Source organism: Bacillus pretiosus (assembly GCF_051294775.1).
Lineage (GTDB): Bacteria > Bacillota > Bacilli > Bacillales > Bacillaceae_G > Bacillus_A > Bacillus_A wiedmannii.
Map to the genome: position 1 here is coordinate 706,561 of NZ_JBPPHF010000001.1, position 57,671 is coordinate 764,231.

56 protein-coding genes (2 of these 56 only partly in view) are annotated in these 57,671 nt (G+C 34.0%); 47 read left to right on the plus strand and 9 right to left on the minus strand.

Features of this window, described 5'->3' with window-relative positions:
- The 4 genes from ACSG5Z_RS03580 to ACSG5Z_RS03595 all read left to right on the plus strand — a co-directional run.
- Window positions 1-76, plus strand: partial view of a twin-arginine translocase TatA/TatE family subunit gene (locus ACSG5Z_RS03580; RefSeq protein WP_000492443.1) — the end only. The gene continues 110 nt to the left of window position 1, outside the view; the window shows 76 of its 186 coding nt (coding positions 111-186); its start codon lies off the left edge, out of view; the stop codon is at window positions 74-76.
- A gap of 42 nt (window positions 77-118) precedes the next feature.
- Complete coding sequence (tatC, locus tag ACSG5Z_RS03585) at window positions 119-862, plus strand: twin-arginine translocase subunit TatC (RefSeq protein ID WP_000390128.1); 744 nt, start codon at window positions 119-121, stop codon at window positions 860-862.
- A gap of 328 nt (window positions 863-1,190) precedes the next feature.
- Complete coding sequence (locus ACSG5Z_RS03590) at window positions 1,191-1,442, plus strand: DUF2535 family protein (protein WP_000629012.1); 252 nt, start codon at window positions 1,191-1,193, stop codon at window positions 1,440-1,442.
- Window positions 1,443-1,594: 152 nt separating this feature from the next.
- Entirely contained in the window at window positions 1,595-2,437 is an 843-nt protein-coding gene (locus ACSG5Z_RS03595; RefSeq protein ID WP_033657798.1) for a DegV family protein, read from the plus strand.
- A gap of 199 nt (window positions 2,438-2,636) precedes the next feature.
- Here the strand turns inward: ACSG5Z_RS03595 and ACSG5Z_RS03600 are convergent, their stop codons facing one another.
- Window positions 2,637-3,611 (minus strand): MBL fold metallo-hydrolase, encoded by a 975-nt coding sequence (locus ACSG5Z_RS03600; protein WP_088609134.1) that lies wholly within the window; start codon window positions 3,609-3,611, stop codon window positions 2,637-2,639.
- A 335-nt stretch (window positions 3,612-3,946) separates the two neighbouring features.
- Between ACSG5Z_RS03600 and ACSG5Z_RS03605 the strand changes: the two genes are divergently transcribed.
- Window positions 3,947-4,534, plus strand: coding sequence for an SCO family protein (locus ACSG5Z_RS03605; protein WP_240586714.1), 588 nt, complete (start codon window positions 3,947-3,949; stop codon window positions 4,532-4,534).
- A 34-nt stretch (window positions 4,535-4,568) separates the two neighbouring features.
- Here ACSG5Z_RS03605 and ACSG5Z_RS03610 read toward each other — a convergent pair whose 3' ends face one another.
- On the minus strand, window positions 4,569-5,033 hold the full coding sequence (locus tag ACSG5Z_RS03610; protein WP_001288088.1) for an Hsp20/alpha crystallin family protein: 465 nt from the start codon (window positions 5,031-5,033) through the stop codon (window positions 4,569-4,571).
- Between the two features lie 217 nt (window positions 5,034-5,250).
- Between ACSG5Z_RS03610 and asnB the strand changes: the two genes are divergently transcribed.
- The 10 genes from asnB to ACSG5Z_RS03660 all read left to right on the plus strand — a co-directional run bounded on the left by asnB (window position 5,251) and on the right by ACSG5Z_RS03660 (window position 13,768).
- Complete coding sequence (gene asnB / locus ACSG5Z_RS03615) at window positions 5,251-7,152, plus strand: asparagine synthase (glutamine-hydrolyzing) (protein ID WP_000333826.1); 1,902 nt, start codon at window positions 5,251-5,253, stop codon at window positions 7,150-7,152.
- Between the two features lie 93 nt (window positions 7,153-7,245).
- Complete coding sequence (locus tag ACSG5Z_RS03620) at window positions 7,246-7,605, plus strand: GNAT family N-acetyltransferase (protein WP_435710691.1); 360 nt, start codon at window positions 7,246-7,248, stop codon at window positions 7,603-7,605.
- Between the two features lie 48 nt (window positions 7,606-7,653).
- Window positions 7,654-7,983: a hypothetical protein gene (locus ACSG5Z_RS03625; RefSeq protein ID WP_046955685.1), complete on the plus strand. Its 330-nt coding sequence runs from the start codon at window positions 7,654-7,656 to the stop codon at window positions 7,981-7,983.
- A 345-nt stretch (window positions 7,984-8,328) separates the two neighbouring features.
- The gene (locus ACSG5Z_RS03630; RefSeq protein WP_098147233.1) at window positions 8,329-9,174 is read left to right on the plus strand and encodes a phosphatase PAP2 family protein; all 846 of its coding nucleotides are present in this window, start codon (window positions 8,329-8,331) and stop codon (window positions 9,172-9,174) included.
- A gap of 144 nt (window positions 9,175-9,318) precedes the next feature.
- The gene (locus ACSG5Z_RS03635; protein ID WP_088122016.1) at window positions 9,319-10,284 is read left to right on the plus strand and encodes an ABC transporter substrate-binding protein; all 966 of its coding nucleotides are present in this window, start codon (window positions 9,319-9,321) and stop codon (window positions 10,282-10,284) included.
- Window positions 10,285-10,415: 131 nt separating this feature from the next.
- The gene (gene dat / locus ACSG5Z_RS03640) at window positions 10,416-11,291 is read left to right on the plus strand and encodes a D-amino-acid transaminase (RefSeq protein ID WP_000648369.1); all 876 of its coding nucleotides are present in this window, start codon (window positions 10,416-10,418) and stop codon (window positions 11,289-11,291) included.
- Between the two features lie 98 nt (window positions 11,292-11,389).
- Window positions 11,390-12,037 carry a nitroreductase family protein gene (locus tag ACSG5Z_RS03645; protein WP_046955687.1) on the plus strand — a complete coding sequence of 216 codons (648 nt, stop codon included), beginning with the start codon at window positions 11,390-11,392 and terminating at the stop codon, window positions 12,035-12,037.
- A 259-nt stretch (window positions 12,038-12,296) separates the two neighbouring features.
- Window positions 12,297-12,785 (plus strand): putative periplasmic lipoprotein, encoded by a 489-nt coding sequence (locus ACSG5Z_RS03650; protein WP_048541213.1) that lies wholly within the window; start codon window positions 12,297-12,299, stop codon window positions 12,783-12,785.
- 65 nt (window positions 12,786-12,850) lie between these two features.
- Window positions 12,851-13,105, plus strand: a complete 255-nt coding sequence (locus ACSG5Z_RS03655) for a hypothetical protein (RefSeq protein WP_435710692.1) — start codon at window positions 12,851-12,853, stop codon at window positions 13,103-13,105.
- 114 nt (window positions 13,106-13,219) lie between these two features.
- Window positions 13,220-13,768: a cysteine hydrolase family protein gene (locus ACSG5Z_RS03660; protein WP_137015454.1), complete on the plus strand. Its 549-nt coding sequence runs from the start codon at window positions 13,220-13,222 to the stop codon at window positions 13,766-13,768.
- Between the two features lie 32 nt (window positions 13,769-13,800).
- Here ACSG5Z_RS03660 and ACSG5Z_RS03665 read toward each other — a convergent pair whose 3' ends face one another.
- On the minus strand, window positions 13,801-14,250 hold the full coding sequence (locus ACSG5Z_RS03665; protein WP_435710693.1) for an NUDIX hydrolase: 450 nt from the start codon (window positions 14,248-14,250) through the stop codon (window positions 13,801-13,803).
- Between the two features lie 378 nt (window positions 14,251-14,628).
- Between ACSG5Z_RS03665 and ACSG5Z_RS03670 the strand changes: the two genes are divergently transcribed.
- The 6 genes from ACSG5Z_RS03670 (at window position 14,629) to adhP (ending at window position 20,586) form a co-directional block, all read left to right on the plus strand.
- On the plus strand, window positions 14,629-15,066 hold the full coding sequence (locus tag ACSG5Z_RS03670) for an Hsp20/alpha crystallin family protein (protein ID WP_435710694.1): 438 nt from the start codon (window positions 14,629-14,631) through the stop codon (window positions 15,064-15,066).
- Between the two features lie 278 nt (window positions 15,067-15,344).
- The gene (locus ACSG5Z_RS03675) at window positions 15,345-16,238 is read left to right on the plus strand and encodes a mechanosensitive ion channel family protein (protein WP_000055440.1); all 894 of its coding nucleotides are present in this window, start codon (window positions 15,345-15,347) and stop codon (window positions 16,236-16,238) included.
- 130 nt (window positions 16,239-16,368) lie between these two features.
- Window positions 16,369-17,487, plus strand: coding sequence for a GAF domain-containing sensor histidine kinase (locus ACSG5Z_RS03680; RefSeq protein WP_087982514.1), 1,119 nt, complete (start codon window positions 16,369-16,371; stop codon window positions 17,485-17,487).
- A 14-nt stretch (window positions 17,488-17,501) separates the two neighbouring features.
- Complete coding sequence (locus ACSG5Z_RS03685) at window positions 17,502-18,149, plus strand: response regulator (RefSeq protein ID WP_087982512.1); 648 nt, start codon at window positions 17,502-17,504, stop codon at window positions 18,147-18,149.
- Between the two features lie 192 nt (window positions 18,150-18,341).
- The gene (locus ACSG5Z_RS03690; protein ID WP_001119633.1) at window positions 18,342-19,196 is read left to right on the plus strand and encodes a MurR/RpiR family transcriptional regulator; all 855 of its coding nucleotides are present in this window, start codon (window positions 18,342-18,344) and stop codon (window positions 19,194-19,196) included.
- 352 nt (window positions 19,197-19,548) lie between these two features.
- Entirely contained in the window at window positions 19,549-20,586 is a 1,038-nt protein-coding gene (gene adhP, locus ACSG5Z_RS03695) for an alcohol dehydrogenase AdhP (protein WP_000649116.1), read from the plus strand.
- A gap of 140 nt (window positions 20,587-20,726) precedes the next feature.
- Here adhP and ACSG5Z_RS03700 read toward each other — a convergent pair whose 3' ends face one another.
- The 3 genes from ACSG5Z_RS03700 to ACSG5Z_RS03710 form a co-directional block, all read right to left on the minus strand.
- Window positions 20,727-21,746, minus strand: coding sequence for an ABC transporter permease (locus ACSG5Z_RS03700; protein WP_435710695.1), 1,020 nt, complete (start codon window positions 21,744-21,746; stop codon window positions 20,727-20,729).
- Window positions 21,743-22,645 carry an ABC transporter permease subunit gene (locus tag ACSG5Z_RS03705; RefSeq protein WP_435710696.1) on the minus strand — a complete coding sequence of 301 codons (903 nt, stop codon included), beginning with the start codon at window positions 22,643-22,645 and terminating at the stop codon, window positions 21,743-21,745. Before ACSG5Z_RS03705 ends, ACSG5Z_RS03700 begins: the two co-directional genes overlap by 4 nt.
- Window positions 22,646-23,074: 429 nt before the next feature.
- On the minus strand, window positions 23,075-23,656 hold the full coding sequence (locus tag ACSG5Z_RS03710) for a DJ-1/PfpI family protein (RefSeq protein WP_088080590.1): 582 nt from the start codon (window positions 23,654-23,656) through the stop codon (window positions 23,075-23,077).
- 142 nt (window positions 23,657-23,798) lie between these two features.
- Here ACSG5Z_RS03710 and ACSG5Z_RS03715 point away from each other — a divergent pair, with 142 nt between their 5' ends.
- The 17 genes from ACSG5Z_RS03715 to ACSG5Z_RS03795 all read left to right on the plus strand — a co-directional run bounded on the left by ACSG5Z_RS03715 (window position 23,799) and on the right by ACSG5Z_RS03795 (window position 44,545).
- Entirely contained in the window at window positions 23,799-24,236 is a 438-nt protein-coding gene (locus tag ACSG5Z_RS03715; protein WP_060488643.1) for an Lrp/AsnC family transcriptional regulator, read from the plus strand.
- Between the two features lie 436 nt (window positions 24,237-24,672).
- Window positions 24,673-26,211: a gluconokinase gene (gene gntK / locus ACSG5Z_RS03720; RefSeq protein ID WP_435710697.1), complete on the plus strand. Its 1,539-nt coding sequence runs from the start codon at window positions 24,673-24,675 to the stop codon at window positions 26,209-26,211.
- Window positions 26,212-26,225: 14 nt separating this feature from the next.
- The gene (locus ACSG5Z_RS03725) at window positions 26,226-27,575 is read left to right on the plus strand and encodes a GntP family permease (RefSeq protein WP_141547252.1); all 1,350 of its coding nucleotides are present in this window, start codon (window positions 26,226-26,228) and stop codon (window positions 27,573-27,575) included.
- Between the two features lie 18 nt (window positions 27,576-27,593).
- Complete coding sequence (gene gnd, locus ACSG5Z_RS03730) at window positions 27,594-28,490, plus strand: phosphogluconate dehydrogenase (NAD(+)-dependent, decarboxylating) (protein ID WP_060488646.1); 897 nt, start codon at window positions 27,594-27,596, stop codon at window positions 28,488-28,490.
- Window positions 28,491-28,760: 270 nt separating this feature from the next.
- On the plus strand, window positions 28,761-29,981 hold the full coding sequence (locus ACSG5Z_RS03735; protein ID WP_087982498.1) for a tetratricopeptide repeat-containing glycosyltransferase: 1,221 nt from the start codon (window positions 28,761-28,763) through the stop codon (window positions 29,979-29,981).
- Window positions 29,982-30,015: 34 nt separating this feature from the next.
- Window positions 30,016-31,170: a CgeB family protein gene (locus ACSG5Z_RS03740; RefSeq protein WP_088063266.1), complete on the plus strand. Its 1,155-nt coding sequence runs from the start codon at window positions 30,016-30,018 to the stop codon at window positions 31,168-31,170.
- A gap of 146 nt (window positions 31,171-31,316) precedes the next feature.
- On the plus strand, window positions 31,317-31,853 hold the full coding sequence (locus ACSG5Z_RS03745) for an NADPH-dependent FMN reductase (protein WP_000780362.1): 537 nt from the start codon (window positions 31,317-31,319) through the stop codon (window positions 31,851-31,853).
- Between the two features lies 1 nt (window position 31,854).
- Entirely contained in the window at window positions 31,855-33,084 is a 1,230-nt protein-coding gene (locus ACSG5Z_RS03750) for an MFS transporter (RefSeq protein ID WP_435710698.1), read from the plus strand.
- Window positions 33,085-33,253: 169 nt separating this feature from the next.
- Window positions 33,254-34,723 (plus strand): RNA-guided endonuclease InsQ/TnpB family protein, encoded by a 1,470-nt coding sequence (locus tag ACSG5Z_RS03755; RefSeq protein ID WP_435710699.1) that lies wholly within the window; start codon window positions 33,254-33,256, stop codon window positions 34,721-34,723.
- An 86-nt stretch (window positions 34,724-34,809) separates the two neighbouring features.
- Window positions 34,810-35,367: a YdcF family protein gene (locus ACSG5Z_RS03760; RefSeq protein WP_435710700.1), complete on the plus strand. Its 558-nt coding sequence runs from the start codon at window positions 34,810-34,812 to the stop codon at window positions 35,365-35,367.
- Between the two features lie 100 nt (window positions 35,368-35,467).
- The gene (locus tag ACSG5Z_RS03765; protein WP_435710701.1) at window positions 35,468-36,415 is read left to right on the plus strand and encodes an ABC transporter ATP-binding protein; all 948 of its coding nucleotides are present in this window, start codon (window positions 35,468-35,470) and stop codon (window positions 36,413-36,415) included.
- Between the two features lie 3 nt (window positions 36,416-36,418).
- Window positions 36,419-37,930, plus strand: a complete 1,512-nt coding sequence (locus ACSG5Z_RS03770) for an ABC transporter permease/substrate-binding protein (protein ID WP_435710702.1) — start codon at window positions 36,419-36,421, stop codon at window positions 37,928-37,930.
- A 213-nt stretch (window positions 37,931-38,143) separates the two neighbouring features.
- Window positions 38,144-39,571 carry a basic amino acid/polyamine antiporter gene (locus ACSG5Z_RS03775; RefSeq protein WP_000129474.1) on the plus strand — a complete coding sequence of 476 codons (1,428 nt, stop codon included), beginning with the start codon at window positions 38,144-38,146 and terminating at the stop codon, window positions 39,569-39,571.
- 75 nt (window positions 39,572-39,646) lie between these two features.
- Window positions 39,647-39,907, plus strand: a complete 261-nt coding sequence (locus ACSG5Z_RS03780; protein ID WP_000391452.1) for a hypothetical protein — start codon at window positions 39,647-39,649, stop codon at window positions 39,905-39,907.
- Window positions 39,908-40,013: 106 nt separating this feature from the next.
- Complete coding sequence (locus ACSG5Z_RS03785) at window positions 40,014-41,834, plus strand: DUF8727 domain-containing protein (RefSeq protein WP_001236571.1); 1,821 nt, start codon at window positions 40,014-40,016, stop codon at window positions 41,832-41,834.
- Window positions 41,824-43,674, plus strand: a complete 1,851-nt coding sequence (locus tag ACSG5Z_RS03790) for a hypothetical protein (RefSeq protein ID WP_435710703.1) — start codon at window positions 41,824-41,826, stop codon at window positions 43,672-43,674. Before ACSG5Z_RS03785 ends, ACSG5Z_RS03790 begins: the two co-directional genes overlap by 11 nt.
- Window positions 43,675-43,948: 274 nt before the next feature.
- Window positions 43,949-44,545, plus strand: coding sequence for a hypothetical protein (locus ACSG5Z_RS03795; RefSeq protein ID WP_435710704.1), 597 nt, complete (start codon window positions 43,949-43,951; stop codon window positions 44,543-44,545).
- 96 nt (window positions 44,546-44,641) lie between these two features.
- Here ACSG5Z_RS03795 and racA read toward each other — a convergent pair whose 3' ends face one another.
- A complete protein-coding gene (gene racA / locus ACSG5Z_RS03800; protein ID WP_088063272.1) occupies window positions 44,642-45,184 on the minus strand; it encodes a chromosome-anchoring protein RacA in 543 nt (180 codons plus the stop codon).
- A gap of 353 nt (window positions 45,185-45,537) precedes the next feature.
- Between racA and ACSG5Z_RS03805 the strand changes: the two genes are divergently transcribed.
- Entirely contained in the window at window positions 45,538-46,893 is a 1,356-nt protein-coding gene (locus tag ACSG5Z_RS03805) for a hemolysin family protein (RefSeq protein ID WP_435710705.1), read from the plus strand.
- 132 nt (window positions 46,894-47,025) lie between these two features.
- Window positions 47,026-48,450, plus strand: coding sequence for an aldehyde dehydrogenase family protein (locus ACSG5Z_RS03810; RefSeq protein ID WP_048546594.1), 1,425 nt, complete (start codon window positions 47,026-47,028; stop codon window positions 48,448-48,450).
- A 121-nt stretch (window positions 48,451-48,571) separates the two neighbouring features.
- Here the strand turns inward: ACSG5Z_RS03810 and ACSG5Z_RS03815 are convergent, their stop codons facing one another.
- On the minus strand, window positions 48,572-48,964 hold the full coding sequence (locus tag ACSG5Z_RS03815) for a YueI family protein (protein ID WP_000247570.1): 393 nt from the start codon (window positions 48,962-48,964) through the stop codon (window positions 48,572-48,574).
- A gap of 234 nt (window positions 48,965-49,198) precedes the next feature.
- On the opposite strand from ACSG5Z_RS03815, the gene ACSG5Z_RS03820 reads away from it, so the two are divergent.
- On the plus strand, window positions 49,199-50,332 hold the full coding sequence (locus ACSG5Z_RS03820) for a BA2291 family sporulation histidine kinase (protein ID WP_000425101.1): 1,134 nt from the start codon (window positions 49,199-49,201) through the stop codon (window positions 50,330-50,332).
- Window positions 50,333-50,365: 33 nt separating this feature from the next.
- Here the strand turns inward: ACSG5Z_RS03820 and ACSG5Z_RS03825 are convergent, their stop codons facing one another.
- On the minus strand, window positions 50,366-51,115 hold the full coding sequence (locus ACSG5Z_RS03825; protein ID WP_000083266.1) for a DUF4397 domain-containing protein: 750 nt from the start codon (window positions 51,113-51,115) through the stop codon (window positions 50,366-50,368).
- 1,003 nt (window positions 51,116-52,118) lie between these two features.
- Between ACSG5Z_RS03825 and ACSG5Z_RS03830 the strand changes: the two genes are divergently transcribed.
- From ACSG5Z_RS03830 to rocR, 6 genes are all read left to right on the plus strand, one after another.
- Window positions 52,119-53,429 (plus strand): aspartate aminotransferase family protein, encoded by a 1,311-nt coding sequence (locus tag ACSG5Z_RS03830; protein WP_001205889.1) that lies wholly within the window; start codon window positions 52,119-52,121, stop codon window positions 53,427-53,429.
- Complete coding sequence (gene atoD / locus ACSG5Z_RS03835; RefSeq protein WP_000208097.1) at window positions 53,426-54,124, plus strand: acetate CoA-transferase subunit alpha; 699 nt, start codon at window positions 53,426-53,428, stop codon at window positions 54,122-54,124. The genes ACSG5Z_RS03830 and atoD overlap by 4 nt, the downstream gene beginning before the upstream one ends.
- Complete coding sequence (locus tag ACSG5Z_RS03840; RefSeq protein ID WP_000525267.1) at window positions 54,109-54,771, plus strand: CoA transferase subunit B; 663 nt, start codon at window positions 54,109-54,111, stop codon at window positions 54,769-54,771. Before atoD ends, ACSG5Z_RS03840 begins: the two co-directional genes overlap by 16 nt.
- Window positions 54,772-54,786: 15 nt before the next feature.
- On the plus strand, window positions 54,787-56,055 hold the full coding sequence (locus ACSG5Z_RS03845; protein ID WP_087982484.1) for a peptidase: 1,269 nt from the start codon (window positions 54,787-54,789) through the stop codon (window positions 56,053-56,055).
- Window positions 56,052-56,897, plus strand: a complete 846-nt coding sequence (gene ablB, locus ACSG5Z_RS03850) for a putative beta-lysine N-acetyltransferase (RefSeq protein ID WP_435710706.1) — start codon at window positions 56,052-56,054, stop codon at window positions 56,895-56,897. Before ACSG5Z_RS03845 ends, ablB begins: the two co-directional genes overlap by 4 nt.
- A gap of 98 nt (window positions 56,898-56,995) precedes the next feature.
- A protein-coding gene (gene rocR, locus ACSG5Z_RS03855) for an arginine utilization transcriptional regulator RocR (protein ID WP_435710707.1) crosses the window boundary here: on the plus strand, window positions 56,996-57,671 show its start. Its footprint extends 710 nt past the window's final position; 676 of the gene's 1,386 nt are visible here — the first part of the coding sequence; it begins with the start codon at window positions 56,996-56,998; its stop codon lies beyond the right edge, outside the window.

The window sequence follows — 57,671 nt, forward strand, 5'->3', positions numbered from 1 at the left end:
AAAAGAATTCAAAAAATCAACGAAAGAATTGACGGATGATGCATTTCAAGAGAAGGAAAAGAAAGAAAAAATGTAATGAATTTTCCTCGAAATGGATAAATAAAGTGTGGTGAACGAGATGGAAGATCGGGAAATGAGCGTAGTAGAACATATTGTTGAGCTTCGCAAACGAGTAATATATACAGTACTATCCTTTGTCCTATTTTTAATTATCGGATTTACTTTTACGAAGGATATTTATTTTTGGCTAGTAAAAGATTTACCAATGAAATTAACTGTTCTCGGTCCAAGTGATGTATTATGGATTTTTTTCTCGATTGCTACAGTATTTGCTATCGTTTGTACAATTCCTTTTGCTGCTATACAAATTTGGTTATTTGTAAAACCGGGTTTACATCCAAATGAACAAAAAATGACAGTAATGTATATACCGGTATTGTCTATATTATTTATTGCAGGTTTATGTTTTGGATATTTCGTTGTAATGCCGTTTTTATTTCATTTTTTAACTACGATAGGTAATGAAATGTTTAATACGATGTTTACGACAGAAAAGTATTTTCATTTTGTTCTTAATTTAACAGTTCCATTTGCTGTAATTTTTGAATTACCTGTAGTTGTCATGTTTTTAACGAGTATTGGACTGTTAACGGCGGAATTGCTAATAAAAATAAGAAGGTATGCTTACGTAGCATTGATTATCATTGCATCGTGTATATCACCGCCGGATTTTTTATCACATAGTTTAGTAGCGGTACCGCTTATTTGTATTTATGAAATTAGTATCGCTTTATCAAAGATTGTCAGTAAGCGGAAAAAGAAAAGAGAAGAAGAAATACAGTCGAAAAGTGCCTCGTTATAAAGGCACTTTTTTTATTTATTTGTTATACTTTAGACATAAACGTATACAATATATAGAAGAAAAAAATTATAGAATCTCCAAAATTTAGACAAACTTTGCGCTTTGCTAAGTTTATACTAAAATTATTAAGCAATATACGGATAGCGGGATTCCTGTCTGATCGGATATTTAGGATGGAGGATGAATAGAGTATAAATCTTCTAACCAAAAGGACTACAGGGATTGACTAAGGATACTTTTGTATTCATAGAAGTCTCCACTTTAAACAACGTGTTACAGCGTAAAGTAGAGGAAGTTCAAAAATCCAATGAAAAAGAGGATTGATATTGTGATTACGAAAAGTTTTTATTTCACTCATTCAACAGGGGATTGTATTAAAATATTCGAAATCCCTGTCCTACAGGCACAGCATCCATTATCGTTTCTAATTCAGTCTCGTCTTCAATTATTTATTGCAAAAATTCAAAAACAAAAGCACCCAAGATTTTCGTATTCTTTCCGTGAATATTTGCAAAATTGTTTGAAGTGGAATGATTATTTAAATGTATATAAAACAAATACCCTTGAAAAAAATGCATGATACAAAGTATGGACAGGGTTAGTAAACTCTGTCTTTTTCATTTTAGGTATAAAAATATAATTAATTTGGTGAAATTTGTTCGAAATTGTTGAAAGCACAGGGAATGCTAGTATAATAACAAGGAGAGCGTATTGGAAAGGGAAGAATATAATATGCAAAAAATTAAAATTGTAACAGATTCAACTGCAGATTTAACGCAGGATGTAATCGAAAAGTATGGCATTCATGTGCTACCATTATCAATCTCTGTAAATGGACAAACATATTTAGATCGCGTTGATTTACAACCTGATGAATTTATTGAAGAAATGATCAAATCAGAGGAATTACCAAAAACATCACAACCGGCAATGGGTACATTTGTAGAAATGTATGACAAGTTAGGTGAAGATGGAAGTGAAGTACTTTCCATTCATATGACAAGTGGAATGAGTGGTACTGTGGCAACTGCCAATAGTGCTGCATCAATGACCGACACAAAAGTAACAGTTGTTGATTCTCAATTTATTACACATGCTTTAGCATATCAAGTAATAGAAGCTGCAAAAATGGCAAATGAAGGACGCTCACTAGAAGAAATTTTAAAACGTGTAGATGAAGTGAGAAAGAATACTCGTTTATATGTAGTAGTAGATACATTAGAAAATTTAGTGAAGGGTGGGCGTATCGGTAAAGGAAAAGCGTTTATCGGTTCGCTACTCAATATAAAGCCAATTGCTAGCCTTGAAGATGGTGTTTATAACCCTGTAACGAAAGTGCGTAGCCAAGGTCAAATTGTAAAAACGTTAGCTAAGTTATTTGAGGAAGATACAGCTGGAAAAGTTGTAAAAGCTGTTGCAATTCCGCATGCGAAAGCAATTCCTTTAGCTGAAAATGTAAAAGCGGCTGTTGAAAAAGTGAGTGGATTTGCTCAATCAGAAATTTTCTTTACAACGCCTATTATTAGTACTCATACAGGTCCGGGTGCAATCGGATTTATGTATTTAGCAGAGTAATAAAAAAGCTACTTGAAATGAATTTTCAAGTAGCTTTTTTATGTGAATAGAAAGTAAGAAATAAGAAGGGTTATACAGGCACTCCCGCTAATGATATAGCGAGTCTGTAAATATTTATTCATAGAAAACACCCACTGATTAAAGTTTTACTTTATGATTTTCTATAGTATATGTTGGATATAGAAAATAAGTAGTTACGTTATACGTGTAATGTTTCAATTTTTTCATTTACTTGCTTATCGTTTGTTGCGCTATTATAAGTAAAAGTTTGGCCTAAAAAGAGTACATGCAGTTGTTCCCACGGTAACATACGTAAATTCCAATTATTTCGGAGCCTTGTTACTGCCTCGCGAGGTGTTTCATCGGCAAGGGCAAAAGCTCCGTAATGCATCGGTATAAAGTGTGTAGCGTTTAAATCTAAATAAGCTTGCACTGCCTCTTCAGGTGAAACATGAGATACTTTCATAAACCACTCTGGTTCATAAGCGCCAATTGGCATAAGGGCAATATCAATTGAAAAGCGTCTGCCAATTTCTTTGAAACCTTGGAAATAGCCACTGTCACCACAAAAATAAACGGTTTCTTTCGTTGGTTCATTATTAATAATCCATCCCCCCCAGTGAGATGTATTCATATCAAATAAGGATCTTCTCGTCCAGTGCTGGGCCGGTACGAAGTGAAAGGAAACATCATTAATGATCGTATTTTCCCACCAATTATACTCTTCTACACGAGTAAATTTTTTGCGAGTAAATAGTTTTTTCAGTCCAATAGGTACAAGGTATAAAACATCATCATTTAGCTGGCGAAGCGTTGAAAAATCTAAATGGTCATAATGACCGTGTGAAATGAGGACAATATCAATTTTAGGTAGTTCTTGTATAGAAAGACCAGGTTCAGTAAGTCTTGGAACTAATTTTAATTTAGTAGCCCATACTGGATCTGTTAATATATTCAGCCCATTCGTTTGGATAAGGAATGTGGAATGACCAATCCAAGTTACAGACGTCTTTTCAAAGTTGTTTTGTAGAAATTTACTTTGCTTAACAGGTGATTGTTCTACTAAAAAAGAAAAATCCTTTTTATTTTGTTTTCGTTCTTTTCGCCAACGTATAAAGGAACGAATTGATTTTTTTGTACTCACATTATCCATGTTTTCATAACGTTTTGTCATGAACATCACCTCATTTAAAATCGTTGTAATTGTATTGTACCGAAATGTTGTTAAGGAATACAGTGTATAACATGGATGAATGTTTAAGGAATTGTTAAAAAATAGGGGGATGCGTTTACAAAAGTAACAATAAAATTAGTTTTGTAACTTCTATTTAGAGAAATAATAGTAAAAAAATAAATTTTGTCTAGTAATTGGCTTAAAATAAAGAAGTAACATACGTAAATTCGTACGATTTCGTGAACAAATGTAGTAAACAATTTTCTCGTAGTGTTAACTTTTGTTATGATAAACATAACCTATTTAAATTTAGGATAGAGAAAAGAGGTTTATAAATGAAGCGTTATCAAAAAATAATTGGTCTTATGGTTGTATTTTGTCTCTTTGTACTTGCTGGATGTAGTGGATCGGGTTCAAAGCTTCGTAAACCATTGAATTGGGATTTAGAAACTTTCCAATTTACAAATCAAGATGGAAAGTCATTTGGTACAAAAGATTTAAAAGGGAAAGTTTGGGTTGCTGATTTTATGTTCACAAATTGCCAAACAGTTTGTCCGCCAATGACTGCCAATATGGCAAAACTGCAAAAGATGGCCAAAGAAGAGAAATTAGACGTTCAGTTTGTTTCGTTTAGTGTAGATCCAGACCTTGATAAGCCGGAGAATTTGAAGGTTTTCATTCAAAAGTTTACAGAGGATACTAGTAACTGGAATTTATTAACGGGTTATTCATTAGAAGATATTACAAAGTTTTCAAAAGATAATTTCCAATCACTTGTAGATAAACCTGAGGATGGTCAAGTTATACATGGTACATCATTTTATTTAATTGATCAAAACGGAAAAGTAATGAAAAAGTATAGTGGTATTAGTAATACGCCGTACGAAGACATTATACGTGATATGAAGAGATTAGTGGATTAAAAAGAAGGGTGCACAGCACCCTTCTTTTTTTACATTAGTCTATGGATAAAATGTCATGTTGTTGTGGAAGTTTTGGTGCCCGAATTTCTAACACGCCGTTTTGATACGAAGCTTTCGCTGCTTTTTTATTAATTGAGTACGGTAATTTAATCAATCTTGATGCTTCTGAAATGGAACGTTCTCGGCGATAATAGTTATGAGATGTTTCTTCCTCGACCTCTTCAAGTATCTCTTCTTTTACAGAGACTTTTAAGTATTCACTTTGTATTTCAATTTGAATTTGTTCTTTTTGTATACCTGGTAGTTCAGCTGTAACAACGAGTTCTTCACCAACTTCATATAAATCTACGGGGAATGTTAATAAACGATTTCCTTTTTGGAAAAAATGATTTAAATCAGCGATTACATTGCGAAGTGGTGTTTGCTCGAAGAAATCATCAATTTGCTTTAAATAATTGCGAACCGGTGGGCGAGAAGAGTCTTTTTTTTCTTCACTCATGGTATTCCCTCCTAGAAATCAATTTGCAATATCATATGACAAAAGCGGAGAAAGGTGATTGCCTAGTTTTCATGTTTTCATAAAAAATTGTTAAAAATGTGAAATGGAGTGATTTTTTTATAGTTTTTGGTCGCCATATTCAATTGATTATGCTAGTATAAATAGGGTTGATATAGTAGTATATAGACAGAATGAAAACTGAAAGAGGGTAAGAAGTATGTGTGGTTTTGTAGGATGTTTATGTGAAAACCCTAGAGAGTTTTCAGAAACAGAAAAACATCAATTTGAAAATATGAACACGATGATTTTCCACCGTGGTCCAGATGACGAAGGATATTTTCGTGATGAACATGTACAATTTGGCTTCCGCCGTTTAAGCATCATTGACTTAGAGGCAGGACATCAGCCGCTAACTTATGAAAATGATCGATATGTAATTATTTTTAATGGTGAAATTTACAACTATGTAGAATTACGTGAAATGTTACTTGAAAAAGGTGCAACGTTTGCAACACAATCTGATACAGAAGTTATCATTGCATTGTATGCACATATGAAAGAAAAATGTGTAGACTATCTTCGTGGTATGTTTGCATTTATGATTTGGGATCGTGAAGAGAAGAAACTTTTCGGTGCACGTGACCACTTCGGTATTAAACCTTTATACGTCGCACAACAAGGTGATACTACATTCTTCGCATCTGAGAAGAAAAGTATTATGCATGTGATGGAAGATAAAGGCGTTAATCCAACGTCACTACAACATTACTTTACGTACCAATATGGTCCAGAGCCAGAAACATTAACAATTGATGTTAATAAAATCGAGCCTGGTCATTATTTCGTAAAAGAAATCGGTAAAGAGATGGAAATCCATCGCTACTGGAAACCTTATTTCAATGCTTCAAGCGCAACGAAAGAGGAGCATATCCAAGCAATTCGTGATGTGTTGTATGATTCAGTAAAAGTGCATATGCGCAGTGATGTACCAGTAGGTTCATTCTTATCTGGTGGTATCGATTCATCTATTATCGCTTCTATCGCAAGAGAAATGAATCCAAATCTTTTAACATTCTCAATTGGTTTTGAACAACGTGGTTTCAGTGAAGTTGATGTTGCAAAAGAAACTGCTGAGAAATTAGGCGTTAAAAACCATAACGTATTCATTTCAGCGAAAGAGTTTATGGATGAGTTCCCAAAAATCATTTGGCATATGGATGATCCTTTAGCAGATCCAGCAGCTGTACCATTGTACTTCGTTGCAAAAGAAGCACGTAAGCATGTAACAGTTGTTCTTTCAGGTGAAGGTGCAGACGAGCTATTTGGTGGTTATAACATTTATCGTGAGCCAAACTCACTAAAAATGTTCTCTTACATTCCTAGCCCAGGTAAGAGCGTTCTAAAAGCATTAAGTGGTGCTCTTAAAGAAGGATTTAAAGGAAAGAGCTTCCTAGAGCGTGGATGTACGCCAATTGAAGAGCGTTACTATGGAAACGCGAAAATCTTCCGTGAAGAAGAGAAAGTTGAATTAATGAAGTATTACAATGAAAGTGTTAACTATATGGATATCACGAAACCATTGTATAACGAGATTAAAGATTATGATGATGTAAGCAAAATGCAGTACATTGACATGTTCACATGGTTACGCGGTGACATTTTATTAAAAGCTGATAAAATGACAATGGCAAACTCATTAGAACTTCGTGTACCGTTCTTAGATAAAGAAGTATTTGATGTTGCATCTAAAATTCCAACTGAATTTAAGATTGCTAACGGAACTACGAAAGCTATTTTACGTGAAGCGGCACGCGGAATCGTTCCAGATCACGTATTAGATCGTAAAAAACTTGGATTCCCAGTACCAATTCGTCACTGGTTAAAAGACGAAATGCATGATTGGGCTATCAATATTATAAACGAGAGTAAAACAGAGCATTTAATCGACAAACAGTATGTATTAAACTTACTGGAAGCACATTGTGCAGATAAAGGCGATTATAGCCGTAAAATTTGGACTGTACTTGCGTTTATGGTATGGCATCAAATTTATGTTGAGCATAAATACGATACGAATAAGTTCCACGAAGAAACGAAACGTGCGTATAGCTTAGTTTAATTAGAAAAACCTTAAGATCGCATATGGTCTTAAGGTTTTTTTCATAAATAGGACGTATTATTGATACAATAATAGTAAAAGGATGGACAACATATGATTACGTTTGAAAAAGTAACTGTAGATAATGAAAGCGTTGTTAAAGAAATGTTTCGCTCACATAGTTTAACTGAGAATCAAGTACAGTATTGTGTGAAAGTTGATGATACATATATTGGTGTAATAGACTATAGTGTACAAGAGGAGAGTGCAATTTTATCGCAGTTAATTATTCACTTTGATTATCAAAGTTACGGTTATGGGACAAATACGTATTTTACATTTGAAACGATGATGAAAGAAAGAAACGTGAAAGAGATAAAGGTATTACAAACGGAATTAACAGAACAAGCAAAAACTTTCATAGAGAGCTTTTGTTTTAATGAAGAAGATGGAATATATGTGAAGAAAATATAACGATGAGTAGTTGTGCGAGATAAATATAAGGCAGGTGGATATATGACGATGACTTCTGGTCTTGTATTAATTGGAGGGTGTTTTATAGTAGCAGAGCTAATCCATATGTTCATTCGAAAAAGAATGAATAAGAAAAGAAAGCCGTATGAATTACAATATGCCCCTGTGTTTTTCCTTTTATTTTGTATGCTTATTACATTACAAAACATAACGAACTTTCCACCGCTTTTAAATATTTTTTTAAAGTTCGGTTTGCTGTATAGTAGCACTGGAATAGCCCTTTTATTTCTTTTATTTTGCATACGTTATATTCACTATCAATCGTATATATTTATTTTAAATTGGTTAAAGCACAATGATAGAAACCGCCTTACATAAGGCGGTTTTTTTATTTGTAATTGTAATGGTTTTGAAAGTTATACGTATGCTGATTTATTTAATAGTAGTTCCATATATCAAAAAACAATGAGGTGCAATTTGACATGGAATATAAATAAGTGGATAACAAGATACAGATATTTTTGTATATAAAGCTCAAAATTTCATTAAAATTTATAAAAATAATTAGATGATTTAACATATTATCTATTATTAGTATGTGGTACTATATATTCTTAATCTGTAACGTAAGTAGGTGTATAAATTTGAAATGTTAATCAACTAGTTTATCTTAAGTGCTGACAAATAGCAGGATTAAATTTTGGGGAGGTTTCGTTTTTTTTTATGTTTAATTTGGATATTTTATTTCTTGAATGGATGACCAGTGTGGAGGGAAGTGTGCTTACAATACTTTTTAAACTTATATCTAGTATTGCAAATGAAACGTTGTATTTAGTCATTATTTCGATTTTATATTGGTGCGTTTCTAAAAGAAAAGCATTTCATATGATTGTTATGCTTTGTTTCTCTGGGTATATAGGGATAGTGGTAAAAGAATTCATGAAAATCCCGCGACCGTATACATACGAAGGAATTCAGGCTTTATATGAAAAATCAGCTGCAGGTTATTCATTTCCAAGTACACACGTCCAGTTAGCGACAACATTTTGGGGCTCTTTTATGATGTTATGTAAAAAGAGAATCATTTGGATCATTGGAATTATTTTTATAATATTGGTTGCTACTTCTCGTCTATATTTACGTGTACATTGGCTCAGTGATATAATAGGTGCCGTTTTAATTAGTGTCATAGTTGTTTATTTATATACGAAAGTAATAGGGGAATTAAGTGATAGGAAATTTATATTGTTACAACGAATTGTATTGGCAGTTTCACTCATTATGTATTTTATGACTGACCAAATAGATAATTTAAAATTACTTGGAGTTTTGACAGGTTCTACGATTGGTATCATGTTAGAGAATCACTTTATTAAAATGAATGAAAATAATAATTTTAAAATACAAGTAGTAAAAACAGTTTTAGGCCTTAGTTTCATGTTAATGATACAGCTCATACTAAAAAAAGTAATACCTGATATGTATTATGTACGTTATGCATTGACTGGAATTACAATTACTTTCTTATGTCCGTTTATGTTTCACATGTTACGGTTAAAAAGTGAATAGCAAATAAGTACAAAAATATTTTGAATAAAAATGAGGTCGAAATTATATATATTGAAAAAGTTTTCTGATATATCTATTGACAATGTATGAGATATACATTAATCTTTAAATGTTAATGAAAATCATTTTCAACTAGGAGGATTTATGACACGCACTAAAAATATTCTTATACTTTGCATTATGTTATTAATGGTCATAATTGCAGGTTGCGGTAAAGAAGAAGAGAAGAAAGATAAAGATACATCAGTAAAGGCAAAAGATTCATATAGTATAAAGCATGCAATGGGCGAAACGACAGTAAATGGTACACCAAAAAGAGTTGTTGTTTTAACGAATGAGGGTGCTGAGGCACTTTTAACTGTTGGAGTAACGCCAGTTGGAACGACAAAACCACGAGCTGGGGATGAATGGTATCCTCATTTAGCGAATGAGTTAAAAGATACAAAAGTAGTAGGAACTGAGCGTGACATTAATTTAGAGGCAGTAATGAAGCTTCAGCCGGATTTAATTATTGGAAATAAAATGCGTCACGAAAAAATATACGAGCAGTTAAAAGAAATCGCGCCAACAGTATATGCTGAAACATTGCGCGGTGATTGGAAAGAAAACTTTACGCTTTATACAAAAGCTGTAAATAAAGAAAAAGAAGGGCAAAATGCTCTTAATGATTATAAAAAGCGTATTGCAGGAATAAAAGAACAATTAGGTGATAAAATTAATTCTAAAGTTTCAATTATTCGCTTCGTCCCAGGTGATGTTCGTATTTATCAAAAAAATTCATTCTCAGGCGTTGTATTAAATGATATTGGATTTAAACGACCACCATTACAAGATAAAGATGAATTTGCGATAAAAGGAATTACAAAAGAACAAATTCCAAATATGGACGGGGACTACTTATTCTATTTCACATCTGATAAAGATGCGGATAAGAATAATGAAGGAAACACGTTAGCGAAAGAATGGACAGAAGATCCGCTCTTTAAGCAGTTACAGGCTTCTAAAGATAATAAAGTATTCGAAGTAGATGAAGTGATTTGGAATACAGCAGGTGGTATTGTAGCTGCAAACCTTATGTTAGATGATATTGAAAAATATTTTTTAAAGTAAATGAATGGTCGAGTACATCACCTTAAATGGGTGATGTACTTTTTTATTTGTGAAAATACAGAAAATTCCTTCTTTCGAGTGTGGATAAGTTGTACAATTAAACCAATTATGGAATAAAGGAGTGGGAATGAATGAAAGCTACTCATAAAGATTGGATTTTGTTTAACGGAAGAATTGTAAATACGAAGGAAGAACAGCCGATGATTCCATTAGAGGAGAGAGGCTTTCAATTTGGTGATGGTATATACGAGGTATTCAGACTATATGATGGGAAGCCACATTTATTAGATCTACATTTGGAACGATTCTTTAATTCTATGGAAGAAATAAAACTAATTCCACCTTTTACTAAGGAGGAGTTAGTGGAAGAGTTGCATCAAATGATTGAAAAAAATCAATTTCAAGAAGATGGGAATGTATATTTGCAAATATCAAGAGGTGCTCAAGCACGTAATCATGTATATGAGTCAAATATGCAACCAACATATTTTGCAAATATTGTTTCGTTTCCAAGACCAATTGCTGCTATGGAACTGGGAATAAAAGTTACGGTAGAAGAGGATATACGGTGGAAGTTCTGTCATATAAAATCTTTAAATCTGCTACCTAATATTATGATTAAAAATAAAATAAACGAACAAGGCTATCAAGAAGCGATATTAGTAAGAGATGGAATTGTAACTGAAGGGTGTCATTCAAATTTCTTTATGGTGAAGAATAATAAATTGATTACACATCCGGCTGACAACTTCATTCTACACGGCATTACACGTCACTTCGTTATTACATTAGCGAAAGAGTTACATATTGAAGTAGAAGAACGAGAATTTTCACTACAAGAAGTATATGAGGCTGATGAGTGCTTCTTTACAGCGACACCACTTGAAATATTCCCAGTCGTTCAAATAGGTGATGAACAGTTTAGAACCGGCGAAAGAGGACCAATTACAAAGAAACTCCAAGTTGCATATGAAGAAAGTATTCGTTTATTTAAAGTTACGAACTAATATTGAAGAAAAAAGCTGGTATTCCTTCAGCTTTTTTTCATGATATAATTCAAACATAGGACAAGATTTGAAAACGTTGTAAAAAGGGGATTTAATGTATGAATTATGAAGATTTTAAAGAAGTAATTCACGGTAGACGAAGTGTTAGGAAGTTCACAGAACAAGAAGTATCCATTAGTGACATAAAAGAAATTATTGATTGTGCTCGTTATGCACCGAGTGATACGAACTCACAAACTTGGGAGTTCTTGGTCATTATGAACCGAGAGAAAATTAAAGAAATTGAGCAAATGACTTGGGATGCATTACATAAACTTGCGGCAAAAGCGGCAGAAAACGGAGAAGAGAAAGCAGGGAAATTACTTACCCGTTCATTTGGACCATATGCAACAGCTTTCTCAGAGGCACCTGTATTAATCGTGTGTTTGGCAACACCATATGAATCAAAATTTCGCGAAAAGATATTTGATCCAATTGCTTTTGTTCCAGATTCAGTTTGGGAAGAAGAAGGAATTAAGAGTAGCTGTTTAGCGGCACAAAACTTAATGTTGGCTGCACATGCGAAAGGGCTGGGTACTTGTCCAATGACAGGACCGGTATTGTTAGCTCAAGATGAACTACGACAATATTTACAAATTGAGTCTGAAAAACAAATAAATATGGTTATTTCACTCGGTTTTCCGAAAGATAAGCCGAAGAAACTTCCAAGAAAAGAAGTAGATGAGATTACAACATTTGTTTTTTAAAGCTTAAAATAAAAAGACATTGAATGAACAATGTCTTTTTATTTTGGACAGGTATGTAATTAATTTGTTGGGCTAAAATGATAGATAAGAGGGAATTACTATTTATTTCATAAAAAAAATTAATGTTCTATTAAGGAAAGTATGATACATTAATCGTGGGCAAGATTCTATTTGTTCATGAAAGTGTTGAAAATAGTCTTAAAATTTAAAAGTTATTTTTGTATAATAAATTATAATGAAATGACAGGGGGGATGAATTTTGAAAAAATTCATAATCACTGGATTGTCTGTATTGTTATTAGCCGGTTGCGGTGCTCCACAAGAAAAAGAGGATGCGCAATCAAAGCAGGAAGAACGAGTTGTAAATGCAAGTAATGAGAATATAGTAGTATTCCCTGAAGGTGCAGTACCAGTTGGTGAAGGAAAAGTAAAAGTTATTACACCAGATGGTACTTCTGAAAACGGCAATATACCAACTGTATTCATCAAAAAGGATACTTTAATTCAACATGTTGAATTAGAGCTTTCTAATTTTCAAAATGATAAAGAAACATTTATATTTGTAGATCAAGTATATGCAGATAAACATCAAGTCACTAGTACAACACAGACAACAGTACAATTAAAAGAAAAGACACTTGAGACAGGTAGTCATACGATTACTGCAGTTCAGTATGAAAACAATGATCCAAAAGGAAAGGTTATTAGTTTAAATCAAGCAACATTTGAAACAAAACCAGCGTCATAAGAAGAATAAAAAGTACATTACTCAAAAAGTAGTGTGCTTTTTTGTTTGGACTAGAGGATGTAATAGTGAATCATTTGTTTCGTTTTCTAATACGATTAAGTAGGAAGAAATCAATTGTTTCTACTATGACAGAGAAAGAGGCTGATGATGTGAGTCGGTGTATTCGTATCGTCTTGATTATTTTAACGATGTCAGTCATTTGGTTTGCGATCCAAGAGGTGACTCAAATTACGCTTGACTATCAAATTCACGACTTGCTAATAGGAGCTATTTGTTTTACCATTGTTTATCTATTATATGGTAAACTCGGATTAAGGTAAGTTTTACATGAAAAATGTAGGTATTTCATATGAAATGTCGAATAGTACATACGATGTCGTAATAACAAATTTTCTATTGTTTACTGTGAAACAGGAGAAGGGGAGATAGTGGTTATGAAACGAGCTCTTATTAATATTGATTATACATATGATTTTGTAGCTGAAAAAGGTGCTTTAACATGCGGGAAACCAGGGCAAGAAATTGAGAAGGAAATTGTCCATATAACGAAGCAATATATTGAAAATGGAGATTACGTTGTCTTTGCGATTGATAAACATGAAGAAAACGATGTATACCATCCAGAATCAAAGTTATTCCCACCACATAACATAGCTGGTACAAATGGAAGAGATTTGTTTGGTGAATTACAAGAAGTGTACGAAACATATAAAAATGCAGAGAATGTATATTATATGGATAAAACACGATATAGTGCATTTGCTGGGACAGACTTAGAGATGAAGTTAAGAGAAAGAGGAATAGAAGAAGTTCATCTTGTAGGGGTTTGTACTGATATTTGTGTTCTTCACACAGCCGTAGACGCTTATAATAAAGGATTTAAAATTGTAGTTTTTGAAAAGGCGGTTGCATCTTTTAATGCGCAAGGACATGAATTTGCACTTGGACATTTTAAGTCATGCTTACATGCTGAAGTGAAGTAAAAAGAGTCCTTTAAAAAGGTCTCTTTTTACGTTTAAATTGAGACGAGGTTTTGCTCGATTAGTTTTTTTATGAACGGACTAATGTTTTCTGGTAACCCATTTAAATCAAAAAATTGTACATGTAATGATTCAAACCCATCAGCTTTTAATGTGCCGCCTGTAATGTCTTTGCAAAGATATGCGATTGTTATAGGATAAAATTCATCTCCGTTCGGTAATTTTACAAAAACTTCTTTTCCAGAAAATACGCTTATTAACTGTAAAGAGCCTATTTCAATCCCTGTTTCTTCAAGCACTTCTCGTCTTCCGGCTTCTTCTGTTGATTCACCAAGTTCAACGAATCCACCAGGGACAGCCCAAATCTCACTTCGTCTTTGTTGTAGTAATATTTGTCCCTGTTCATTGAAAACAGCTACAGCAACTCCTGCGAGATTGAGTGGTCTTGATCCGACAACTTCTCTAAGTTCTTCAATATATCCCATTGTATATAACCTCCGTAAGAAAAAATAAGAGCAAATAAACTATTCGTTATTATGTGAATATATTCCTCTTTATCCCGATTTAATGGGCAGTAAGAACCCCACCTCAAAATTCAGCGAAAGCAAAGAATTTAGGTGGGGGGCGGGCTGCCCATAAAAGTCCGATTGGTGAGGGCTAATAATCAGTGGGGGATGAAGAAAACCCCACTGATTAAAGTTTCACTTTATAAGGGGGAGAGATATTGTACAACTTATTTGTTTTATTTTGAAAAATATACATCAAAAAAGGTCAAACAAATTCTTTGACCTTTTTTGACCAAATGTTATAATAAAGACAGAAAGAGATAATCTTTCATTCATAAATAATAAGGAGGAAAAAATATGCGTAATTTATTTCCAGAGATAACAAAACGTCAAAATGGTATTTTTGATTTTGGGCCTTCTTTATTAGGGAGGATGACAGATACTTTTTTTAAACCGATGAACATGGATACTTTTAAAGTAGAGGTTCATGAGCAATCTGATAAATATACTGTGAAAGCAGATTTACCAGGTTTTCAAAAAGAAAACATTCAAGTTGATTTTGAACAAGATGTATTAAGGATTCAAGCAACTAATCATAATGAAGTAGAAGAAAAAAATGAGAATGGCATATATATTCGTAAAGAACGTTCTATAGGTTCTGTAACTCGACGCTTTAGTTTTAAACAAGTTGAGGAAGAAAATGTTAGAGCAAATTATAAAGATGGCGTACTGACAATTGAATTGCCAAAATTGAGAGAAGAAAAAAGTAGTAAGACAACAATTGATATCGAATAAAAGAGCTGATAAATTCAGCTCTTTTTTACGTAGTTAATAAATCGTAATGAGTAGAATAAAGTGGAATGTTGAAAAATTTCCACTATTAGCTCCCCTTAGGTTATTAAAAAGGGTATATTTAAAGGAAAGGAAAAGAACATCTACATATTGTTTAAAGTAAATTAGTAATAAAGTCAAAATACATAGTAAGAGTAGTGGCATTTTAGATTAGGATAATAGAATTTCCTAGAACAAACTGAGACGATTGTGAATTTTTTAATTAGTAAGGAAGTGGTAAGATGAGTTTATTAACGTATACTGAAGAATTTTTTAATTATGTACGTGAGTTTTTACTTTTAAGATTTTTACTATTTGCATTAGTTTTAATCATTATCTCTTTTGTAATCAACCGTATTATTGATTGGTTTTTTAGGAAATCAAGCTTTTTTGATGAAGAGGTAGAGCAAACGATTCAAAGTGTGATTCGATCTATTTTTAGATATATCATTATCATCAGTCTAATCATATATTTAATTAGCCAATTTGTAGATATAAAAAGTATCATTGCAGGTGCAGGGATAGCGGGAGTTGTTATCGGTTTTGCTGCACAACAGATGTTAAAAGATGTTATATTAGGCTTTGCGAGATTAGCGGACAAAGAGTTTCGTGTTGGCGATTTTGTTACTTTTAACGGAACAAATTCAGGAACAATTGAGGAAATTAGTATTCGTTTTATGCAAATTCGTGAATGGTCAGGAAAACTTCTTACGATACCACACGGAGAGATTAGGACGATACAAAATTTTAATAAAGGATGGATGCGCGTAATTGAACGGATTACGGTAAGTTATCAGGAAGATCCTACAAGAGTTAAGGAATTGTTAGAAGAAGTTTGTGTGAATTGTAATGAAAAATTGGCTTCGAGTCTTTATAAAGTAGAGGATGAAGCTGTTGAGCCGTTTAAATATGTTGGTGTCACAGATTTAAACCCGAATCTTAAATATGTTGGATATGAATTTTGTATTACAGGTTTAATAAAGCCAGAAGATTATTTTGAAACTTCTAGACAAGTAAGGTTTGAATTAATGTCTATGTTCCATAAGAATCAAGTGCAAATGCCAGCAGCAAATATGGTCGTTACTACTGAAAGTTTACAGCATAACCATGGTGGACAATCTTTATCGGACAGCTAAAGTAGAATAATTGGATAGAAAAACAATAATAAAATGATCGATATAAAGAAAGAACTGAAGGAATTCAGTTCTTTCTTTATTTGTAGAATTTAGAAATTTCTTAATGTTATAATGGTAGATGGTGATGAAAATGAACTTTGAAGAAAAAGAGATGCATCGTTTAGAAGCATTAAAAGCAATTGCAGAATTATTAAATGAAGCAACAGACTTACAAGATATGTTGGAAAAAGTGTTACATACATTGTTACAAGTTATGAATTTGCAAACAGGGTGGATCTTTTTTATTGATGAAAGTGGAAAGCACCGAATGCTTGTAGATGAAAACTTACCACCAGCTCTTATGTGGCAAGAGAAGAAGCCAATGTGTGAAGGGGACTGCTGGTGTGTAGAGCGTTTTGTGAATGGCAGATTGGAAAAAGCGACAAATATTATTGAATGTAAGCGAATAGAGGATGCGATTGAGTGTAATTGGGGAGATACCGAAGATGTTACGCATCATGCGACGATTCCTCTAAGATCTGGATCGGAGAAGTTTGGTCTATTAAATGTAGCCTCGCCTCAAAAAACACACTTTTCAGAGGAAGAATTAGCATTATTAGAATCGATTGCATTTCAAATAGGAACGACAATACAACGTATTCAGTTAGTAGAGAAAGAACGTAAATATGTAGTGGTAGCTGAAAGAAATCGATTAGCTCGTGATTTACATGATTCAGTAAAACAATTGTTATTTTCTATTATGCTAACAGCAAAAGGTACTCTAAATATGACGCAAGATAGAGACTTGCAAGAGATGTTGAGTTATATCGGAGAATTATCACAGGAAGCATTACAAGAAATGACACTTTTAATTTGGCAATTAAGACCGGAAGGATTAGAGAAAGGTTTAGCAGAGGCAATTAAAAATTACGGAAAGTTGTTAGGGATTCACGTGGAAGTTCGAATTGATGGTATGGTTTCAATTGGAGATGAAATAGAAGAAGTTTTATGGCGTATTAGTCAAGAAGCAATACATAATTGTAAAAAACACGCTTCATGTGAAAAAGTAAATGTTCTTTTAAAAATAGAAAATAACCAGTTGTATTTTTACATAGAGGATAACGGAATAGGATTTATACAAGATCACGTAAGAGAGTCAGCGCTCGGTTTAAAAAGTATGAAGGAACGTATTCAGTTAATGAGGGGATCATTTCAAATAAAAACGGAGCTGAAAAAGGGTACAAAAATTGAAATTCAATTGCCAGTTTGAAGGGGAGAAGAAGGTTGAAGATTAAATTACTACTAGTTGAGGATCATCATATCGTTCGAAGAGGGCTTGTCTTCTTTTTGAAAACGAGAGAAGAATTTGAAATAGTTGGGGAAGCAGAAAATGGGGAAGAGGCATTAACATTCGTCCGAACAGAAAGGCCAGATGTAGTATTAATGGATTTATCAATGCCGAAGATGGATGGTATTGAAGCAACAAAACGAATAAAGCAATATGATGAGACAATAAAAATACTTATATTAAGTAGTTTTTCAGAGCAAGATTATGTTTTACCAGCACTGGAAGCTGGTGCAGATGGTTATCAATTAAAAGAAGTACAACCTGAGCAACTTGTAGCTTCAATTATCGCAGTACATGAAGGGAATGCGAATTTTCATCCGAAAGTAACACCAGCACTATTAGGACGATCAGCAGTTAAGAAAGAAAAAGAGAACCCTTTTTCCATGTTAACAAAAAGAGAGCAAGAAGTACTTCGTGAAATTGCGAAAGGGCGAAGTAATAAAGAAATTGCAGCAGAGCTTCATATTACAGAACAGACTGTGAAAACACACGTTTCAAATGTTTTAGCTAAATTGGAAGTAGATGATCGTACGCAAGCTGCATTATTTGCGGTGAAGCACGGGGGAAATAATAAGTATGAATAATTATGTCCTATGTTACGACAGAATACATAGGAGTATTTAAAATTTATCCCGCTATTTGCGGGCTTATAATTAGTGGGAGATGTACAATACTCTCACTGATTAAAGTTTCAATTTATAGTAGTGCTAAATAAAGGTTTTTCTTCTTTCTATAATTAGGTACAATAAAACTACGATGGAAGGGGAAGATATGCTATGCCAGGTACAAGAAGTGGGATTGGAAAGATTCAGGCTTCGTTAAACGGTTTATCACCGAAATTGCGAAGTATTGCCGAACATATATTGAAACATCCACAAGATGTTGTACATAAATCTATTACAGAATTAGCTGAAGTTACGAATAGTTCTGAAGCTACGATATTCCGCTTATGTAAGCACCTCGGTTTTCAAGGGTTTCAAGATTTAAAGATTACATTAGCTCGTGAAATTGTACATACTCCTATGCAAAATATTCATGAAGAAGTATCGGCAGAAGATAGTATGGTAACTGTTGCTAAAAAAGTTTTTCATTCGCATATTACAGGGCTGCAAGATACATTGCATTTGTTAAATGATACAGCGCTAGAGCAAGCCGTAAAGGTATTGCAAGATGCAAGTCGTATTGAGTTTTATGGAAATGGTGGTTCTGGTATTATAGCGATGGATGCATATCATAAATTTATGAGAACGGGTATTTCTTGTATTGCTCATACAGATTCACATTTTCAAATTATGGGTGCGGGTTTACTTACTAAAGAAGCAGTGGTAATTGCAATTTCTCATTCTGGTAGCAATAAAGGGTTACTGGAAGCGTTAGAAGTAGCAAAAGCAAGGGGAGCTCACATTATTGCAATTACGAGCTATCAGAAATCAGCATTAAGTCAACTTGCTGATATTACTTTATATACTTCAACACGTGAGACGGAATTCCGCACAGAAGCAAGTTCATCAAGATTAGCACAGTTAAGTTTATTAGATACTTTATACGTTGGGTTATCGTTACAACGTCAAGAAGAAACGTTGCAAAATTTACAAAGTATACGCGAAACAATTTCGATGAAACGAATATAAAAAGTCCTTCAATTGAAGGGCTTTTTATATTGGCAAATAGTCTTTTGTGAAAATTTGATGATTATAATTTCCTGTTTTAAAAAATCTTTATTAATTGAGTTTTTTACTCCCGCGTAGAGTTCTAATAAACTATACATAGATGCAATTTCAGTTTTCCCTTCAAATAAACATTTGGTTAATAATTCAAATATTGTTCAATATTTAACAATAAGCTTTTAAAATTACATGTTATGATGAACGTGTAATGATGATTGAACATTTAAATTTGGCATAATGATTAGCCGAACCAGTGAAGAAAGAAGTTGTGAGATGAACTCATTAAAATTCTAAAACACTAAAGGGGAGATCACATATGAAAGCAGTAGTAGTTAATAAAAATAGTAAAGCAAACATTGAAGTTATTGAAAAGGAATTACGTCCGTTACACTCAGGTGAAGCGCTAGTAGATGTAGAGTATTGTGGAGTTTGTCATACTGATTTACACGTTGCAAATCATGATTTTGGAAACACAGATGGCCGTATTCTTGGTCATGAGGGTGTAGGTATTGTTACGAAAATTGCTGATGATGTAACTTCACTAAAAATAGGTGACCGTGTAAGTATTGCATGGATGTTCCAATCTTGTGGACGTTGTGAATATTGCATAACTGGTAGAGAAACATTTTGCCGTGAAGTTAAGAATGCTGGTTATTCAGTAGATGGTGGTATGGCAGAACAATGTATTGTTACAGCTGATTATGCTGTGAAAGTACCAGAAGGATTAGATCCTGCTCAAGCATCATCAATCACATGTGCAGGCGTAACTACATATAAAGCAATAAAAGTATCAGACATTAAACCTGGTCAACCTATCGTCATCTATGGGTGTGGTGGATTAGGTAACCTAGCTATCCAATATGCTAAAAACGTATTTGGTGCAAAGGTAATTGCAGTAGATATTAATGACGATAAATTAGCATTAGCAAAAGAGGTTGGTGCGGATATGACTATCAATCCAATTTCTCAAGGTCCTGCTGATAAGATTGTTCAAGATGAGTTTGGTGGTGCTTATGCTGCTGTAGTAACAGCCGTTTCTAAAGTAGCGTTCAATTCAGCAGTTGATGCAGTACGTGCTTGTGGTAAAGTCGTTGCAGTAGGTTTACCAGTAGAAACTATGGATTTAAACATTCCGCGACTTGTACTAGATGGAATTGAAGTAGTTGGTTCTCTAGTCGGTACTCGTAAAGACTTAGAAGAGGCATTCATGTTCGGTGCAGAAGGAAAAGTAGTGCCGGTTGTTCAAACTTGTTCTCTAGATAAAGTACAAAATGTATTCGAAGAAATGGAACAAGGTAGAATTCAAGGGCGTATGGTAATCGATTTTAAACAGCATAATTGTGATTGCAAATAATTCATTTTAAATATAAAAAGCATGAGTCTAGCTAAAGACATGTAAAAAAGTTAGACGGCAGAAAGAAGATGATCCCTGCATTCAACAGGAATCATCTTCTTTGCATTCCACTACTATCAATGTCGACTAACGAGAAAGGATTAAAGGTTCACTTTATCTACAAACGAAAAAGAATCTTTACTTTTAACAAATTTTTTATGATTTGGAAGGGTTTGAATTGCTACAACTTGCGAATCTCTTGCTTTCAGTGCATCTTGAATCCCGATTGTCATAAGCTTTATAAATAGAATCGTAATAAAGAATGAAACGAGAGTATACAAAATAATCCACCATGAAATATTCATTTCATAACGATTTAATCCAATAAGGCCTGCCCAATCATTAGATAGAGAAACAGGTTTGAGTACTCCGTCATAGAGTTCACGCATTTGTATCCCACCAATTACAATATCAAGCAACGCTAAATGGATAACGAGTATGAGAGTTTGAACGATATGTTCCATAAATAACACAAATAAGCGGTCAAGTAATAAGACTCGTAAGTGTTTTTTGATAATATGAAAACGGCTAGCCCCTAGCAATTGGGAACTTAAAATGTAATCTTGTTTCATAAATTCATCAACCTCTGAGGATATATATAAAGAAAGTGTAGGTAGAGCGACGAAAATAAGTACGAGTACTTGATAAAACGCAAATGAAATATTTGGATCTAATCTATCAGCATTTGATACGATTACAATATTAACGGGTGTGATGAGTATAAATGCGATAAATAAAGTAGGAATGTAATAAAAAACTTCTGAGCATGACTGGAAAAATCTCTTGAATTTTGGAGCATATAAACTTAAGAGGATCCCTATACATGTTCCGAATAAAATGCGAAAGAAGCTAATTGCCACGGCTAATAAAATGGTAAATTTTGCTCCTTCTATAATTTGTAAGAAAACAGATTCTCCAAAACGATCAGATCCAAAAGGAGGTATTAACGATGGTGGAAAGGGGGCCTTTCCAAGTAATTCGTTATTGTCATTGTAAAGTAACTGAGGAGGTTTTGGGATGTTATCTTTAAAGAACCAACTATAAATAAAACTAGCTGAAACAAGTATGAATAAATAAGTAAAGCCGATTAAAAAGCGTTTTGATTTCCAAATAGATTTCATAAAGCTGCTCCTTTCAATTGCTTTTGCCATCTATTCATCATGAAAGAGGTTATTTGAAAAATGGCATAAAACGGTAAGATAATCATGACAAGTATGATAAATGCAGCTGGAGGTGAAATAAACGCCTTTTTAAATAAAAATTGAATAATGCCTTGCATATTAAAAACAAATTCTAAAATGAATAAGTTAGAAAGTAAGAAAACAAAAATCGTTTTTAAATGGTGGAAAAAGTGGATAGATATATTTTTGAATAAATGAATGCATAGTATATAACTTGATGAAAACCCTTTTCCATATGCAACCTCTATGTAATGTTTTCCATGTTCTTCTTGTATGTATAACACCATCATCCGAAACATTTGTAATGTAGGTAAGACCGCTAAAGATAAAATAGGGAGTAAATAAGCACGATTTTCATTAAAAGAAATAATGGTGAAAGGAGCTTCCTCAAATTTCTTAAGTACCCAAATGAAAAATATTTGCAAACAAATCATCATCATCATATCAGGGACAGCTTCTAATATGAACACAATCCGGTTTATCCATTTTTTTATATAATCTTTTGCTAAAAAATAAAAAAATGCCATGCTAGATGAGATAAAGAGCGCAAGCAAAAAGGCCACAAATAATACAATAAACGAATATAGGTAAGGTTCTAAAACAGTTGGAAATAGTGGTGTTGTTTTTAAATGACCAAACTTTGGGTCTGATCCTATAACCAACAATGATTCAGGTGAGAAAACCTGTTTTAACATAGTAACGATCTGGTTAAAAAAATAAATTGGTTGAAAGGTGAATCCTTGTTGAGTGATAAATAAATAAGGTAAATTTAATAATAGTAACAGTGATAAAAGAATTGATGAAAGCTTAATTGTGAATTGAGATATTTTATGTAACATTAAATCCCTCCGACATCTTTTTACAACATTATACAATAAAGTCTAAAATATTGTTTTATTTTTCTGAAAAATAAAAATACTATTAGATTTTATAGTATGGAACATATATTTACAAGTTAATAAAGTTATAGTAGGATCCGCGCTCTAAGTTTATTAAGGTAATAGGATGAGTGAACCAAAAACAATTAATAGAGCAAAATGTACAGAATTCTTATTTGGAGAGGTAGCGGCTATGTTACGCGACTTCAGCGCGATAAAGCTAAGCTGATGCAAAGTTAATTTTAGACGAGATGGTTTCTTCTTTTAGGCTACGTGTAGGAAATTTAAAAAACTCCTAGGGATCAATGAATTCCTAGGAGGGCACCTGTGGTTCAACAAAGAGATAATTCTAACAAGCTCTAGAATTATCTCTTTGTTGAAGTTTAATGTTTAAAACCCCATAAGATTCTTTACATGTTTAGCGTTCTGTTTAGATGTTAATTTTTCAAGTAATAAAAATGCAACATCAAAAGCTGTACCTGGATTTGAAGATGTAATAATATTTCCATCTTGAACAATTAAATCATTTTGTACTTTTGCACCGAAATTCTTTAACTGCTCTTTTCGTTTACTCGTTGGATGACTGTATGTGGTAGCTTTTTTATCTATAAGAATTCCACTTTTACCAAGCGCTAATGATGCAACACAAATACTTGCAATAGGCTTCTGTTTGACATGGAAATGTTGAATAACATGTAAGAATTCTTTACTGAATGCATCCCGATAAAAACCAGCTTCTTCAAACCCTCCTGGAATAGCTAGTGCATCAAACTCATCCAATTGAATATTATCAACCGTTTTTTCGGGTATGACAGTAAAATTCCAAGTACAGGTTAATTTATCCCGAAGACCAGCTGTTATGACCTCGGTCGATCCATCACCCTCCCACTTATTCCAGCCTAGTACGTCTGTAAATACACTAGCTTCTACTGCTTCAAATCCGTCAGCTAATAATAATAAAATCTTTTTCATATCGTAAATCGCCTCCTAATATCCTTATTTTATATAAATATAAAAAGCTGATGAATAAGTTAAATAAGGATATTCAATTGTTTGGCTTTATTATATAAAGAATTTAGGTTATTCTATTTTATAAAAAAAGGTTGGATAGTTTATGGATCAAATTGATAAAAAAATCGTGGGGTTATTACAGTCAAATGCAAAAATTTCAATGAAGGATTTAGCTGAAGCAGTTCACTTATCTTCTCCGTCAGTAACTGAGCGAGTAAGGAAGTTAGAGGAGCAACAGATTATTGAAGGTTACCATGCACGTGTTTCTCTAAAAAAAATTAATCGTCCAATTTCTGCACTTATATTGTTTAAATCAACGAATTGTAAATCATTATCTAACTTTTGCTATAATCATCCAGATGTAATTGAGTGTTACAGAGTAGCAGGGGAAATTAGCTATATTGTCAAATTAGCAACGTATTCTGTAGAAAGTTTAGAAAAATTTATTGATGATTCGATGCAATATGGTACGCCATCAACAAATATCGTGTTATCTTCTCATGAAAAAAAGATAATTGCTCCCTTTATTAGTGAAGAATAAAAATACTGGCCTAATCAATTAACTATTGCCCACTTAATAATCTTTTAAAAATATCCCTTATTTTTCGGACTTGTATAAAAAGAAGGGTCACTAATCATTTTTCTTAGCTTGATGGTTATGTAAAGTGACCCTTAAAAATGAATATTGCTTCTCAACTCTTTTTCATGCAAATGAGTAGAACGTAAGGAAGAACTATGTATGTGTTGTTAATGAAAGAAAAAGAGAGTGTGTTGCGAAATGTAACGAATATAACGCAACTTTACCGCGGGGAAAATCTAAATTTAGTATGTAAGTGAAATGGAATGAGGGGGATATATTTTTTGTTATGAAAAAAATTTTCTTTTTAAAACTTGATTAATGAAAAAATATTTTATATACTAATTCATGTAAACGGTTTACTAGATCGTATTTTGCTAGAAACGAAGGGAAGATTCGCATGGAAACAAGGGGGAGAGTAATCGGGATTGATATCGGTACCACAAGTACAAAAACGGTTGTATTTACAGAAAAAGGAAAAGTCGTTGCATCACATGCAGTTGATTATCCAATTATTCAACCGAATGTCGGATGGGCTGAGCAAGATCCTGATGTAATATGTGCTGCTGTATATAAAACTGTAAGCGTTGCCATCCGGAAGGGTAACGTGTTACCAGAGGATATTTCTTCAATCGGTATTAGTACAGCAATGCACGCATTAATTGCAGTAGATAAAAACGGTGCACCATTAACGCGTTCTATCATTTGGGCAGATAATCGAAGTACGAAACAGTCAGAAAAATTATTACAACATATGAATGGTCATGAAATTTATAGACGAACGGGTACACCAATTCATCCGATGTCGCCACTTTCTAAATTATTGTGGATGAAAGAGGAAGAGCCAGAATTATATGCGAGCGCATATAAATTTATTTCCATTAAAGAGTATGTTATGTATCAATTGTTTTCACGTTACGTAGTGGATTATTCAATAGCATCAGCTACTGGGTTATTTAATTTAGAAACATTAAACTGGGATGAAGATGTTTTAACGTTGTTACGTATGTCACCAGAACAATTATCAACACCAGTGCCAACTACATATATTTTGTCGGGTATGAAACCGGAATTAGCACAAAAGATGGGTATTCGTGAAGATACGCCAGTTGTTATTGGTGCAAGTGATGGTGTTCTTGCGAATGTGGGCGTTGGGGCAATATCGCCTGGCTCAGCTGCAATTACAATTGGTACAAGTGGTGCGGTTCGAACAATTTCATCAAGTGTTAATACAGATGAAAAAGGAAGAACGTTTTGTTATGCATTAACAGACGAGCACTGGGTGATCGGCGGACCAACGAATAACGGCGGAATATTACTGAGATGGTTACGTGATGAATTTGGTAGCCCAGAGCAAGAAGTAGCAAAAAAACTTGGCATTGATCCGTATGATTTATTAATTAAGTATGCGGAAAGTGTACCAGCTGGAGCGGGTGGATTGCTATTTTTACCGTTTTTATCTGGAGAGCGTGCACCGTACTGGAATGCAAATGCTCGTGGTACATTCTTTGGAATAAACCTTCAGCATAAACGAGAACATTTTATACGTGCAGTCATGGAAGGTGTTTGTATGAGCGTATATTCTGTTGCACTCGCAATCAGGGATTGTACAGGGCCACTTACTGAAATACGCGTTTCAGGAGGTTTTGCGAAATCTGCATTTTGGAGACAAATGTTATCCGATATGATGGGAAAAGAATTGCTTGTTCCTGAAAGTCATGAAGCATCTGCGCTTGGGGCAGCGGCAGTTGCTTTATATGCTGTAGGAAAAATTGATTCTCTTGAAGAGGTAAAGGATTGGATTGATATTGTTCATCATCATGTACCGAATAAAGAAAATACGGCTATATATTTAGAAATGTTTTATATGTATGAACGACTTTACAATCGCTTGAAAGAAGAATTTGATTGTATAGCTGCTTTCCAACGTAAACAATAGGGGGATTGGGAGAAATGGTAGTTGGAATCGTACTAGCGGCAGTTGTCATACTACTTTTACTTATTACAGTAGTAAAATGGCATCCGTTTGTCGCGTTAATTTTAACAGCAATTGGTGTAGGACTTGCAATGGGAATGCCATTGATTGGAACTTCACCAAAAGATCCAGGGATTATCGATTCTATTAAACTAGGGCTTGGTAATACGTTAGGGTTTTTAGCGATAGTTTTAGCATTAGGAACGATGCTAGGAAAAATGATGGCCGAATCTGGCGGTGCTGAACGAATTGCTACCACATTAATAGATCGTTTTGGGAAGAAACGTGTTCACTGGGCGATGATGTTCGTTGCATTTTTAGTAGGGATTCCAGTATTTTTCCAAGTTGGATTTGTACTACTAATTCCATTAGTATTTACAATTGCGTTAGAAACAGGGGTATCACTTATTACAATCGGTATTCCACTAGTAGCAGGTTTATCTGTTGTACACGGACTCGTTCCGCCACATCCAGCAGCGATGGCAGCAGTAGGTATTTTTAAAGCAGATGTAGGGAAGACAATTTTATATGCTTTAATCGTCGGACTTCCAACTGCAATCATTTCAGGTCCGCTTTACGGGAAATGGATTGGTGCTCGTATACATAAAGAAGTACCATTAGATATAGCGGAGCAATTTATTGAAAGAGATAAGAAGAAGGAGCTTCCTAGTTTCGGAAATACATTGTTTACAATTTTACTTCCAGTATTTCTAATGCTAGGTGCATCAATTGCGGAAGTAGCACTAAACAAAACAAGTCAACTTGCACAAGTATTGCACTTCATTGGAGATCCAATCGTCGCGTTATTAATTGCAACGATATACTCTTTCTTTAGTCTTGGTTATGCAAAAGGTTTCTCAAAGGATAAAGTATTACAATTTACAAACGATTGCCTTGGGCCTATTGCGAACATACTGTTAGTTATCGGTGCAGGCGGCGCATTTAATAAAGTATTATTAGATTCTGGAATTGGAACGACAATCGCAGAAATGGCGAAAGAATCTCATATTTCACCGATATTATTAGGCTGGGGAATTGCGGCACTTATCCGAATCGCAACTGGATCGGCAACGGTTTCTATGATGACAGCAGCTGGTATTGTTGCGCCGATTGCAGCAAGTACACCAGGTGTAAATGTTGAACTACTAGCACTTGCAACAGGTGCAGGGTCATTAATTTTATCACATGTAAATGATTCTGGATTTTGGATGATTAAAGAATATTTCGGAATGACTGTGAAAGAAACATTATTAACATGGACTGCAATGGAGACGATATTATCTGTTGTAGCACTTGGACTCATTTCATTATTAAATATATTTGTATAGAATGGGAGATTGATTAATATGAAACTAGGTTTAATTGGATTAGGAAAAATGGGATTCCCATTAGCAGAACATTTATATGAAGACAAGCATGAAGTAGTGGTATATGACGTTAATAAAGAGCTTGTTGAAAAGGCAGGGGCAATAGGGATTACCGCTCGTCATACATTAAAAGAAATGATTGCTGAACTAGAAGCTCCTCGTACAATTTGGGTAATGGTACCTGCGGGAGAAGTTGTTGAATCGGTACTAAAAGATGTATATCCATTATTAGAGGAAGGCGATATCGTTATTGAAGGCGGGAATTCATTCTATAAAGATACGTTACGCCGTGCTGAAGAAGCGAAAAGTTTTGGTTTACATTACGTAGATATCGGTACATCAGGCGGTGTAGAGGGAGCTAGATACGGTGCTTGCTTAATGGTTGGTGGAGAAAAAGAAATTTATGATCAATTAGAACCTTTATTTAAAGATTTAGCAGTAGAGAATGGGTATTCTTATGCAGGCCGCGTCGGAAGTGGTCATTTCTTAAAAATGGTTCATAACGGTATTGAATACGGAATGATGCAAGCAATCGCTGAAGGCTTTGAAGTGTTAGATAAAAGTGATTTTGATTTCAATTATGAAGATGTTGCTAAAGTATGGGCAAACGGATCGGTTATCCGCGGTTGGTTAATGGACTTAACTGAAAAGGCATTTGCAGATGATCCTAAACTGGATGGCATTAAAGGTGTGATGAACTCTTCAGGAGAAGGGAAATGGACTGTGGAAACGGCACTTGAACTTCAAGCGGCAGCACCGGTAATCGCAATGTCATTATTTATGCGCTACCGTTCTCAAGAAGATGATACATTCCACGGAAAAGTAGTTTCAGCTCTTCGTAATCAGTTCGGTGGACATGAAGTTGTGAAAAAATAAGGTTGTTTTTAAAAAGAAACTTGTGCATAGGCGCAAGTTTCTTTTTTTATAGTTTAAGAAATTTCTAATTTAAAAATACCAATCAATCATTGTTTATTTGTACTGATTGTATCAAATATATAGTGAAGCATGAAAGATGTTCCAACATAAAAATAAGAATAAATAAAATGAAAATTTCATAAATAGTAAAAGGATGATTATGTCATCAGTGTAGCTATGAAGTGGTGTTACATATGAAAAGAGCGTGTTAATAAAATATGAGGTGGTTAAATGGGAAATGAGCAAGTGAAGAATGCAGGGGAAGAAAAAAAGTTATGTCTTTGTATGATTGTTAAAAACGAGTCTAGAATTATGGAAAGATGTTTAAATGCTACAAAATCAATTGTAGATTTTGTTTCTATTTGTGATACGGGATCAACTGATAATACACCTGAAATTATTGAAAATTGGTGTGAAGAAAATGAAATCCCTGGAACAGTTCATCATGAACCATTTCAAAATTTTGGCTATAACAGAAGTTTAGCAGTTTCATTAGCACAAAAAACATATCCAGAAGCAGATTATTTATTAATATTAGATGCAGATATGATATTAGAAGTTGATCCCGAGTTTGATAAGACTAGTTTAACGGAAGACCACTATCTTACAATGCAATATGATATTCATATTAAGTATTGGCTTACACGCCTTTTGAAAGCTTCTTTACCATGGAAATCTGTCGGTGTTACTCATGAGTATTGGGATATAGATCGTTCCAAAGTTGGTGCGAATTACAATACGAGGGTAGCTAGGTTAGAGACGCTTGTCGTTAACGATCCTGGGGATGGTGGTAGTAAAGCTGATAAATTTGAGAGAGATGAGCGGTTGTTGTTACAAGGATTGAGTGATCCAGAAACAACGCCAGATTTGCATATAAGATATTTATTTTACTTAGCCCAAACTTATTTTCATTTAAGTCAATTTGAAGATTCGATTAAATGGTACAAAAAAAGAGTGGAAGCAGGTGGATGGGTTGAAGAGGTGTTCTATTCGTTATTGCGAATAGGATTTTGTTATGAACAATTAGCAAACCGTTCAGCAAATAAACAATATGAGGTAACAGAAGTGGATGAAAAAGAAAATGCTAAGGCGCAAGAAGAGCAATATACAGCATTAGCTATTCTTTATTTTCAAAAAGCGTGGGAATATAGACCAACTCGGGCTGAGCCATTATACCAACTTGCAAGAATGTATCGATTAAAATCTCAAAATAATATTGCTTTGATGTATGCGTTGCAAGGGAAGGAAATTCCTTTTCCGAAAAATGATCTGCTATTTGTAGATTATCATGTGTATGATTACTTATTTGACTATGAGATTTCTATAAGTGCTTTTTATATACCGCATAAAAAACATTTAGGTGCAGTATCACAAAAATATTTGGAATCGAGAAAAGAAGAGCTACCGTTGCATATAGCAAATATGGTAGAAAGTAATGCGAAATTTTATTAAATACATTGTCGGTTAAAGGAGTAGTGGAGTAATCATGGAATTAATACGATGGGCGCTAGAACTAGGGGAATCCGTGCATGGAAATACGTATGAAGAATTGATGCCACTACTAGATTATTATTATGATCGTGATCATTTAAAAGCGTATTGTATCGCAAATCTCCTTATAGACATGGACGTAGCAGAAGAGCATCGGCAAAAAATCGAATTAAGAAGGTGCATTGCTGCTTATTATGCTGGAATGTATAAAGTAGCAAAAAAACATGCAAGTGAGCTTTTAATTAAATATCCGGATGTGGATTTATATAAAAATAATTTAAGACTAATGGAAGCTTATTTGAATAAAGAATATGATTATTGTCTTTTTATATGCCCAAAGACGTATGGTAGTTTTATAGATGTTGCGCGAGCTTTGAAATGGCGATTGGAGCAGGAGGGAAATACAGCAATTATTTCAGAAACAATACTAGAAAATGTGAAAAATACAATTGTTTTTGGAGCGCATACGTACGCACATAATCCGAATCTACTACCAAAAAATGCAATTGTTTATAATTTAGAACAGCTATATGAAGGAAGTCCTTATGCGCATCCTCTTTATTTAATGTTATTAAAAGATAAGGAAATTTGGGATTATAGTAAACAAAATATAGAATGGTTAAAACAAAAAGGAGTAGGAAAAGAAATAAAACATGTGGAAATGAACTATGCCCCAACTCTAGAAATAAAAAAAGATGCATTTGATGAAGAGTTAACTGAAGACATTGATATACTGTTTATAGGTGCTCTTAACCCAAGGCGACAAGCTATTTTTAATCAATTAAAAGTAGTTGCCCCGAATTTAAATATTGTTTTTAAAAATAATGCGTGGGGAATTGTTAGAAATGAGTTGATTGCTAGGTCTAAAATTATACTAAATATTCATTTTTACTTATCGGGTATTCTTGAAACTCCTCGAGTTTCTTATGCAGTGGCAAATAAGAAATTTATTATCTCTGAAAATAGTAATCCTGAGGACGAGATAGAGTGGCCAGGAATAGTGTTTACTCCGTATGAAAAAATAATAGAAAACGTTATGAAATATATAGAATTACCAGAAGAACGTATTAAATTAGCAGAAAAAGCGTATAACCATTTTGAAGCAAAAAGAAGCATAGACATACTGAGCGATAAAGCGGAAGAAAAGTAATTGTGAAGAACTCCTACTTTCGTATGAGTTCTTTTTTTCGTCTATCATACTATTTTATTAAGCTAGTTCCCTCTTTATATTGTGTTTTGTATAGAAATTTCTGATAATATATAAGTATAACTGAAAAACAAAGGAGAGAAATAATTATGAAACTAGTCGTTATTAACGGTACGCCAAGAAAATTCGGTAGAACTCGTGTGGTGGCAAAATATATTGCTGATCAATTTGAAGGGGAGTTATACGATTTATCAGTAGAGGAACTGCCTTTATATAACGGGGAAGAATCACAACGTGAATTAGAAGCGGTAAAAAAATTAAAGGCATTAGTGAAAACTGCAGACGGTGTAGTACTATGTACACCTGAATATCATAATGCAATGAGTGGAGCGTTGAAAAATTCGTTAGATTACTTAAGCAGTAGTGAATTTGTTCATAAACCTGTCGCATTACTTGCAGTTGCTGGAGGCGGTAAAGGTGGCATTAACGCATTAAACAGTATGCGTATTGTTGCTAGAGGGGTGTACGCAAATGCAATCCCAAAACAAGTTGTGCTTGATGGACTTCATGTACAAGACGGTGAACTGGGAGAAGATGCAAAACCGTTAATTCATGATCTAGTTAAAGAATTAAAAGCATATATGAGCGTATATAAAGAGGTGAAAAAACAACTAGGAGTGGAGTGATATGCCATCTCTGTATAAAGATTCACGCTTGTATTTCATTCTAGGGGCCAATAGTCTATCAGCTATTGGTTCCGGCATTGTTATGGTAACGATTCCGTGGTTGTTAATTAAAGAGAATGGAGGAGAGACAACGTTTGGTTATCTATCCATCATCGCAACTCTTATTATGTTTTTATTAACACCGTTTATCGGGCAGAGTATTGATCGTTTTTCAAGAAAATCTTTATTATTATGTAATGAAGGTATTGGGATAGTCGTTATTGGAATGATGGCTATATGGGGATTTACTGGGCAACCTTATCATTCTATTCACTATATTCTAATATATATAGCAGGGTCATTTTACTATTTATTATTTTATCCTACAATATTTGCGTTTAACCAAGAGATATTTCAAGCAGAACATTATAAAAATTTAAGTGGAACAATGGAAATACAAGGACAGTTAACTCAAGTTATTTCAGGAGCGGCTGCTAGCTTCCTTATTGAAATCATTTCTTTAAAATGGATCTTGTTAGTAGATATGTTAACTTTTGCAGGAGCATTTTTCCTTTTCTTATGTATACCGTACGTAAAGAAAAAGGAAGTAAAAAGAAAAGTAACATTTAAGAAGCAATTGTTCGAAGGGATTCACTTTATGCAAAAGCGTCCGAAGTTCTTTTGGTTTTTACTGGCGACTTATATGCCGTTTATCGGTGTCATGATGGCAAATTATTTAATCCCGGTATATATTTCAGATCTATTAAAAGCCAGTGCCTCTGTATACGCAATAGAAGGTATGATGTACGGTGTCGGAGCAGTTCTTGCGGGAATAAGTATTCCAATTATGATGAAATATGTAAAGACAGAAGTTTCAATCGTCATGACGATGCTCATATATGTAATTTCAATTACCGTAATGATTATTGAACCTTCCGTAATGTTGTTATATGGACTTGCAATTTTTCATGCAATTGGAAATGCGGGTACAAGAGTGGCGAGAAATGTATTAATGATGGAGGAAATTCCAAACGAAGTAATGGGACGTGTAGACAGCTTATTTCGATTAATCGGTACAGGAATACGAATTGTATTATTAATGCTGTTTACAGCTGGTGTATCTAAAGCTGGGGTAATGCTCCCGTTTTACGTACTTAGCTGTATATTGATTCTATCATTAGGAATTGCTCTTTATTATGTATATTCACAACGTAAAGTAGGGACGAACGTTTCTAATAAATCAATTGTTTAAAAAAAACTTCTGCCTTCCAAGCTTTTTCTATCATGCCTTTCGAGAGAACTTCCACCTCTAAACGTAAGTGAAGATGGGGGTCCTCTCGAAAGAAATATTTTATTTTCAAGAAAAACAGAAACGTACGTTCTCTTTTTGATATAATATCCTTAACAAGGAGGTGAATAAAATGACAAAGGAAAATCCATCAAACTATAAAACTCTTCAAATCTGGATTAAAAAAGGGCATCGTATGTATTCTTATTTTCAAGAATGTTGTCATAACGCTAAGAATATGTACAACACCACAAACTTTTATATACGCCAGGTGTACACTGGATTAACACAAGAAAAAGAGTTGCAGCCTTTGCAAAAAGAAGTTCTGGATAATATTCATAAAAATATTGGTAAGATGAATGACACACAACTTCTTGCCTATCAGAAGAAATTGGAAAAAGAGAAATTAAAACCTAAAGAAGAACAGAAAGAGATTAAATGTAATTTGTTTTCAGAACCTAATTTTGAAAACCCTTATGTAGATTACAACTTTCTAGATGCACTATTTAAGGCTATGATTCAAAATGATTATCGAGCTTTGCCTACGCAATGTAGCCAGTCAATCATGAAAGGTTTGTTCCAAAATTGGAAATCTTTTTTTGCTAGTTTAAAAGACTATAAAAAGAATCCAAACAAATATGCTGGAATGCCTAGGATTCCAAAGTATATTCGTTCTTCTGAAAAAGAGATTCTGTATACAAACCAAGATTGCATCATTAAAAACAGTAGATTTTTAAAGTTTCCAAAGACGAAATTGCAATTAAATATTGGGAAACTAGGTTTCACTGAAGGTAAACTGAAACAAGTTCGTGTGATTCCAAAATACAATGAATATGTAGTGGAATTGGTGATTGATGTTCCTTCTGAACAACAAATTATTGAAGAGAATGCTCGTTATATGAGTATTGATTTAGGGATTGATAACCTTGCAACCATCGTAACAAACACAGGTATGAAACCTGTCCTTGTTAAGGGCAAACATGTCAAAAGCATAAATCAATATTACAATAAAATGAAGATTCATTTTACAAGCATTCTTAGAAATGGAAAACAAACTAATGAAGGACCTTTTACTTCTAAAAGGATAGAAAAACTTCATCAAAAACGTTACTTGAAAATAAAAGACGTCTTCCATAAAGTTAGTCACCATATCGTGAAACTAGCTCAAGAAGAAGAAGTTTGTAAAATCGTTATTGGTCAAAACAAAAGTTGGAAACAAGAAACGAATATGGGAAAAAGAAATAACCAATCGTTTTGTCATATCCCGCATAATTTACTGATTCAAATGATTACATACAAAGCAAATGCTGTAGGCATTCAAGTTGTTGTAACTGAAGAATCATATACATCGAAAGCAAGTTTTCTGGATAACGACTTCATTCCAACGTTTGGAGAAAATGACCAAAATACAACTTTTTCAGGAAAACGAATAGAGCGCGGCATATATCGTTCAGCAAATAAAACTTTAATTAATGCAGATGTAAATGCTGCGGCTAACATTTTACGAAAAGTAATCCCAAATGCATGGACAAATGGGATAGAGGGGTTAGGCGTGAAACAGCTCGCTAATGTGTTAACTCCCCTGACGTTAATCGTCCGTTAGGTTGAAACGTTAGAAACCCCCACTTCAAGCTTTGCTAAGTGGGGGAGTGTTCATATAATAAAAAGAAAGGGAGTGCAAACGTATATATGAACAAATGGATATTACTTATAATCTTATTATTACCTCTACTATACATCCTTTATATGACGTTTCGAATGAAGAAAGTTGCTCGTGAAAAATTAAGTAATCACTCTCCGTACGTGCTTATTTTAGGCGCAAAGTTATTTGGAGAAAGACCGTCTTTATCTCTTCAAAACCGTTTGGATGTAGCGTTGGAATATTTATATTCCCATCCTGAAGCGAAAGTAATTGTTTCAGGTGGTCAAGGAGAAGATGAAGATATACCGGAAGCTCAAAGTATGAGAAACTATTTAATGGTACATGGTATAGATGAGAGTCGTATTTTAATGGAAGATCAATCTACAAATACGTATGAGAATTTAAAGTATAGTATGGATTTATATGATGTGAAACATGCGGTAGTTGTAAGTAATACGTATCATTTATATAGAACGAAAATAATTGCAAAGCGTTTAGGCATGAAGATGGAGGCACTAGCTGCTGAAACACCAATGCGCTCTAAGAAAAAAATGTATGTACGTGAATATGCTGCAATAATGAAAACGATATTGTTCGACCGTTAGAGCTCAAATTTGAGCTCTTTTTTAATTATAAAGCGTATCATTTGAAATGAATGCCGTATTCCATCAAAATAAAGGAAACAACATTAAAGGAGTTGTATTTGTGATTCAATTTAATCATGTGTCAAAAGCGTATGAAGATGGCATGAAAGCAGTGGATTCATTGCATTTAGAAATTAAAAAGGGAGAATTTTTTGTTCTCATTGGTCCGAGTGGTTGCGGGAAAACAACGACAATGAAAATGATTAACCGTTTAATTGAAACGACTGAAGGATCTATTTTAATCGATGGAAAAGATATTCAACAATATAATATTAATGAATTGCGTTGGAATATAGGATACGTATTGCAGCAAATCGCTTTGTTTCCGCATATGACAATTGCAGAAAATATTGCAGTTGTTCCCGAAATGAGAAAATGGAGCAAAGAAAAAATAAAAGCTCGTGTCGATGAGTTGCTACAGATGGTCGGGCTAGACCCAGACGTATATCGCGATCGTATGCCTGATGAATTGTCAGGAGGGCAAAAGCAGCGCGTTGGTGTCGTAAGAGCATTAGCCGCAAACCCGAAAATCGTTCTGATGGATGAACCGTTTAGTGCGTTAGATCCATTAAGTAGGGAACAGCTTCAGAAGGATATCGTACAATTGCAAAAGAAGATTCAAAAAACAATTGTATTCGTAACACATGATATGCAAGAAGCATTATCACTTGGAGATCGTATTTGTATTATGAAAGAAGGAAAAGTAGTTCAATTAGATACACCAGAAGGTATTATACATAATCCGAAAAATGAGTTTGTAGAAGAGTTCATTGGAAATCGTGGACAACCTTGGTATGAGGGGAAAAGTATAGAAGATGTATTGCCACTTGATGAAAGTATACGGGTAGAAGGGGATGCATTATCATTGTATTCTTCTTTACAAGAAGCATTAGTTCGTGTACGAGCTGACGAAGTCGTTCCAGTTGAAGAAAATGGTCAATATGTTGGAGCTTTAACAAGTCGTCATATTGTTAATTACATTGTTGAACAAATGAAGGAAAGAGGCTAAACAGTGACTGATTTTATACAAACGTTCCAAGAGCGAAAAATAGAATTACTAACTGCATTAAGTGAGCATTTACAAATATCGCTTATTTCACTATTTTTTGCAGTAATTATTGCGGTGCCACTTGGCATTTTATTAACGAGAAAACAACGAATGGCTGAATTTATAATAGGAACTTCTGCGGTTATGCAGACAGTGCCATCACTTGCATTACTCGGACTTTTAATTCCGTTAGTAGGAATTGGAAAACTCCCAGCCATTATTGCATTAGTTGTGTATGCACTATTACCTATTTTACGAAACACATATACAGGAATAAGGGAGTTAGATGAATCTTTAATCGAAGCAGCGAGAGCTATGGGGATGAATAGCTGGAGAAGACTGTGGAAGGTAGAGCTTCCTCTTGCATTACCAATTATTATGGCCGGTATTCGTACGGCGATGGTATTAATTGTTGGAACAGCTACATTAGCAGCTCTTATAGGTGCTGGTGGGCTCGGAAAACTCATATTACTTGGTATCGATCGAAATGATCATGCGCTTATCATTTTAGGGGCCGTACCAGCCGCGTTACTCGCTTTATTCTTTGATGTAGTACTTCGAGTGCTTGAGAGTCCAAAACGCTCTTCTAAGCGTATTATATTGACGATATGTATTACTTGTATAATGATTGCTTCTCCCTTTCTTTGGAACACACAAAAGAAAGATATTGTTATTGCCGGAAAACTTGGATCAGAACCTGAAATTTTAATTCAAATGTATAAGCAGCTTATTGAACAGGATACCGATTTACACGTAGAATTAAAACCAGGTCTTGGAAAAACAGCATTTGTATTTGAAGCATTGAAATCAGGAGAAGTAGATATATACCCTGAGTTTTCGGGAACAGCTTTATCTACTTTTGTGAAAGAAGAGCCAAAAAGCACAAATCGGGATGAAGTATATGAGCAGGCTCGCATTGGAATGGAAAAGAAATATAATATGGTTATGTTGAAGCCGATGGAGTATAACAATACATATGCACTAGCTATGCCGAAAAAAATAGCAGATCAAAATAATATAAATACAATTTCTGATTTAGGAAAAATGGCACAGGATGCTAAAGTAGGATTCACATTAGAATTTGCTGATCGTGAAGACGGTTATAAAGGAATGCAAAAATTATATAGCTATAAGTTTTTAAATGTGAAAACGATGGAACCGAAACTACGTTATAGTGCAATTCAATCAGGGGATGTTAACGTAATCGATGCATATTCAACTGATAGTGAACTTGAGCAGTATGGACTGAAAGTGCTAAAAGATGATAAAGGGTTATTCCCACCGTACCAAGGTGCACCATTATTAAGAAAAGAGACGTTACAGAAATATCCTGAACTTGAAAAAGTATTAAATACATTATCTGGGAAGATTACAGATGAAGAAATGCGAAAAATGAATTATGAAGTAAATGTGAATGGAAAAAGTAGTGAAGAAGTTGCGAAACAATTTTTACAAAAAGAGAATTTACTTCGTTAATTTTACAAGAAATATACAAATTTATATGTATGAAATGACCGTTCATTACAAAATGAACGGTTTTTTTGTGCATACTTATACATTTTTTCAAAAAAGTATTCCATTTTTCTTCATTTTCTTTTAGAATAAGTAATGTTTTCCTGAAAAAATATAAGAGAAACGTCTATTAGAGAAAAAGGTGACTTTAATAGTTGAACGAACATAACACCTAGAATGACAGATGGGGTGGTACAAATAGAAAAGAAGTTAGGGTTTTTTCCATTAATTGCATTAGTAGTCGGAACGATGGTTGGTGGCGGTGTTTTTAGTTTACCGCATGATTTAGCAGTAGGAGCAAATAGCGGCTCTATAATAATTGGTTGGTGTATTACAGCGATGGGAATGATTCCACTCGCGCTCGTATATCAAACGTTAGCAAGACAAAAACCGGAGCTTGAGGGCGGAATTTATAGTTATGCACGTGCTGGTTTCGGAGAATATATCGGATTTAACAGTGCTTGGGGATATTGGCTAGCAGGAATTTTAGGAAACGTTGCAACAATCATGTTACTGTTTAGTACATTAGGTTATTTCTTCCCCATTTTTAAAGGTGGAAATAATGTTGCGTCTATCGTTGGTGCATCACTTTTATTATGGACACTTCATTTTCTAATTTTATTTGGAATTCGTGAAGCATCTATTATGAATGTTATTGCAACGATAGGGAAATTAGTTCCAATCGTATTATTTATTGTTGTAATGGTAACAGCGTTTCGCTGGGATACATTTACACATGATTTTTGGGGAGAAGGAACTATATCAGTTTCCTCTATACTTGGTCAGGTGAAAAATACAATGCTTGTAACTCTTTGGGTTTTCATTGGGGTTGAAGGAGCGGTTGTATTATCTGGTAGAGCGAAAAATAGCCGAGATGTTGGTAAAGCGACAGTACTTGGACTTATTTTAGTAATGTCTATTTATATTTTAATTTCTGTCTTGTCTATGGGAGCGATGACAAGAGGAGAGCTTTCCGTGTTAGAAACCCCGTCAATGGGACATGTATTAGAACATGTTGTTGGGACATGGGGCGCCGTTGCGATTAACATTGGGTTAGTTGCTTCACTTGTAGGTACATTAATAGGCTGGTTTTTACTTGTTTCTGAAATTTCCCACGTAGCAGGAAAAGATGGCGTGTTTCCGAAAGTCTTTACGAAAACAAATAAAAAACAAACGCCACATATGGCATTATGGATCTCAAATGGCGTTGCCCAAATTATATTTATAATCGTTCTGTTTTCAGAATCAACATATCAAATTATGTATTTTATTGCTTCAACATCAATTTTAGTACCATATTTATTATCAGCGTTATTCCAATTTAAATTAGTTATTACAAACGAACTAAAAGATGCAAAAGTAAAAAACGGTTCGTTAGCTTTAATTGCTTCTACTTATTCTGTATGGCTTCTATATGCAGCAGGTTTGAAAAATTTATTACTTGTTTCAATCGTGTATGGAATTGGGATTATTGTTTACATGTATGCAAGAAAAGAAAAAGGAAATCGTTGTTTTAAAGGTATTGAGAGATATGTAATGTGGGCAATTGTTATCGCAGCTATCACATCACTTTATATGTTATTAACTGGAAATATAAAAATGTAAAAGTCCTTTTAAATAAAGGGCTTTTTTCTTTGTCTAGAGAATATTTAATACATAAGATATTCAGGAGGGATGAAAATGGAAGAAAAAGAACAGTTAACCAGAATTGTTGATTTAGCGAGTGAAGTAAGGAAAGTATTAGTGCAAGAATCCTTTTTTAATCATCATCCTGAACTACGAGGAGTGATTGAAAATTTAGCGAGTGCTGTAGAGAATTTGGCGGAATTACAGCAAAATACAGATGAAAACGCTGAAGATCGATTACGATATGTACTTGCTAAAATGAAAATTGCTCATAATGCCATTTTACAAGAGAAAAAAGCATTTCCATCTCATTAATATACGTTTTAATTTTGAACCTGGCGGATAACGTCAGGTTTTTTGTTTCTAGTTTTTCGTTTCTTTCATACACTAAGAATAGTATGAAAAAAAGAAGGTGACGAAGGTGAGATTACATAAAGCTCTTCAGCCAAGTTTTATAAAAAGAATGTACTATATGAGGTTTATCGGAAAGTTTACAAAAGCAGAGAGAGAGAAGAATGGAGAGAACTTCTTTGTACAATGCCTATCGCCAATACCATTCACGTTACAAGAGCAATTAAAAAATGAACCATACGTATTTGAAGGTTTATGTAGCAATAAAAAGAATGAAAAAGTCTTTTCGGAATTAAAGAAAAGAAAATTAGAAAAGCAATTGGTTATGTTTCGTCTCTATTATGAAAGAGGACATATATACGTGGAGTTAATTTGTGCAGAAGAACCACGAGAAATGGCCAATGGCTATAAAATGATTCCAGTACCTAAAGTTTCCGAATACAAAAAAGGAGAGTCTTTAGAAAGAAAACTTGGAAATGGCTATTTGTCATTTCTAATGCCAAAATATCCGAAAGACTTTGAGCCTCCCGAATTATTGTGGCACGATGGAAGGTTATATGGAAATATATCTTTAAAGTCATCATCAATTAGTTCAATCGCATATTTTGAACAGCAGCGGGAATGTAAGTATATAGACTTAAATGACTGGATGAAGTATGTGGAAATAGCGGTAGAAGATCAATTGTATTTTGTAAGCAATCACATGTATGAGCAATTAAAAAAACGAATGACTGAAGAAGGTAAGCATGTAGAAGTAGAGGAAATAAAAGTGCACAAGGATGAATGGGAATGGGATGAGCGTGAATCCGTCTTTTTACAGTATGTAAAAAGTTTTGTACGTAATAAAGGGCTATATTTGGATGAAACGGACATTTATAATTTCCATATAAGTGCGAAAACAAATATGTTGACGATTCTAGGTGGTATACCAGGCGCTGGGAAATCCCGATTTGTGCAAGCTTATGCAGAAGCACTTGGATTACAGTATGGGGAAGAATTGGTTTGGATTCCGATTTCACCATCGTATCAAGAACCACATGATTTACTTGGTTACCTTCACCCAAATGGTACTTTTATTGAAAGTGAAACAAAATTAGTTAGGGCGTTAATGAAGGCAAAAGAAAATCAAAATCAACTATATATAATCGTTTTTGATGAAATGAATATGTCACATATTGAGCATTGGTTTACTCCATTTCTATCTGTTCTTCAACTTGAAAAGCAAAACCGTATTCTAAATTTGTATGAAGGTGTACAAGAAAAAGAAAATCCAATTCCATCAACAATTGAAATTGGTGAAAATATTATATTTGTAGGTACAGTAAATTTTGATGAAACAACGAAAGAACTCTCAGATCGATTATTAGATCGGACGAATTTAATAACGTTACAAAAGATTCCGTTTTGTGAGATGTGTATGGAACAAGAGAAAATTGTATTACAACCACCTCTGAAAGTAACTGCAGGAGAATTTCGTATAAGCTGGGTCAGGAATAAAGCGATGATTGAGGTGTTTTCTGAAGAAGAGTTAGAACTATTAGATAAGTTACATGTTGTATTGTCATCACATGATATGTCAAAGGGAATTTCATTTCGATGTGCAAACGCAATCGCTACTTACTTGCAAAATATACCGTTCCAAAATAATCATTCCTATATGATCAGTAGAGAAGAGGGATTTGATTTACAAATCAAGCAACGTGTATTGACGAAAATAAGAGGTACTGAAATGATGGTTGGGTCTTTACTTTCTGAAGACGTAAAAAGGGGGGCGACATTACTACCTCTTTTGCAATCGCCACTTGCAAACAGAGTATCTACATTTGAACACTCTTTAGCATATATAAGAGAAAAGCGTAGAGAACTGGAGCTGTATGGCTATGCAAAATGAAAGGCGATATGAAACAGAAATCGTTGATACGAAAGAAACACTCCCTTTTGTATTAAAGTTAATCATTGGAACTGAGGCAAAGGGGGAATATATTTTATTAAATCGTCTTTGTACATCTACTACAGCATTAGTTCAATGTATTTATAAAGTACAAGAATTAAAACCAATTAGATTGCATTACCATTATGAAAGTCCAATGAATATTACTTTTATATGGAATAAAGTATATGAGGGACAGAAAAATATAAAAGAGTCAAAATATGAAATAAATGAAAAAAAACAAAAGGTATTAATATATGAACATGGAAAAACGGAATTCTTTTATCCATGGCGTTGTGGATTATATCATTTTGAAGTGAATATAGAAGATAGAACGTATTATGGCGCATTTCAAATCGTTCCCAAAAATTTTTTTGATGATCAATTTGAAATGATTCAAAACTATGTAAAGTCAATTTTGAATGAGTTGATTTTAGATAGAGGTTATTATAAAAAGACTTTCTCTGCACTTAGTGATATTGAAGATTCTTCTTATTTAGTGTTACTTAGAAAGTTGCCGCAAAAAATGAAAAAGATAAAGCAAATTTTTAAGAAAATAGAATCGAGTTCAAAATTTATACATGAATATAAATGGGAAGAAAAAGAGCGGAAAGCAACGAGAAAAGGAGCCATAGTGGCGGAAAGAAAACCGTATGCAAAATATTATAATCGTAAGTTTATAGAACAAAAAAATAGTAAGGAAAATGCATTTCTTAAATTTAAAGCGATGCAATTTTATTTCTATTTACTTGAAGCTGAAAGTTTTTTGCGCCAAACAATTGAAATATTAGAAAGAGCAAAAAGGAAGAAATCAGAAGAATTTCAAGCTGTAAAAACGATTATACAAACAATTGAGCGTAATGGATCAGTGACCGATAGAGAGAAACAAAAATATAAAAATATTCATTTACTAAAAGAGGCGGATTTGCGAAAAAGCTCTATGAAGATACAAGAATATAAAATATTAGCGCACTTTGTACATGAAAGTGTACAATACTTTCAAACTTTAATGCATTCTCCATTTTGGAGAGAAGTTTCCGAAACAGGTAACATGTACTCACATAATTTACCGATACCACATCAACAACTACTACAGCATTTAGATGTACTTCCACAATATACAGAACAATCTCCATCTTTATTATTTGTTTATAAACCAACATTTTTAGTGTATGAATATTACGCTTTTTTTATCGTTATTTCCATGTTAGAGCAAATTGGTTTTGAGGCTAGAAATTCCATTCGTGAACAAATTCAAGAACATTTTTATGTAGATGGATTACAGGATGGAACGACAGTAGTTTTACACCGAGATGATATTAGAGTACATGTCGCATTTAATGATTTAATTGAAACTCATCCCCTTATTGCATTAAGTAAAGGGAGTAATTTTTATAATGGAGAAGATACGAAGAAGCCAGACATTCGCTTAGACTGTTATGTAAAGGAAGAAGGAAAATACGTATATCAATCTTCTATTATTATTGAAGTGAAGTATAGCCCAATGTACAACATTTTTCAGCACGTTGGAAATACGAAGGCAACTGAGCAAATGTATAAGTACTGGTCTATAAAATATGTAGAAGAACAGGATGGAAAGAGAGTCTATTATCGAAGGGCCATTTATGAAGTTATTTGTGTATATCCAGGAAGTCATATGCATAGTAAAAAAATTGAGTCTGGATGTGGTGTGTTCTTGCAATTATATCCATATAAAACGAAACAAGGGGAAGAGAAATTAGCCGGAAAACATGGAATGGTACAAATTTTTGAGAAGTGGTTAAAAAGCATGAAGAAGTAAAAAAATCCTTTTTTATAAAGGATTTTTTTAGATTAAGAAGAAATATATGCTGTATGGAAGACAGCTTTATACGATTTGAATTTGAAAGTAATATAAATATATTGTTAGAAGAACGGTACATGAGGGATAAAAGACGATTAAGATGGAATTTAATTCGTTTTGCAGAATATAATAAGTCATAAATATTTTTAGTTGCATACGAAGATTTGTTCTTATATGATAGATAGTGAAAGCGTTATCAAAAACAGAGCGACGATGGGAAAGGCGGGTAAATATGTTCCAGCGTGTTCAAACAAAAGAAGAACATTTTTGGTTCGAGCAACTATGGGGAGATTTTTGTGAAGAAAGAAACTTAATGTTCGTAGAACGTAATTTAAATCCATCACGATTTTTATTAATAGAAGATGAACATCATATTGGTACAGTAGAATGTATTAAGTATACGGAACCAGAGCAATCGAATTCTGAGTTTTTCTATCCGTTTTCTAAAAATGAATTAGTGAAAGATTTAAAAAATGTGTATGAAATAGGCAAGTTGAGTATTGCGAAAACGTCTCGTGGGAGAGGACACTTCAAAAGACTAACAGCTATTTTATTTATGCATGCATTAGAAACGAAAGCAGAATGGTATATTGCAGCAGTGACAAAAAGAATGTATATGTATTTATTAACACTCGGTTTCCCAATTGAACCGGTAGATAAGCCATTTCAGTTTCATGATACTTTACAAGGTGTACCAGTGCGAATTCATGCCCGAAAAGGGGCTACGCATTTGTATTCTTTAAAAGAATTTCGAGATGTGATTCAAGGGAATGCTCATGCACAGGCATTAATCGCAGAATACAGTAAGAATATTATGTTAACAAAATAAAGAGAAATGAATATATATAATAAAGAGAATACTATTTTAATATGAAGTCATTCTTCATGAAAAAAGACCCTTATTATTTTAATAAGGGTCTAAAAATTATAATCCAAATATACTAAAAATCATTTTGCGGCGCTTCGGCTTCTTTTCTCGTTCATATGTTGGTTTTGAATCGGGAGTAATATATATTGGTTCTTCTTTCTTGAGGGAAGCTTCTAGCTTTTGAATTCGCTCTAACATTTCCTCCATTTCACGGCGATGTTGTAAAAGTTGGTACGTAACAACATCATTTGCCTTATCTTGCATTTGTTCTTCCATTCGATCTAGCCTTCTCGTAATAGTGTTTAATTGAGCTGCTAATTGCTCAAATTCATGTGATGATTTGTTTTGAACGATTGTATTTACTTGAGTTTTTAATTCTTCAACATCATTTGATGATGTTTTTTGAGTAGGGTGAGAGTTTTGAGACTGCTCTATTTGTGAAAGATGGAATTCTAACATTTGATCTAAATCTTCTTGTGTGAAAATAAAGTGACCATATTTATTTTTTTCTATCGTAAGATTTAATTGTTGTGCAATCCGGACAACAGCCTTTGGGCTAACACCTAATTTTTTTGCGATAAATGGTGTTTTATATTCCAAAATAATCCCTCCTATATATATCCTGTTGAATGATTTCGATCTATGAAGGAAGTTCCCTTCTAGTGTGACAAAAGAAGTGTGGAATCGGCAAAGAAAGTGTTTTTTCACGAAATGAACCTGTGAAGAATATATCGTTTATATAAAATATTTTATCTTAAGATTTAGAACTATTTGACTAAGGGAAATGAATTAGATTATCATAATGATAAATATCTTTTTTATGTATGCATATAATATATAAAAAGGTGGTTGCTAATGTAGAATTTTTTTAGAGTATTAGAATGCTTACTTCACTTGAATAAAATTAAGTAGGAGGTGGCTTCCTTGCTTACAATGTAAGTAAGGAGAAGTATTTGGACATATATAGTATAAGTATAGTGATTGTTTTAATTGCCTTAACGGCATTTTTCGTCGCAGCAGAATTTGCAATTGTTAAAGTGCGAAGTTCACGAATTGACTATTTAATTGCAGAAGGAAATAATCGCGCAACATCTGTCAAAACAGTCATTACAAACTTAGACGAATATTTATCTGCTTGTCAGCTAGGAATAACAGTTACAGCTCTGGGGATTGGGTGGTTTGGTAAACCGGCGTTAAAGCAAATGTTTGACACGCTTTTTGTAAATTTGAACATTTCTACTCAACTAGCAGACATTTTTGCTGTAATTTTAGTGTTTTTGTTTATTACATTTTTACATGTTGTAATAGGGGAATTGGCCCCAAAAACATTCGCGATTCAAAAAGCTGAACAAGTGAGTTTGTTTGTTGCTAAACCGTTAATTTTCTTTTATCGTATGGCGTTTCCATTTATTTGGATCCTAAATGGATCAGCTCGAATTATTACGAAGTTGTTAGGGCTGAAACCACCGAAAGAGCACGATGAGGTTCATTCAGAAGAAGAATTACGGTTGTTAGTTTCAGAAAGTTACAAAAATGGAGAGATTAATCAATCTGAATATAAATATGTAAATAAAATTTTTGAATTTGATGATCGTATAGCGAAAGAAATAATGGTCCCCCGAACTGAGATGCATATTATAAGTAAAGAAATGCCTGCTGAAGAAGCTTTGCAAAAAATGTCTCGGGAAAAATATACGAGATATCCAGTTGTAGATGGGGACAAAGATCACGTAATAGGCTTTGTAAACTTTAAAGATATTTTCACAGATTTTGTGCAGCATAATGCAGTAAGTAATAAGAAAGTAGAGCAATATATTAGGCCAATCATTTTAGTTATCGACTCTATCCCAATACACGACTTATTTTTAAAAATGCAAAAAGAAAGAACGCATATTGCTATATTGATAGATGAATATGGTGGTACGTCTGGACTTGTTACAGTTGAAGACATTTTAGAAGAAATAGTGGGAGATATTCAAGATGAGTTTGATACGGATGAACAGCCAGAAATTCAACAAGTTAGTGAAACGAAAACAATACTAGAGGGAAAAGTACTTGTTAGTGAAGTGAATACGTTATTAGGTTTAACAATTGATGATAATGGTGTTGATACAATCGGTGGTTGGATTTTAACGAAGAATATAGAAATTGCTGAAGAGGATTTCATTGAAATTGAAAATTATAAGTTTTGTGTAAAAGAATTAGATGGACACTATATAAAGAGATTAGAAGTTACAAAAACTGTAGAATCAATTGTTATTTTAGAAGATGAAAAACAAATTCCATTTCAAGAACAAATTAGTTCGTAGACTCTGCTATATGGCAGGGTTTTTTTGAGCATAATATTTTTGGCAGAATAAGGGCTATGATACAATGGCATAAGCCAGACCTTTCACTAGGTGAAATATTGTTGTATACATATATTTGGAAGGAGAAGATTTATGAAAAAGCATTTATATATAAATGGAGATTGGAAGTCTGTAAACACTTATAAACCATTATACGCACCATATTCTGAAGAAACGTTAGCAGAAATTGCACAAGGAACGGAAGAAGATGTACAAGAGGCTGTTACTGCTGCAAAAAATGCAATGAAAAAAATGAATACATTATCTGCATATGATCGTGCGACTATTTTAGAGAAGGTTGCACAAAAAATGGATGAAAGAAGAGAAGAATTTGCAGAGATTATTGCAAAAGAGGCTGCAAAACCAATTCGTGCTGCGAGGGGAGAAGTAGATCGTACCGTTCAGACATACAAATTTGCAGCGGAAGAAGCGAAGCGTATATACGGCGAGACACTGCCACTTGATGCAGCACCTGGTGCAGATGGGCGTATTGCATACACAATACGAAAACCGATAGGGGTTATAGGAGCTATTACACCATTTAATTTCCCATTAAATTTAGTGGCACATAAAGTCGGCCCTGCAATTGCTGCCGGAAATACAGTTGTGTTAAAACCAGCTGATCAAACGCCATTATCGTCTTACGCATTAGTTGAATTATTTGAAGAGGCAGGATTGCCAAAAGGAGCTTTAAATATTATTTCTGGTCCCGGTTCAACTGTAGGTGAGGCGATAGTTACAAATGATGATGTTGCTTCCATTACTTTTACGGGAAGTCCGAAAGTTGGAATTGGAATTAAGGCAAAGGCTGGGTTAAAGCGAGTTACGTTGGAACTGGGATCAAATGCTGCTGTTATTATTGATGAAGATGTAGAATTAACAGATGAAGTAATTGAACGTGTAAAATGGGGAGCATATGTAAACAATGGACAAGTTTGTATTTCGGTACAACGTGTTTTTGTACATGAAAAGAGAATGGATGAATTTCTTTCAAAGCTAAAGATAGCGATGGAAACAGTTATTGTTGGTGATCCATTGCTGGAAGAAACGGACGTATCGGCTTTAATTTCGAAAAAAGATGTAGAGCGAATAGAAATGTGGGTGCAAGAAGCTATTAAGGAAGGTGCTACTGTTTTATACGGTGGTAAGAAACGTGATGCAAGGATTTTTGAACCAACTGTATTAACAAATGTTCCAGAGTATGTATCTGTTCAGTGCCAAGAAGTATTTGGTCCACTCATGACAGTAAATACATTTAAAGAATTTGATGAGGCAATTGAGCAAGTAAATCATTCACGTTACGGTCTACAAGCAGGTGTGTTTACAAATAATTTGTTTAAAGCAATGCGTGCAATTGATGAGCTAGAGGTTGGTGGTGTCATGATTAATGATATTCCAACGTTTAGGGTAGATCATATGCCTTACGGTGGTGTTAAGGAAAGTGGTACGGGGCGTGAAGGAATTAAATATGCAATAGAAGAAATGACAGAAATGAAATTAGTGTGTATTAAAAAATAAAGTAGAGCGAGCTTAAATATCCTAATAAAAAACGAGCTGGAAATGTTTACGATTCCATACTCGTTTTTTTATTGTTTGTTTTACGTTTCTCGGAACGATTTAATTTAACCAAGTGTACCTTTTACTTCATTTCTTGTTTGAAAATAGCATCTTCTACATAAATTTGTTCTTTGTCAACAGCAGTGCTATGAGATAATACTAAACCGATTGGTGTTTCTATACCTTTATTTTGAACAATTGTAAAAGGAACATTTTTTTCATTTGCTAATTTAATGTATTTTGATAAATGTGGGTAAGCAATGCCACCATTTAGGAATATTTGTAATGATTGAGAAGAGCGCATGCTACTAGCTACTTCAGAATATACATTACTTTGCATTACTTGACCGATAGTTAAAGCGATTTCTACACGCTCACGTAACGTAGTTAAATACATATTACGTTCTTCTGGTTTGTTCTGCTTTTGGCCGTAAATGCCTTCTTGGAGATAATCTTCCACATTTTTATTTACCATATTTTTCACACCTTTCATTTTCTATTGTACGAAAGAATGAAGCAGGATGCAAAAAAAAGTCGCATCGAATGTAAAAAACTTTGAATGAAAGGAAGGAAAATGGAATGTATCAATCTAAACAATTAATAAGGACATTAAAAATTTTATCAACACATATTAACAAAATGTGACAATAATCTATTAACGAATCGCATTTTTTGTGTTAATATTCAAAATATAAAGGGTGTTCGTCGCATGGAAATGGAGGGAATGGGGGTTTTTCCAATCGATAAGGATATTAAAGAAGTATTTTGTTCGCACTTGAAAAACAACAGGCACCAATTCGTTGAGAACTGGAAAAACAAAATGATAATTTCCGATAAAGATCCATTTAAACTAGAAGCAGTTCAAAATGGAGAGGATTTATTAGAGTTAATTATCGAACTTACTATGGAAGAAAAAGATATAGATTATCTTCAGCCATTATGCGAGAAAATTGCTATTGAACGTGCTGGGGCAGATGCGAATATTGGAGACTTTGTTTATAATGCAAATGTGGGAAGAAATGAACTTTTCGAAGCGATGTGTGAATTAGATGTTAGCGCACGTGAATTGAAACCGATTATGGCCCAAATACATACTTGTTTTGATAAATTAATTTATTATACTGTTTTAAAATACTCGGAAATTATATCAAAAAATTTAGAGGAAAAACAGCAATATATTAACGAAACACATAAAGAAAGGCTGACGATTTTAGGGCAAATGTCAGCAAGTTTTGTACATGAATTCCGTAACCCACTCACTTCAATTATGGGATTTGTTAAATTATTAAAGGCAGATCATCCAAGTTTATCTTATTTAGATATTATTTCGCATGAATTAGACCAATTAAATTTTCGTATTTCGCAATTTTTACTCGTATCAAAAAAAGAAATGTGGAATAAATCAGAACAATTTTGGCTTAATGATTTGTTTCAAGATATTATACAGTTCTTATATCCGAGTTTGGTCAATGCAAATGTTTCGATTGAAAAGAATTTACCGTATCCAATTCCACTTGTTGGCTATCGGAGTGAAGTGAGACAAGTATTTTTAAATATATTAATGAACTCAATTGACGCTCTAGAATCAATGAAAGAAGAACGGAAAATTATCATTGATGTATTTGAAGAAGATCAATCGATTCGAATTGTGATAAAAAATAATGGGCCAATGATTCCAGCTGAAAGTGTAGAAATGATTTTCGAACCATTTGTAACTACTAAAAAGTTAGGAACTGGTATTGGATTATTTGTATGTAAACAAATTGTAGAAAAACATAATGGGTCCATCATGTGCCGTTCAGATAACGAATGGACAGAATTTCAAATTGTATTTCAAAAATAAACAGTCTACACCAAATGAATGGTGTAGACTGTTTTAATTTGTAAGTATAACGGCTTCTAATTTAGGATCTTTAGTTGAATAACCTAAAAGTGAAATTGTATATATGATGTTCGGTTCGACTTTGAAATTCGGTATAGTTAGTAAGACGCTGGGATTATCGGCGAGTGAAACTTCAATATCTGCTGTACCAGGACTAACTTCCAAAAAATCTGTTATTTGTTTAAAGAGTACATTTTCAAATAAATGATCTCCACCTTTTAAATCTACATTTACAACAGGGGTATCTGGAGAAAAATGTGCAAAGCGTATTTTTGCTTGACCAGCTGGTAAATGTGTATTATCAAGCATAGGTTGTAATTGTAGATGATTGTCACTATTTATTGCGGCAAAAGTATAAGTGTGATTCCCCATTATTGGTACTAAAGCTGAAAAGATGGGAGTTTCATTTCCAACAGGGACAATATCTATACGGTATTTACCTTGCACTAATGTTAAATAGGGACTAAATTGTTTAAATGAAATATTTTTAATAACCTTTTGCCCGTTTACTAAAATGTCAACCGCAGGTGTATTGGAAGCAGAGTGAAAAAAACGTATGTGTGACGGTAAAGCAGCTTCTTGTGAATCTCTTTTTTCATACGCCTGTACAAGTTTCGTAAGCGCATCGTAATATTTCATATATAGTTCTACATATTTTTTCGGATTTTTAAATTGATAGTAACGAGCGAGCTGTTCGTAACGTGCAGCTTCTTGTCCATATTTTTCGATTTCAGATTGAGACATGAATATTCCTCCTTTGTCATCATTAAAACTATATGCTTAATAAGAAAGAGGTTATGCGAAAAAATTGTTTTTTGAAGGAGAAAAGTTGAAAATTAATAAAGAGTATTGCTTATGGATAAGTGTTTTTTAGGCAAAAGAGCCTTATAATTTTCTAGAGTATACAGCAATATATCATCTATGTTGGATGATGATGTACCGATTACAACGTATATTTCGAAATAAAAAACCTTAAGAGCGTATGAAGTAACATATCGAAAACATGTCCAAAAATCCTTAGAAAACTAGGGATTTTTTTAATAATGGGCAAATACACATACAAAGTGATAATTGTCCTACATAAATTATAAAGGAAAGGTAGTTTAAACATAAGGAAAGGAATAAAATATTGGGATGGGGATATCCAAAAAGGAATTGTGAATGGAGTTATGGACGATTTTCTGCTTTACGATGTAGGATGAAGTTTGAATTTGTAACATTATTTTTTCTATTTACGTTAGCAAGTGGCAGTATTAACCGATAAAAGAGCGTCGTGCCGAACTGATTAATGTGGTTAATCGGTTCTTTTTTTATTGTATAAAACGGAGGAGAATGTATGTAAAATATAGGTTTCTATAAAAATAATTGCTATGCATTTAGTAGGATTAATTGTCGATATTTGTTTGAAAATATGCAATATAAAGTAGGAGAATAGGAAGGAGTTTAAAGGGAGTTTCGTCGAAGTTTACACAATGTCGGCAATTGAGGGAAGCTGATATTATGTTAAGAAAATATGTAGTGAAGCGTTTATTTTATATAAAGGAGGGTTATTGGAGCGTATAGATAAGGATTGGTCTTCGTTTTAAGTTCTGAATTTTCTGTTTTTGAAATTAATATTTAGCACTCATTTGTATATTTTATAATAGTTTTTTGATAAAATCACTGCTTTCGCAGAGGGTTCTTTTTTATGAAAGAAACGTCAATTTTCTTCATATATATATACAAATTGGAGAAATGGGGGAGCGCTATGCGCGATTACTTAATTAAACCACTTGTTGGTCAGCCGTATCCAATGATTTCACATGGAAAAGGTGTGTATTTGTATGATCAAAACGGAAATAAATATTTTGATGGCTCGTCAGGGGCAATTACGGCAGGTATTGGGCATGGCGTAAAGGAGATTGCAGATGTTATAAAAAAGCAAGCAGAGGAGATTGCTTTCGTTTATAGATCACAGTTTACGAGTGAACCAGCTGAAAAATTAGCGAAGAAATTAAGCGATTTAAGTGTAGGAGATTTGAACTGGAGCTTTTTTGTGAATAGTGGTACGGAAGCAAATGAAACAGCTATGAAAATTGCAATCCAGCATTTTCAAGAGCGAGGTATTCAAGGGAAGCATAAAATTTTGTCACGATGGATGAGTTATCACGGTATTACGATGGGAGCCTTATCAATGTCTGGGCATCCACTGCGCAGACAACGTTTCGTGTCAATTTTAGAAGATTATCCAACTATTCCAGCTCCATATTGTTTTAGATGTCCGGTGCAAAAGGTATATCCAACTTGTCAACTTGCTTGTGCGACTGAACTAGAAAGATCAATTGAAAGAATTGGTGCAGAACATATCGCAGCCTTTATCGCTGAACCGATTATCGGAGCAGCTGGAGGCGCAGTCGTTCCGCCGAAAGAATATTATAAAGTCATTAAAGATATTTGTAGTCATTACGATATTTTATTTATTGCTGATGAAGTAATGACAGGGCTTGGTCGTACTGGCGCATGGTTTGCGATGGAGCATTGGGGTGTAGAACCGGATATTATGACTCTTGGTAAAGGTTTAGGAGCTGGATATACACCGATGGCAGCGACGATTGTAAGTGACCGTGTTATGGAGCCAATTTTACGTGGATCGCGTTCTGTAATGAGTGGGCATACGTTAAGTGCAAATCCATTATCTGCAGCAACAGCTCTAGCTGTTATTGAATATATGGAGAAACATAATCTACCTGAAAAAACAGCAGAAAAGGGAGAGTATTTAATAAAAGGACTACAGAAAGTTCAGCAACAATCGACAATCATTGCTGATGTGCGCGGAAAAGGGTTGCTGATTGGAGTAGAATTGCAACCGTTTACAAAAGCGTCGGAACTTATTTCGGTTGCAGCTAAAAATGGTCTTCTTTTATACCAAGCTGTTTCAGGGCAAGCAGGAAAAGAAGATAGTGCACTGCTTGTAGCACCGCCGATGACAACTACATATTCCGAGTTAGATGAATTACTTTCAATTTTTGCAAAAAGTGTAGAAGAAATGATGCAAAAAGGAGGGCATAGTATCGCATGACAACTATTACGAATACATTCGATAAATTAAAAGAGATAGAGGAAGTAATTTCTTTGTTCCACGATGATATGACATTAATGTTTGGAGGATTTGGGGGGATTGGATCCCCTCCATCTTTAATACAGGCGATTTTAGAAAAAGGAGTTACAAATTTAAATTTAATAGGAAATGACACGGGATTTCCTGATGTAGGAATCGGTCGTCTTGTTACGAATGAAAGAGTAAAATCATTAATTACTTCACATATTGGTTCAAATCCAAATGCAGGAAGACAGCTAAACGAAGGAAGGTTACAAATCGAGTTTTCTCCTCAAGGAACATTAGCAGAGCGTATTCGCGCTGGTGGTGTAGGACTTGGAGGTGTATTAGTTGATGTAGGTGTTGATACGATTGTAGAAGAGGGAAAACGTACAGTTGAAATGAATGGCAAGACATATTTAGTTGAAACAGCATTAACTGCTGAGGTTGCAATTGTATATGCGAAAAAAGCGGATCCGTTTGGTAATCTTGTGTTTGATAAAAGTGCTCGTAATATGAATCCTCACGTAGCTATGGCAGGGGATATAACGATTGTAGAAGCAGAAGAAATCGTTCCACTTGGAAGTTTAGATCCAGAAGAAATTGTTGTCCCAGGAGTATTTGTAAATTATATTGTACCGTCGGAAGGAGTGAATTGGAAATGGGTATGGGCGTAGAAGTGAGAGATAAGATTGCTAGGCGCGCGGCGAAAGAAATACAAAATGGTATGATTGTAAATTTAGGTATTGGTATACCATCGCTTGTACCGAATCATCTTCCTGACGATATAAACGTTATGTTTCATGCGGAAAATGGAATTGTAGGTATGGGACCTACGCCAAGAAAAGGGAATGAAGACGAAAATTTATGTAACGCAGCAGGTTTACCGACTTCTCTTATTACAGGAGCGAGTTATTTTGATAGTTGCACAGCGTTTGGGATGATTCGAAAAGGTTTATTAGACATAACGATTCTTGGTTCATTACAAGTAAGTGAGAATGGTGATTTAGCGAACTGGATTGTACCAGGAAAACGCGTTCCAGGTATTGGGGGAGCGATGGATTTGGCACAAAAAGCGAAGCGGGTCGTTGTTGTGATGAATCATGTCGATAAATACGGAAATGCAAAGATTGTTTCGGAGTGTACATTACCATTAACTTCAAAGAAGTGTGTAGATTTAATTATTACGGATATGGCAGTTATGGAAGTGACGCAGGGTGGACTCGTTTTACAAGAATTAATGAGTCCATACACAGTGGAAGATATAAAACAACATACAGAAGCTGATTTCAAAATTGGCTCTAACTTACTAGTAATCGAATGAGGGGAGATGTAATATATGGAGCAATTAAAAAAGAAAATTTGTGATTATATCGAGAGTCATGAAGAGGAAAGCGTAAAATTTTTAAAACGATTAATTCAAGAAAAAAGCGTATCTTGTGATGAAAGTGGTGCGCAGGCAATTGTGATTGAGAAATTACGTGAGCTAGGTTTAGATCTTGATATTTGGGAACCTTCATTTTCTAAAATGAAAGATCATCCTTATTTTGTATCACCGCGTACAAGTTTTTCAGATAGCCCGAACATAGTGGCAACTTTAAAAGGAAGTGGCGACGGGAAATCTATGATATTAAATGGACATATTGATGTCGTACCAGAAGGAGATGTGAATCAGTGGGACCATCATCCTTATAGTGGTGAGCAAATAGGGAATCGTATATATGGTCGTGGAACAACGGACATGAAAGGCGGCAATGTCGCACTGATGCTTGCGATGGAAGCCATTATTGAATCTGGTATTGAATTAAAAGGAGATATTTATTTTCAAAGTGTAATTGAAGAAGAAAGCGGCGGGGCAGGAACATTAGCGACTATATTACGAGGATATAAAGCAGATGGTGTCATTATTCCAGAACCAACTAATATGAAGTTTTTCCCGAAACAACAAGGGTCCATGTGGTTTCGTCTACATGTGAAAGGCAAAGCAGCACACGGTGGAACGCGTTATGAAGGAGTAAGTGCAATTGAAAAAAGTATGTTTGTTGTAGATCATTTGAGAAAATTGGAAGTGAAGAGAAATGACCGAATTACAGACCCGTTATTTAAAGGAATCCCCATTCCAATTCCAATTAATATTGGGAAAATTGAAGGTGGGAGTTGGCCAAGTTCTGTTCCTGATTCATTAAATTTAGAAGGAAGATGTGGTATTGCGCCGAATGAGACTATAGAGGCAGCAAAAGAAGAGTTCGAGAATTGGATCGCTGAATTAAATAATGTGGACAATTGGTTTGTTGAAAATCCTGTAGAAGTAGAATGGTTTGGAGCGAGATGGGTTCCTGGTGAACTAGAAGAAAATCATGAGTTAATTACGACACTAGAGCATAACTTTGTTGAAATCGAAGGGAATGAACCGATTATTGAAGCATCTCCGTGGGGGACTGATGGAGGTTTATTTACACAAATCTCAGGTGTACCAACGATAGTATTTGGTCCAGGAGAGACGAAAGTAGCACATTATCCAAACGAATATATAGAAGTTGATAAAATGATAGCTGCCGCAAAAATTATTGCATGTACATTGCTAGATTGGTGTGAGGTGAAAAAATGAAATACTATGAATCTTTTAGAGAACAGACGAATGGCTATACAGTAGAAGGCGTTTTAGACTATTTTAATAAACGTATTCGAGTAGACCACTACACAGGAAATATTCAGAGGATTATCCAAACAATTGACGAATTAGCAGAGAAGCATTCTTTCACTAAATGTATTATTAAAGGAAAGGGAGAGCATGTTTCTACATGGCTCTCTTTCGGTTTTTTATTGGAAGCAACAATACCGCATTATTTTCAAGGTCACGATGCATACTTCTTCGTGAAATTTATTAATGATGAAAGACGAAATAGTATTCATTGGGCTGAGGAAGATACCATTTTAAGCGGTGTTAAAGCAAAAGAAGTAAAGGAAAAAATAGTACCAGAGAAATTTTTATTAAGAAAAGCGACAGAAGAGGATGCGGAAGAATTAGCGGATGTCTTTGGAAAAGTATTTGAAGTTTATCCGACTCCTTTAAACGAAGCGAGTTATGTAAAACAAACGATGAAGGAAGACGATACAATATACTATGTGTACGAATTCGCGGGGAAAATAATTAGTACAGCATCTGCAGAAATGAATATAAAAGAAGGAAATGCAGAATTAACGAATTGTGCTACTTTACCCGAATATCGTAAGCATGGGTTTATGAAAAGTTTACTAATTAAGTTAGAAGAAGAACTGCAAGAAAAATCGATTTTCTGCTCCTATACAATTGCTCGATCGCTTTCTTTCGGAATGAATGCGGCCTTTCATCAGTTAGGTTATACGTATACAGGAAGACTGGCGAACAATTGCTACATTTTCGATAAGCTGGAAGATATGAATATATGGGTGAAAGATTTGTCTAAATAGTACGGTATAAAAATAGAACGGAATCGTCATGCTTATAATCGCATATAGGTATGCCGAAAATTCGGCATGTGATTGCTGAATTTTCGGCAAAAGGGGGGATGACATTGCTAGCAGTTTCGACACAAGAAGTCATTGAAGCGATTTTGGGCAGTATTGATGAGGCTATACACGCAGTAGATGAAAATGGTATTACAATTTTCTATAATACTGTAGCTGCAAAACACGATGGGTCAAAAATTGAAAAAGTGTTAGGAAAACATTTGTTAGAAGCGTTTCCTTCTTTATCTAGGGAAACGAGTACGTTAATGAAAGTGTTAGATACAAAAAAACCAATCGTTCATCAAGTTCAACATTATCAAAATTTAAATGGGGAAGACATTTGTACAGTAAATACGACGTTACCTATTTTTATAGATGGAAATATTGCTGGGGCTGTTGAAATTGCAAAGGATTATTCCACAGTTCAAAAACTTACAGATACAATTGTAGATTTGCAGTCAAAAATAAAGCGGTCATCTAGAAAAAAAGCAATTAAAAAGCATGTTGCATTTGAGACGATTGTGACGGATGATGCTCGATTTAAACAGACGAAAGAATTAGCACAAAAAGTAGCGCCAACCGATGCAAATGTTTTAATATATGGGGAAACAGGAACAGGGAAAGAGTTATTTGTACAAGCGATTCATGAAGCTTCTAAACGGAAGAACAAGCCATTTATTGCACAAAACTGCGCAGCTTTGCCAGAGTCGCTATTAGAAAGTTTATTGTTCGGAA

Coding starts and splice junctions, on each gene's coding strand:
- ACSG5Z_RS03660 (WP_137015454.1), top strand. CDS start 13,220: ATGAAACGAGCTCTTATTAATATTGATTATACATATGATTTTGTAGCT.
- ACSG5Z_RS03620 (WP_435710691.1), top strand. CDS start 7,246: ATGATTACGTTTGAAAAAGTAACTGTAGATAATGAAAGCGTTGTTAAA.
- ACSG5Z_RS03705 (WP_435710696.1), bottom strand. CDS start 22,645: ATGTTACATAAAATATCTCAATTCACAATTAAGCTTTCATCAATTCTT.
- ACSG5Z_RS03775 (WP_000129474.1), top strand. CDS start 38,144: ATGACAGATGGGGTGGTACAAATAGAAAAGAAGTTAGGGTTTTTTCCA.
- tatC (WP_000390128.1), top strand. CDS start 119: ATGGAAGATCGGGAAATGAGCGTAGTAGAACATATTGTTGAGCTTCGC.
- ACSG5Z_RS03830 (WP_001205889.1), top strand. CDS start 52,119: ATGCGCGATTACTTAATTAAACCACTTGTTGGTCAGCCGTATCCAATG.
- ACSG5Z_RS03810 (WP_048546594.1), top strand. CDS start 47,026: ATGAAAAAGCATTTATATATAAATGGAGATTGGAAGTCTGTAAACACT.
- ACSG5Z_RS03815 (WP_000247570.1), bottom strand. CDS start 48,964: ATGGTAAATAAAAATGTGGAAGATTATCTCCAAGAAGGCATTTACGGC.
- ACSG5Z_RS03820 (WP_000425101.1), top strand. CDS start 49,199: ATGGAAATGGAGGGAATGGGGGTTTTTCCAATCGATAAGGATATTAAA.
- ACSG5Z_RS03725 (WP_141547252.1), top strand. CDS start 26,226: ATGGTAGTTGGAATCGTACTAGCGGCAGTTGTCATACTACTTTTACTT.
- ACSG5Z_RS03795 (WP_435710704.1), top strand. CDS start 43,949: ATGTTCCAGCGTGTTCAAACAAAAGAAGAACATTTTTGGTTCGAGCAA.
- ACSG5Z_RS03600 (WP_088609134.1), bottom strand. CDS start 3,611: ATGACAAAACGTTATGAAAACATGGATAATGTGAGTACAAAAAAATCA.
- ACSG5Z_RS03630 (WP_098147233.1), top strand. CDS start 8,329: ATGTTTAATTTGGATATTTTATTTCTTGAATGGATGACCAGTGTGGAG.
- ACSG5Z_RS03690 (WP_001119633.1), top strand. CDS start 18,342: ATGCCAGGTACAAGAAGTGGGATTGGAAAGATTCAGGCTTCGTTAAAC.
- ACSG5Z_RS03745 (WP_000780362.1), top strand. CDS start 31,317: ATGAAACTAGTCGTTATTAACGGTACGCCAAGAAAATTCGGTAGAACT.
- ACSG5Z_RS03740 (WP_088063266.1), top strand. CDS start 30,016: ATGGAATTAATACGATGGGCGCTAGAACTAGGGGAATCCGTGCATGGA.
- ACSG5Z_RS03780 (WP_000391452.1), top strand. CDS start 39,647: ATGGAAGAAAAAGAACAGTTAACCAGAATTGTTGATTTAGCGAGTGAA.
- ACSG5Z_RS03625 (WP_046955685.1), top strand. CDS start 7,654: ATGACTTCTGGTCTTGTATTAATTGGAGGGTGTTTTATAGTAGCAGAG.
- ACSG5Z_RS03760 (WP_435710700.1), top strand. CDS start 34,810: ATGAACAAATGGATATTACTTATAATCTTATTATTACCTCTACTATAC.
- dat (WP_000648369.1), top strand. CDS start 10,416: ATGAAAGCTACTCATAAAGATTGGATTTTGTTTAACGGAAGAATTGTA.
- adhP (WP_000649116.1), top strand. CDS start 19,549: ATGAAAGCAGTAGTAGTTAATAAAAATAGTAAAGCAAACATTGAAGTT.
- gnd (WP_060488646.1), top strand. CDS start 27,594: ATGAAACTAGGTTTAATTGGATTAGGAAAAATGGGATTCCCATTAGCA.
- ACSG5Z_RS03790 (WP_435710703.1), top strand. CDS start 41,824: ATGCAAAATGAAAGGCGATATGAAACAGAAATCGTTGATACGAAAGAA.
- ACSG5Z_RS03825 (WP_000083266.1), bottom strand. CDS start 51,115: ATGTCTCAATCTGAAATCGAAAAATATGGACAAGAAGCTGCACGTTAC.
- asnB (WP_000333826.1), top strand. CDS start 5,251: ATGTGTGGTTTTGTAGGATGTTTATGTGAAAACCCTAGAGAGTTTTCA.
- atoD (WP_000208097.1), top strand. CDS start 53,426: ATGACAACTATTACGAATACATTCGATAAATTAAAAGAGATAGAGGAA.
- ablB (WP_435710706.1), top strand. CDS start 56,052: ATGAAATACTATGAATCTTTTAGAGAACAGACGAATGGCTATACAGTA.
- ACSG5Z_RS03670 (WP_435710694.1), top strand. CDS start 14,629: ATGCGTAATTTATTTCCAGAGATAACAAAACGTCAAAATGGTATTTTT.
- ACSG5Z_RS03700 (WP_435710695.1), bottom strand. CDS start 21,746: ATGAAATCTATTTGGAAATCAAAACGCTTTTTAATCGGCTTTACTTAT.
- ACSG5Z_RS03635 (WP_088122016.1), top strand. CDS start 9,319: ATGACACGCACTAAAAATATTCTTATACTTTGCATTATGTTATTAATG.
- ACSG5Z_RS03645 (WP_046955687.1), top strand. CDS start 11,390: ATGAATTATGAAGATTTTAAAGAAGTAATTCACGGTAGACGAAGTGTT.
- ACSG5Z_RS03665 (WP_435710693.1), bottom strand. CDS start 14,250: ATGGGATATATTGAAGAACTTAGAGAAGTTGTCGGATCAAGACCACTC.
- ACSG5Z_RS03680 (WP_087982514.1), top strand. CDS start 16,369: ATGAACTTTGAAGAAAAAGAGATGCATCGTTTAGAAGCATTAAAAGCA.
- ACSG5Z_RS03610 (WP_001288088.1), bottom strand. CDS start 5,033: ATGAGTGAAGAAAAAAAAGACTCTTCTCGCCCACCGGTTCGCAATTAT.
- ACSG5Z_RS03750 (WP_435710698.1), top strand. CDS start 31,855: ATGCCATCTCTGTATAAAGATTCACGCTTGTATTTCATTCTAGGGGCC.
- ACSG5Z_RS03675 (WP_000055440.1), top strand. CDS start 15,345: ATGAGTTTATTAACGTATACTGAAGAATTTTTTAATTATGTACGTGAG.
- ACSG5Z_RS03845 (WP_087982484.1), top strand. CDS start 54,787: ATGGAGCAATTAAAAAAGAAAATTTGTGATTATATCGAGAGTCATGAA.
- ACSG5Z_RS03605 (WP_240586714.1), top strand. CDS start 3,947: ATGAAGCGTTATCAAAAAATAATTGGTCTTATGGTTGTATTTTGTCTC.
- ACSG5Z_RS03755 (WP_435710699.1), top strand. CDS start 33,254: ATGACAAAGGAAAATCCATCAAACTATAAAACTCTTCAAATCTGGATT.
- ACSG5Z_RS03710 (WP_088080590.1), bottom strand. CDS start 23,656: ATGAAAAAGATTTTATTATTATTAGCTGACGGATTTGAAGCAGTAGAA.
- ACSG5Z_RS03715 (WP_060488643.1), top strand. CDS start 23,799: ATGGATCAAATTGATAAAAAAATCGTGGGGTTATTACAGTCAAATGCA.
- gntK (WP_435710697.1), top strand. CDS start 24,673: ATGGAAACAAGGGGGAGAGTAATCGGGATTGATATCGGTACCACAAGT.
- ACSG5Z_RS03840 (WP_000525267.1), top strand. CDS start 54,109: ATGGGTATGGGCGTAGAAGTGAGAGATAAGATTGCTAGGCGCGCGGCG.
- ACSG5Z_RS03735 (WP_087982498.1), top strand. CDS start 28,761: ATGGGAAATGAGCAAGTGAAGAATGCAGGGGAAGAAAAAAAGTTATGT.
- ACSG5Z_RS03595 (WP_033657798.1), top strand. CDS start 1,595: ATGCAAAAAATTAAAATTGTAACAGATTCAACTGCAGATTTAACGCAG.